This window comes from Bradyrhizobium sp. Arg816 (assembly GCF_029989365.1).
Taxonomy (GTDB): Bacteria; Pseudomonadota; Alphaproteobacteria; order Rhizobiales; family Xanthobacteraceae; genus Bradyrhizobium.
Genome location: NZ_JAPRAQ010000021.1, coordinates 1 through 57,671, shown reverse-complemented (window position 1 = coordinate 57,671; position 57,671 = coordinate 1). Strand labels below are relative to the sequence as shown.

The window sequence follows — 57,671 nt, the reverse complement described above, 5'->3', positions numbered from 1 at the left end:
AGGGCCGGTCTTTGTGGCCGATGTCAATGGCTGGGAGCTCGTCATCGGAGAAATTTAGCGAGCCCGTGTTTGTTAACATCGGGTGCGCGCCGCGTCTCGTAGAAGGCCGAGCGCATTAGGCGCGATGTGGCTGCAAGCTTTTAGCTCAGCTATTTAACATAAGCGTTTGAACGCAGGGGGCAGTGGGCCCGCCTCCGCAAGCGACAGCAAAGTTGCCGGCCTAAGCGTCCCGCTGCCAGGGTGCCGGCACCCGGCACCAGTCGGCCCAGCTCGAAGTAATTCATCTGCGTAGCGCTGAGCCTAAGGTTGTGTAATTGATGGGAGCCGTCCAGTTTCGTCGCTCCGCGGTCTGTCAGCTTATCGACAGCTGGCTGTCGTATCATGAACATCGCTACTCGCTGGCAGAGCCTTCTCAAAGGGTTAGATCTGGCAGGGGACACCGGGATAGACTCCAATATCAACTGATCCACGAGCGAGACTTCGCCTGGGTTCGCTGCCCCGTCTGAAGTTACTCGGTAGCACTCGCAGCAGCGTATTCGCGCCAGCGGTGTGTGACGGCCCCGCTGTGTGATCGCACCTCATTGCAGTTAGCCGGTGGAGCGCTCTCCATGGCCGGTTACCAGTTCTAAGATGCGCCGCCCCGGCGCGTTTGCTTCATTTTGCTACCGAAGAGACGACATCGATGAATGCAGAACAGCTCGGCGCTGGTACTCCTTCCGCAACGTCCGATTCGGAAAGCTCCGAACCGGGCTCTCCGGCCGCATCGCATTGGGGAGAGGCCTTAACGGACGTTCAGGCGTCCGCTGCCGAGGCGGCTGCCTCGCAGGACGAGATGTTGACGGACTGGGCTGCCGAAAACGGGCAGGGGCAACATGAGGATCGGCAACAGGCGGTAACGAGGGCTTGGCGGGGCGCGGGTGATCTCAATGAGCCGTTAGATCTGTCGTCTCTGTCCCTGACCGCCTTGTCGGCGTCCATTCCGGCCGGGTTGCGCCGCCTGAATGTCGACGATAATCAGCTTAACAGCCTGCCCGAGACCCTTCCGGCGAGCCTCCAACGGCTCTACGCCAGCAATAATCGGCTGACCAGCCTACCCGAGCTTCCACCTGGGCTGCGGCGGCTCTATGCCATCAGCAATGGGCTGACGCGCCTGCCCGCAGAGCTGCCGCCGGGATTGCGGCGGCTGAATGTCGACAACAATCAGCTGACCAGCTTGCCTGAACGCCTTCCAGCAACGCTTCAGGAGTTGGACGTCAGCGGCAACCGCCTGACCCACCTGCCCGGGCTTCCAGCCGGGCTCCAGCGTCTGAACGTCGACTACAATCAGCTGACGGACCTGCCCGAGCCTCTTCCGGCCGAGCTCGAATGGCTCAGCGCCAGCCACAACCGGCTGACCAGCCTGCCTCAGACGGTCCCGCCCGAGCTGCTGTGGCTCGGCGCCAGCAACAACCAGCTGACCAGCGTGCCCGAGACCCTGCTGACGCAGCTAAGTCGTGATTCGAGCGTTGATCTGGAGAATAATCCGCTCGCCGATTGGGTGCAGGCCGGCCTTGCAACAGCGATGCATGCCGGACACTATGCCGGCCCGCAGGTTTTCTTCTCGACGGCGGATGGAGCGGTGGAAGTTCAGCCGCGGTCCCTGCAAGAGGTTGCCGCGGACTGGCTCGAGGACGAGCCCATGGCAATGGCCGCTTGGCAGCACTTCGGTCATGAAGCGGGGGCCGCGGACTATGCACGCTTCCTCGACAGGCTCCGTGGCACCGTGAACTATGGCAACGAGGCGTTCCGCCAGGCGGTCGCCGAAGATTTGCGGCAGGCAGCCGTCAGGCCGCGTTTGCGCGAGCAATATTTCGAGTTGGCTTCGGGAGCGAACGCGAGTTGCGAGGATCGCGTTACTTTGGGCTGGAACGGCATGCAGACCGCACGCCTGAACGCTGATGTCGAGGACGGCGTCTATGACGGGCGATTGGGCGAACTGCTCCAGCACGGCCGCGTCATGTTTCGCTTGGAAGCGCTAGACGAAATCGCGCGCAAGAGGGTCAACTCGCTTCGTCGTGCCGATCCCGACGCGGACGTCGATGAAATCGAGGTCTACCTTGCCTACCAGACCCAGCTGCGCGACCAGCTCGAGCTGCGGCACATCGCTCCCGACATGCGCTTCATGAACGTCTCTCACGTGACCGAGGATGATGTGGCCAGCGCTGGGGCATCGGTGCGGAATCAGGAAGCGGCGGGATTTGCCGATTATCTGGCAACACGCTGGCAACCGTGGGAAAGCGTGACAAGGCGCATCGCGCCCGAAGATTATGCTGCCATGCAGGAGCGGCTCGTCGACGCGATGGGCGAAGAGTTTCAAACCCGTCTGAATCTCCGACTGGCCGAGGAAGGTTTGACAGGCGATGCCGATGCTGAGCGGGTGCTCGGAGCCCAGATCCGAAACGAGATCGCCCGCGAGATCAAAAGCGCGGTCATGCACCGGGTGCTCGGGAAACTCGGCCTTGATCTATGAGCTCCTCTGATGGAAGGGCGCGTCGATCCGCCTAGCCGCTCACAAGGTGAAGACAGTCATCGATCCTTTCGAGGACGGGCGTGTCTGCATGAGCTATTCGGCCAATGAGCTGCCGTCCTGCCGGTCGCGTGATCGGTGCGGACGATCACGGTAAAGATGGGCAATCCACTGCAGATTCGTACACCGCAATTCATGCGTTCGCGTCCCGTTGAGAACGCTATTGAAGACTGCTCATAGCCGGACGAATAGCTGGCAAGCAGATCGGAATCTCAAGTAGCCCTTGTGCAACGTAGGCTGTCGATATCCGTGCCCCGAGATCGATAGGCGTTTCGCAGCATCACACTCGTATCCAGATCGCGAAAGATGCTGTAGTTCCGTCGGATCCATTGATGCAGCTCGGTGGACCAGTCCTTCTCGTTGCGCAGATATCCAGTGAAGGAAAAGCTAAGCCGGTCTATATATCTTTTGAGGAACAGCGGAAGCGCGGGAATCCGAAGTACCCGCTCGCCATCCATCGCTTCAGGTAATTCGCCGCGCAGCACGAATTCATTGTGGACGGTGACCAGCGACGCCGGCGGAATTCGCCGCCGCAGCATTTCATAACCGCGAAAGGAGATGCGGTCAGCGCCCGCGACGAAGAGGATGATAGGAGCGACATAGCAGCGGGCCGTCTCCTTCATGAAGCCGATCTCCTCGCACATTTTGAAGAATTCGTCGAAGGCGTGAAAGCCGAGATCGATTACCTTGGGTACCCGATCGTGGATGATAAGAGGGTCCATCAGCTGCATCTTTCCGTAAGTGTCGATCACATCCGCGGTCTCCGTGATATTGGGGAGGTAGTCGAGCAATGACGGCTCTTTCAAGTTGACATCAAACGACAGCGCTGCGCCGTTTTTCAGCAACAAGAACTCGCTCATGGCCCGAGCGATGAGAGTTTTACCGACCTGCGGGCTAGGAGAGCAGATGATGTAGATGGGGGTCGCTAACATAGCCAGCAGATCAATTTTGTTTGTACGTGGGCCCAACCTGAGCCCGCCGAATATGCGACTACTTCTCGCCGGCCCGGGTTGCGGACTTGGCGCCGGCCAATTCCGTCAAGTTGATGCGATCAAACTCGCTCCAGACGTTTGCCAGCCAGTGCCGGACATAGCCGCGCAGCACGAACGAGTTGTTCGTGGGTTCATCGTTCCGCCCCTTGTTTGCGACAAAGTCTACGAATGGGACGGATGCGACTTCCACCTGCTCATAAGCCATCTCGTTAAGCTTCGGTATGACCAACTCAGTCGCATGTTTGATGCGGTGAAAATAGGAATTATAGGTCGCTTGATCCCACTGGAAGAATTGAGTGTCGTTGATGAAGTTCTTGACTAGGTAGTACTTTGCGCCGCTCATGAAGGTCGCGGTTTCCGCGATCTCGTCTAGCGAAGCGATGGATGATCCCAGGATATGGAATACGGCAAACGTGATCTGGCCAGACCGTGCCGAGTCCAGAAATCCGATGTCGCGCAAGGAAGCCAGCGCAGAGGACAGTAATCCTGCACGAGCATCGATGACAGTGACGGATAGCCCTGAGTTCAGGGTATCGAAGATCTTCATCTGATCCGCCGTCGTCGTCATGTCGACGATCTCGGTAATCTCGGGATAAAAGCGCTTCAGCGTTCCCCGCGGCGACTCCGTGTCGAATGCGCGTATTTGCACGTTGTTGACGCTGAAGTAGTCCAGTAGCGTTCGTGATACGGTCGTCTTGCCGACTCCTCCCTTGTCCGCACCGACCACAATTACAACTGGCTTCACCATGGAAATCTCCTGAGATACTCGCTGTTGCCGCGCGCAAAGTGCGCAACCGGCGCGTCTCTGCTTTGGGTGCGAACATGGCAGAAAGAAGGGGCAATGAACCTTCGATGCGAGAGCTCTGCAACCGATGAACTTTATCAACATCAAGCGAGTGACGTCGTTGGATCGAAACGACGATGCAGGCTGAGAGTGGGAGTAAATCACTTGTACTGGTGATCTACGTGAGGTTTGTGGGCAGCTGAAAATGCGCACCACCAAGAATCAACTATGTGCCTGTGGTGGTCGTTGCGATTGCCAAAGGTTATATATCGCTGCCGCTATCTAGATTGGTATGAAGCGACCGAATCTTACGTAGCGTCAGACTGCGAGCTGGTGGAAGCGCAATCGAGGCGGTGCTACGCGGTTCGGCTATGGCTTGGGAGATCATCAAAGGTCTGCTGGATCAGATCGTCGTTTCGGCAGATAGCGAAGTGGCTGGTCAATTACCGAGAGATGACCCTGAACGACGAGCTCTCACTCTGCTGAAGAATATCGAGATATGCGGGCGCTGAAGCGGGCTGGTGACGCAAATAGAAGGCATGCGTCTGCTCGCGCCGAGGCGAAGTTAAAGTGTCATGGAGAACAAGATCGAAGGGTGAGCGGGGGGCGTCGGCCGGCTCAACATCGGTGGCGAGAGATATCGAGGACGCTCCGTCAAAAGAAGCCGGCGTCGTGCGACCGGAACCGGTAATCTTTGTCTTGGGCGCAGATTTCGCCGATGACGCTGCGTGGTGCGGGTTCAGAAGAACCTTTAGGGGATGAACGATGGGTTGGCGCATGTGCGGCTCTCGCTGCGCCGCTTCCTTGGGGGCGGTGTACATTTTTAAAGCGCCCACTCTGATCACCACTACTAGGCAAGCCCGCCTGAACTGGGTTGCTAGGTGCGCGTCCAGTTCTCGTTCTTCTGGTCGGTCGCGCTTTAAGATAATTGGTCTGCATATTCGGCCTCGGCATAAAGCGACATCACGCTCGCTTTCATATCGGACAATCACCGAAGCGTGCCAGGCGTCCCCCTTGAGTTTGTGCTGTAGGCGTCGATCCCGCTGGCGCCACGGTACAGAGCGCCAGCCTACCAGGGCAAGGCAGCTCGAGCACAACTGAACGCGACTAAGGCGGATACTTACTGCAAATGAAGGGAGGCGTGGAAACAGGAAGCATCAACCTCATAGCTGCCGTTGAAGGCCGCCGAAAGTAGCGATCCCCTGGGACTGCGAAGAGCTCCGATCCGGGCATCGCTGGTTAAGCCGGAACGGAAAAGAATGAGGACCAAGCCATTTGGTAAGCGGTTATCTCTACGTCTGAGCCATTCCCTAATGGCACGACCACAGTGGAAGCTCGGCCTCAGCGTAGCCCTCGCTAGGGCGTTTTCTTGGTGATATCGCTACTTGCATATCGCTACCCTGAAGACATCAAGCCGGACTGCCGCCTTTTTGGCAACGCGATTGAGCAAAAGCGGCACTCGAGCGGCGGGATGGTAACTGCCCGACGAGCGAATATCTCCGCGCTCAAGGCGGGTGGCTAGACGCACTCTGCGCGCAACAGGGAGGCGCTTGCTAAGCGCCCGGGCTGCTAGAAGGTTAATTGGGTGGCGCCGTCAGGGCGGCGTCTAGCTGCTCGGCGCCTGGCGCGGGTGTGGTCCCCGATGGCATGGTGGTCGGCTGCGCTGCGTCCTTTTGGGGGAGCGGCCGACGATAATTGTGAGCAGACCCTCGCCCCACAGCCGCCGCGCTGCTCTCTTGGCGTCCTCCAACGTCACCCCATCGACCACGGCGTTGTGCTTTTCGACATAGTCGATGGGCAGCTTGTCAAGCTGAAGCTGCAGCAGCGTTCGCGCAAGCTTTGATGATGTGTTCAGAGCCAGCACTTGCAAGCCCTTCAGGTAGGACTTTGCATCATCGAGTTCCTGCTGAGTCGGTCCTTCCTCGGCGATGTGGGGACCTGCTTCTCGATTTCTTCGACCGTTTGGCCGGCACGATCGGCGCAGGTGCCGCTATTGCCGAGAAACATGGCTGAATGATCCAACCAGACCAGGTGCTCACGGACGGAATAGGCCAGTCCGCGCTTCTCGCGGACTTCGCGGAACAGGCGCGACGTCAGGCCGGCGCCGCCGAGGATGTGGTTGACGACATAAGCGGCCATGAAATCGGGCTCGCTGCGACGGACGACTGGACCGCCAAAAGTCACAACTGTCTGCGGCACGTCGAGCGGAATAAAGACCCGCTGCGGCGGCTTTGCTGCCACGACTTCGGGAACCGACGTCGCTTCCGCTTTGGTCGGCAGGCTGCCAAAGGACTTGTCGAGCAGTTTGCAGAGCACCCCTGGATCGACGTCGCCGACCACCGCGATCTTGAGCGTGTCTTTTGCGATCACGCGTCGAACATAACCCTTGAGATCCGCGGCCTCGATCTTCGGCACGCTTTCCAGCGAGCCGCCGGCTGGGCGAGCATAAGGATGATCGCTAAAGGCGCCTTCGAGGAACTTGCGATGGGCCAGAGACGAAGGATCGGTCGAGTCGTGCCGAAGGCGCGCAAGCACTTGGCACGGGTCCGTTCGACATCGGCCGCGTCGAAACGCGGCGAGGTTAGCGCCATCCCTAAAAGGTCGAAGGCCTCGTCCGCATTGTCCTCGAGCGTGCGCAAGGCACCGCGGAAGTGATCATGGGTCGAGCGAAAACGCAGCTCAATGGCACGACGGTCGAGCCGCTCATGAAAGGTCTGAAGTCAAGGTCGCCGGAACCTTCCCTGAGCAGGCCAGCAACCATGTGGCCTACGCCAGGTTTTTGAGGGGGATCCCGAGTCGCGCCGCCAGTGAAGGCAAATTCCATCGCGATCAACGGGACAGTGGAATCCTGCACGAACCAGGCTTCGATACCGCAAGGCGAAACCAGGCGCGTGATCCTGGTCCGCGCAAGCGTCCTCATGGCCGCAAGCGAATTTGGCTAAGCGAGCATCGCGATTGAGAGCGAAGCGCCCCCGAGGAGGATCCCACGTCGTGTGCAAGGATGGATCACTAGGGCTTCTCCCCGTCTTTTGGCGTAGACTCTCTGATGAGATAGCCGGTCACCGATCGTTTCTTGTCGAGCCATTTCCGCACGGCCCCGTGCACCTGCTGTGCACCGACCGCGCGGATGCCGTCCGACCAGCCTCGAATATCGTCGATGCATAGTCCCGTTGTCAGGCCGCGGCCATACCAGCGCGCGAGCATCTCCTGATCGTCCTGGTCGTAGGTTACCTGCGCGATCAACCGCGTCTTGACCCGCGCGAGATCTTCGTCGCTCGCGGGGTTACGCGCAAGGTCGGCGATTACCCCGTCGATGGAGCGCTCGATCTGGCTGAGTTTGACGCCAGGTTTTGGTATGGCAGAAATCTCGAATAGCGAGGGATCGAGCGCGGCAGAGTGGTAGCGCGCTCTGGCAGTGACCGCGAGCTGGTTTTCGACCACCAGCGAGCGATAGAGATATGAGTTGACGCCGCCGCCCATCAACTGCTCGAGCACGTCAAGCACTGGACCCTCGCCTGCGGCCGCGGTGCGAGCCGACGGTACGAGATAATAGCGGTGCAGGGCTGGCTGCTCGACGCGGGAATCGGCCAACCTGCGGCCGCAGGCGTTCCAGGGGAATCGATGGTTGCCTGGGGATGCCGCCAAACGTCTCCTTGACCATCGAGCAGACTTCCTTGGAGGCGATGTCGCCAGCGACAATCAGGATCGCGTTGTTCGGTGCATAGAAGCGCTGGTAGAAGGTAAGCGCGTCCTCCCGGGTAAGCTTTTCGATTTCCTGGCGCCACCCGAGAATGGGGGCGACCGTAGGGTGGTTAAGCTAAAGCGCCGCCATCATCTGCTCAGCGAGCCGTTCGCCTGGATGGTTGGCGACGCGCTTGTTGAATTCCTCCAGCACGACGTCCCGCTCGGACAGCCCGTTCTCATCTTTGAGACTGAGGCCGGTTATGCGGTCGGCTTCAAATTCCATCATCTTGCCAAGGTGCTCGCGCGGCACGTGCTGGAAGTAGCTGGTGTAGTCGAATCCGGTGAAGGCGTTCTGATTGCCGCCCGCGCGCAGCACGGCCTCGGAGAATTCGTTCGCCGGATGTTTGGAGGTGCCCTTGAACATCAGGTGTTCGAGGAAATGCGCAAGCCCCGATTTGCCAGGCGGCTCATCGGCGGAACCGACCTTATACCAGATCATCTGAGTCACAACGGGTGTGCGATGATCCGGGATCACGACCACCTGCAGGCCGTTTTGAAGCGTGAAGCTAGCTGGTCGATCTGATCTGATCGTGTCGGCAATGACGCTATCCTCATGGGGAAGGTATACGTCAGTGTGATCATCTATTCTGTGCTCGACCGCCGGCGCAGTGCGCCTCGTCGATTCGAAGGCATTAGCGGCGGTACCTCCCGCCTTGGCGGTGACCGAAATCCGGTTCTTCATGGCATCGCCTTTCGTTGCATACTGATCCACGTTTATGGCGGGCAAATCCGATAAACGGGGGAGCCGCAGGTCGTTTTGGAAAACAGCAGAGCAAAAACCGGACCAATTGCCGAATCGCGTGCTCACAGCCGCGCGCACCTCCGAACCGGCGCATAATTGTCTGGCCAAAGGTGAGCCGTCGACGGTCGTGAACACGACATTGCGCACAACGCGCCAGGACAACTTGGCGTCAACTGACGGAATGGAAACTTGCAGAAAGGGTGGATTGAGCGGCGATATGGCGCCAGTGCACTTTAGGCAGGCTCGCTATTACACATCTCGCTTTACACGATGAGGGGCTTAGCAAGATTTCTCATGGTCGCGAGGCGGGAGTCGGCGAGCAGCTCCTTGGAGTACACTGCGCCGAAATAGTCCAGGACGAAGGTGCCAGAGTAGCGTAGATTATGCGACGCTCGGATTACGTTATCGAGAATTGTGGCGGCTTGGTCGATGCGGTCGCGATAGCATGCGCGGATAACGTTAACGGCGTTCATCGAGTGGACCGCCTCGTCGGCAATAACCTGCCGCAGCCAATGATGGAACGTGTTGTTCCCAAGGGCATCATAAAATGGCTTTTCTGCTGCATAGGCGCGGCAAGTGCACATCTCATCAAACGCGATTATAACCATTAGGGAGAATTCGTCCTTCAGGTGTTCAACGATCGGACCAAAATCATGCGGTCGGGCGTCCAATCTCGCCCGCAGATCCTTTTCCGACCCGTCAGCAACAAGTTCAATGATCCGGATGAATCCGTCGGTGTGGCGCTCTTCGTCAATCTCCCAGGCGTTGAAGAATGCCGCAGCTTCATCGGAAGCAATAAGATTTCGCGCCACTAATTCTTGTTTCAGATACCGGGCGTCATATTCCGTGTACAGATCAGGCCACAATTTGTCCCAACGAGCGCGGACAGCCGACGGCTCGGCGGCGAACATCGCTGGCGTAAGAGCATCGAATAATTCTTTTGGACTCCAGTTCCGTCGAAACGGCGTGATCATCCGAGTGCCCCTAATCGTACCGTGCAAGCGCTCCGGCTCAACATTGTTGTCATCTGTTGTCAGCCGTACGCTCGCACAGCATATGCTACAAACAAACAAGAGATGCCGTCGTCTCCTTGTTTTGGTAGGCTGATGGCCAGAGGCCTTTCGGCTGGCTGACGCCTCCTCTTGAATGGCGCAGTAGCCTTTCGTGATGCACACCGCCGCAAAACCAGGGACACTCGTCATTGCCGGTCCAACACGGCCTCACCTGACTCCGGCGGCGCCGCCATGCTGACAGGCACCATAGTTTCAGCGAATTCACGACGCCGCCTGTTTAGGGGGAGGACTGCGGCACGTTTTGAAGCACAATGAGCGGCACACGTGGCATCGGATGGGAGGCTCGGGCACCAATCGGATGTGGACCAAGGGGTGGTTAGTCTACGTCCCAGGAGATCCCGGCCGTTGGGCTCGTTCCCATAGCCTTTTACTTTTCGGAACTTGCGGCGATACTACTTAAGATGAGCATCGATGAGTATCTATGGCCTTCTTCGATTTCGCTTAATGAATCCCTGTGCACTCCCGCCGCGCAAGCGCACTGCTAAATGCCAAAGGAAGGTTACGCGATTATCTACACGACCTGGTAAATCGCCTAGTGTTGCGAGATCAAGAGGATTTGTCTCTAATCAGCATTTCGGTTGTCGACCCGCGAGGTAAACAACTGCTCAGTCTCGCTAGCGTCGATGAGACGGAGGAAGTCACAGTTGCGTGCCGTTTGCTGTTTATGGAGCCAAAGGGATGCCGGCAAAGCACCGGCCCTCTTCGTCCTTCAAATCACCAACAAACGGATTGCTCATTACTCCTGAGGATTCGAAAGACAGGCCAGATCACAGTCATCTGATGGAGATTGCAAGCCGAAACTATTCCTACATTCCGCTATCCGACCAATAAACTGAGACAAGGGGGTGCAGAAGCGCACGGATGGACCACTGCCGAGCCGGGTTTTATGGGGATGTGCTCCTTGTGGAAGACGTTCATTGTCGGTCCCCCTCATGCCGACAAGTTTCTGCCAACCGTTCACGCCTTCCACTCCTACCGCTAACGGATCGAAAACCGTTTTCGAGCAAGTTCTTGCCCGGGATAACAGGGGAGGAGATCCACACATGACCGGATCGGCCGTTATGGAAAACGTGCGCCGCTATCGCGCGATAGCTTCGTTGTGCCGTCAGTCCGCCGCATTTCGGCCAATCCAACGGGACTCATTACAAGCGCAAGCTGCAGAGTGGGAGGAACGCGCGATCGCTGAGCTCGAGAGATACTTTAGTTCCTCGGCCGCATGTTTTCGTTAACGGCAGCGCCTCGCAGATCCACATCGAACAATAAGTAAGGTTCACGAGGGAGAAGGTGGCCAGGTGATCCGGTTGCGCAAGCCAGCCGTCGTGAAATCATATCGGCGTTGGCGCTACTGTCTTCAGCTGCGGCAAAGATATAAGTGGCTGCTCGCATTTGGCATCTTTGTTCTTGTTCCACTTGTCGCCCTCCTTGGCGGGATTGAGTGCCATCATCGAGTCACTTACCTCAGCAAAACCCAACGCTGCTGCGCGAGCTTTCGCTGTGTATATAGAGGACGAGCGGTTCGTGGCCACGAACCGGAGCTGACGTTCCAGGAGGATTCGCCTGGGTTGTTGGCCAGCGGATGAGTGACGCTGAAATCTATCGTCGAGGTGCTTTCATTTCATCCAGCAAACTTAAGACTTTGACATATCAACCATTGGCGGTTTGGAAATGAGCGAGTACGGCGGGTTGCCATTGGGGCGATCCGCTCTTGTTCGTTGACTACCTCTAACGGTACGGTGCGTGCCGGCCATCCGCTTGCAGTTGTGGGTCGGGATTGCCGTTCTGCGTCGTCCCTTCAAGGGCGAGCGACAGCTTGAGATTGTTGCTCAACATCGGATTTTCCGGGTCAATTGCCAGAGCTTGGCGGTATAGCGTTTGCGCCTCGTGATGGCGGCCCTCGTGATCGAGCATAACACCTTTGGCATTCAGTGCGCGCAGGTCGCCGGGTGCTGCGAGCAAGATGTTGTCGAGCACCTCAAGCGCCTCATCAGCGCTTTCACGCATCAGCAGGCTCCGCGCAAGAGGAATCGCCGCATCGACATTGTCCGGTCGTTGCTTCAGCGCATCGCGCAAAGCCTTCTCGTCAGCATCCCGACCGAGGGCGTGAGAGATGCGCTCGCGCATAGCTGGATCGACCTCCTTGGCCCCAACCAGCTCTGCCGTAGACGTCGACTGCCGTGAAAGACCCGACGTGTGCGAGTTGGCGCAACCCGCGAGCAGCACAATGGCAAGCATGGGGAGAAAGGCCGAGCACGAATGGCGACGGAAGTTACGCCAGCGCCGCAAAACATTAATGTTACATGAATTCATAAGCGACCTCACGACCCCACGCCTGTGCTCGTCAGCCGGCCGCAGGGAGGAGGTCACGATGCCCGCCTTTAGGAGTCTTGTCCTTGCCAGGCGCAAGTTTGACGGAGCCAATCGGCTGGACGGTGAAATCCGAGGCGAGATCCTGATACGAGAGAACAGGTAGGTCTATTCCATTGCGGGTGAGAAAGCCGCGCACGAAGCGCCGGATATCCATCGAGCCCAGGATAACTGGCTGGTTCTGACCGCTCGCGATGTTCGAATGGATCTGGCGAAATTGTGCAAGTAGCATCTCGCTTTGCCGATCCTCCAAAACGAGGTAGGGACCGACAGCGGTCTCGCGCACCGCACCTCGCACGATATCCTCGGTCTCACGCTCGACGATAAAGGCAGCCACAACACGATGGGCGTTGGCATAGCGGTGACAGATCTGCCGCTTCAGAACTGAACGCACATATTCGGTGAGCAGTACGGCACTTTGCTCCCGTTCGCTCCATTCTGCAAGCGCCTCCAGAACCAAACGGGTGTTCCGGATCGGGATGCCCTCGTCCAGCAAGCGACGTAGCACATCCGCGATGCGAGGGATCGGTGTCGTGCGCAGCACCTCCTTCACCAGGTCGGCATATTCCTGCTCCATCCGGCTAAGCAGCTGACGCGTTTCCTGAATGCCCACCAGGCGCTGTGCATAGCGTGTCAACGTCGACTGGACGCGCAAGGCGATGATTTCGCTCGGACGGTGGTGCCCTATTCCGGCAGCTTTGAGAGCGGGCGCATGGCCTTGTTCGATCCAGATCCGATTCGTGTCTGGGTCCTGCCAAAAGGGAATCCCGCTCAGTTCAATGTTCGCCACGTCGTCGTTAAGTAAGAGTTGTGTCGGGTCAATGGCGCTCTCCTCCACCGGCACTCCTTCGACATCCACCCGGAATTGCGATTGGGCCAGGTGCTGTGCGCTTTGGGCGGGAATGCGTGGAATTGTGATGCCAAGATCAGCTGAAACCAGTGCCGAAACCCGTGCGACGCACTGCTCGAGTTCCCCTACGTCGATTGCATGCATCAGGCTCGGCGCTAGCAACAGTGCAATCGGAAGTGCCTCCGCGGGCACGGTTTGCTTCTGACCTTGTGCGGAAGCGGGAGCCGAGCCGGTGGGACCGGCGTCGGCCTTTAGAGCGGTCTTGCCCTCTTGCACGCCAACCTTGAGAAAGCTGGCGGCGGAGAACAGCGCGGCCAGTATGACAAAGGGCGGCAAAGGGAAGCCGGGAACGAACCCCATCACAAGCAAGACACAGGAGGCCAAGCGTAGCGCTTGTGTGCTGGCCGTAAGTTGGTTGACGATATCGGCGCCGAGATTGAGTCTGGAAGGACCGTTGACACGAGTGACAATGGTTGCGGCTGTAATGGACAGCAGCAGGGCCGGAATCTGCGAAATGAGCGCATCACCGATCGTCAGGATGGTATAATGATGCATCGCCTCCTCGAGGGACATGCCCTTGGAAAGCGATCCGATCGTGATGCCACCCAGCATGTTGATGCAGATGACTATTAGTCCGGCTATGGCATCGCCCTTCACGAATTTCATAGCGCCGTCCATCGCGCCGTGCAGTTGGCTTTCTCGCTCCAGCGCGCCGCGCCGGCTGCGGGCTTCGTGCTGATCTATATGGCCGTTGCGCAGCTCCGCGTCGATCGCCATCTGCTTGCCCGGCAGCGCATCGAGCGTGAAGCGCGCCGATACCTCGGCCACCCGTTCGGCGCCTTTGGCGAGAACCATGAACTGCACCATGGTCACGATCAGGAATATGACAATGCCGACGGCGATGTTGCCGGATATGACGAAGTCGCCGAATGTATGAATGATACTGCCGGCATCGCCCTCGGCTAGGATCAGTCGCGTCGTTGCAACGGTAAGAGCAAGACGAAAGACGGTGGAGATCAGGATGACGCCCGGCAGGGACGAAAAGTCGAGCGGCGTGTTGAGATACAGGGCTACCATCAACAGCAATATGGCAAACCCCAGATTGAAGCCGATCAGCATATCGATAACGACGATCGGGATCGGCATGATCATCATTCCGATCGCCAGAAGAAGCATCAACGCGACCATCAAATCCGGGTGAGCCGGCGCACGCGTGATGAGATTTCGTAGAAGGTTGGCCATGGAAGCCTTATTGTTGTTTGATTGCAGCTGGGCTGCCCCGCAACAAAACATAGCGTTTGAAGACGGCTTGCGCTTCGGTCATGCGGCCAGCGTGGCGCAGGGCGTGGCTGCGCATCAGCATCAAGGGCGGGCACGAAGATGGCTCGTCATCCAGTTTGTCAAGCCTGTCCAATACCGACAGTGCTTCGTCACCGCGACGCTCCGAGATGAGAGCGTAAGCCAAGATGCGGAGCAGGCCGATGTCTTGAGACTGTTCGTGAGCGACCAGCCGCAACAGAGCCAGGCTCTTAGCGCTCTGTCCGCACGCAAGGTAGACGTAAGAAAGCACGCAGAGCAAATCTCGCTCCGGCCCGGAGATCAGCTCGATAGCGCCGGCTTCGGAAACGATCGGCGGCCGTGTAGATGTGAAGTGTTGCACTTTGTCTGGCCCGAGCATTGCTAGCCTTTGATCAAGCCGTTGTGAGTCTGCCGGAGCAGGATTAAACGTTGCAGCTCCAGTTGCAGAAGGGCGGCCCCTTCACGTGGCACCAAATCCTCTGGCGCGGCTGATAGCGTATCAGCCAAACGCTCCAGAAGAAGGCCGTGTTGCTCTGGACGCAGAACATGCGAATGGCGTAAGCGCGGCGTCACAAAGGAGAGCAGACTGTGCGCGAGATTGGGCTCATTAAGCCAAGCGAGTTCCGAGCTTGGCTCGATCTGACCTGGCGGGGCGCGCGCCTCGTCTAGATTGATGCGCGAAACTGCATCGATCGAACTGAGCTCGAGCGCGCTCTCGATCGTGGCGTCCACCAACCGATCCAGTACGTCACTAGGACGAGAAAGTGAGGTTTGGCTCTTGTGATCATTGCCACGCGTCCGGTCAATCCCGATGGACTTGGCCCGAGAATTGACCGGCGTGATGGCAGATGCATGATGATCAACGTTTGGCTCCTGAAAAGAGGTGCCGGGCTCGACGGGATTGGGGGGCAGCCTAGTCATGGCGCTTTGCTTCCTTACCTGCGGCCTAAAACGCTAATAGGGTAGAGTGGCAAGCCGGCCATCGCGGCTCAGCAGAACACGCCCTTCCTCAATCCCGTAGACGGTCCATCCATTGCTCAAGAGCGCGCCGACGAAATACTTTTGACCAGCAATGACAATATAGGGGTCGCTCCCGCGCCAAACAGCTTGGACCCCAATTGCGGGAGGCGTCTTCTCATCCTTGATGGCCACTGCATTGACGAGCGTATAAGCGCCATTGCTATTGTGATCAAACCGCTGCTGGACGTCTCGCCATGTGGCGAGCGAGGCGGGCGTAACAGTGCCATCGGCGGTGACAACGCCCGCCCCAGAGCCGACCTTGATGCCGACAAGGCCCGCTCTGTCAACTTCCTCTTGCAACCGTTCGGCAGCTGCATCGGTGGCCAGAGCATCAGGAGAGCTGAGCGCCAGCTTGGGCGCAATGTCCGGAGCAGGTGACGACGGACTTGACGCCACGGTGGTATTGGTCTGGACAAAACTGGATGAGACTGCGCCAACCGCGGCAGAGCTGATCAGGACCAAAGCGAGAAAGGCGAGCGATATATGCCGGCGGTCGATGGAGTCAGCTTGTTTGTAGTCCTCGATCGTCCAGCGAATGGACATCGCCCCGGCATGCAAAACGACAGGAAGAGGGACAACAATGGATTCGTTCGGTAAAACAGTCTCGTGCCCCTCGATCCTAACGTCCCTCGCAAGGGCCTCGATCTCGATTGAATCGGAATGGGGGGTGACACGAAGATGGTGCGATTCGAGGCCTTGTTCGACGAAGATCAAGTCAGCATCGAGGCTGCTGCCAATCAGACACGATCCGACCCCCACTTTACTTGTCAGCCCGGAGTAACACCCCGACAACACTTCGAAATGCGGGCAATTTGGTTCATTCACGGTCGGTTTCCTGAACAGCGAACGGAACCGTACGGCAAAACCGTACGGCCCGTGCGACTTCACAGACTAAGCAGCCGGGGAAAGTGGGGCGGCGACGTCGCCCCATCTCATCCCTTACTGCACCCGCTCATCGGCGGCTTTCTTGACGGTCGAGAGCTCGGTCGAGACGACCCGAAGTTCCACATCCCTCTCAGCAGCCTTTGTGCTGGTCGCAGTCAGGGCGGCGATTTGCCGTTGGAATGCCGCCTCTCCAGCAGCTTCAGCAGCCGTGGAAGCGGCTGCAGCAGTAGCGGTGCCGGCTGCCCCACCTGCAGTCGAGGTATGAGACGCACCAACATTTTTAGACATACTATTCTCCTGTGTGCTCGAATTGCGCCGCGACGTGCGGCTCCTATTTCCAAACGTCGCAACATGCAACGTCAGGAATCCTCCTCTGTCTCGGCCATGACATCGTCGAAATGGCTCATTGCACTATTCGCAACTTGGAGAGCAGCGGCTCCCAAAGCGGCGCTGAACGCTTGCTGCATAGCGGCTTCTTGCGAGTTGCCGCTCGGAGTGGGCGCGCCGCCGTTTTCGGGAATGTTTGCATCAGGCGATCGGGCATGATCGTCGCGCTCGCCAGGCTTGTGAGATCCGTTTCTGCCGCCGCTTTTGCCGCCAGCTGCATGGAGGTCAACATCGACGTGCCCAGCGCCGCTAGAGCTCGTAACGCGCATCGGGTTCTCCTATGTCAATTCGATCGTGCCAATGGAGGCCTTGTCCGCCATCAACTATGCAAGTATTAGCTTTCGAGAAGCTGACGAGTCGTAGAAAATGCAATGAGCCGATGTGATGAGCAACGTGCTCACCCGATCAAGCTCCACAAACGATTGTTTGTCTTAACCTGGTCCATCACCATTATACATCTTCACCAGCCGACCGTATTTCAACAAGTTGCCCGCGAAAGCTGGAGATCAGATGGTCGAAAGCTTCAATAGCGAAATATCAAAGCTACACAAAAGCGTTTTCAGCTCGACGTGGCTGCAATCTCGGGCGCACGTCCGTTGCGATGCCTCCGAGCTCTTTCGACAATTTGCTTGCGGTCACGCGAAGCGGCATGGAGCTTGACCTGGTCGGAGCGAGGGGCAAAGCCAGAGTGACGGCCGATTGAGCGGCCAAGAGCGGTCTCTCGGTCCTGGCGGGGCCATAGCAGATCCGTCAATCGCCACCTACTTTTCAGGAAGACCGAGCAGAAGCCCGCCACTGGAGCAAGAGCCCTTTGGGACTTCTACGGCTTCGGACCAATGTGCTCTCGATCCTTGCGCAAGCGGTAAGCTCCGCGGCTGCGGCCGGTCTGTCGCGTAGTGTTAATGCATCGCGGTCTCGACAGGCGGCGTTGCAGTCGATGGAACTTCACAGCGGCAGACTGGGTTTGAGGTCGGATTCGAACGATCGAGTGCGGCCAACATGGTTTTGCACACAGTGAAGAGCCGAAATAAGTTCCTCGGATTCGGGGGCAGTCTCAAGTATGCTGGTAGAGCTTGCGCGACCTAGTGCTCGGCAGAGAGGCCCAACCGCGCGGAGGCCGCGCAAGCTCGATTAGCATTTCCAGCGTGATCCTGAGAAGATGGCGTCCCTCCGCCTAGGCGTTAGCGCCTGCAGCTTGCAAGCGCTCGGATTCGATGCGAGCCTTTAGGTTATTCAGATAATCCTCCGCGCAGGACTGGGCCACCGAAACCGGCAGGTTGATGCCGGCCGTCGCGGCTTCTTGAATTGCCTGCTTCACCAAGCCCTCTCGCATTGCCAATTTGACCTCAGGTCCGGCGATGCAGCCCACCGCCTGTGCCGCAAGGTTCAGCCCGGCTTCTTCCAGCGCTTGCTTTATGTTGCCGCCACTGACGGCAGTATGAAGAAGATTTGCAGCTTGCGCCTCGGCTTCGAGCACCATTGACGCCAGATCGGCCAATTCACCCAAGCCTGGAATGAAGCCAAGTACACCGACTGCTGTTGCGGCCCAATCGAATACCTTAGAGCCAACTTTGAGCACGTCGTTAAGTGCGTGCATGAAGGCGCCACCGTTCTTTTTGGGAGACTTGATGTCGGGCTGGTCTGCCATGCCCGTCGTCATGTCCGCGACCGCGTCCTGCTCGGCAGGCGTTCGGACGGCATGCGTCTTCACTTGGTGAACGGTGCGGTTCGCACCCGACATGTTGTTGAAGAAATGGTCGAAGTCGCTGTTGCTGATGTTGCCGGAATCGACCGTATGGCCGCCGCCGAAGTCGAAGAACTTGTGGTGGGTTTTGTAGCCCGTAATCGCGTTGTTCATCAACCCGAACAACACAGGATCGCAGAGCAGCTGGGAGGCCGCATTTCGCACCTCGGGCGCGAGGGTCTTATCATCGACCATGCTCGCCAGCTTTTCCCGGGTCAGGTCACCCTTCCCGAAGAAAGCGTTTTGGTTCTTGCTGATCGTATTGAGCGTATCGAGCTCGGCTTGCGTGAGATTGATCGATGATGAAGCAACCTGCAGGAAGTCCTCTTTGTGGACCTTGTCTATCGAGCCACCGTACAACTGCTTCCATTCATCCGGATGGTCGAGGAAGTATTGAGCGGCCGCGAGGACCTGTGGCGGGCATTTGCCGGTTTTAGCTTCGCCGTCGACGATCCGCTTGAAATCCGCAAGGCTCAGGTTCTTAGGCAGATTGTCGGCATAGCGATAGAGCTCGCGCAATGCATCGGTCTGGGTCATAACCGATGGCTCGCCATTCCGGGTGCCGTCGGAAGGGATGTAGTTTTGCGTATAGCTCTCTGCCCGCTGCTCCTGGAAAGCAGCAACCTGAGGGTGGTGATCGGAGAAGCCGGAGAGATCACCTGCTTTGATCTTCCCGCCGCAGCGGCCGTCACCTTGCGAGCCTATCGCATAGAAGAGCTCTGGGTCCTGTTGCAACGCCTCGATCGCCGCCTTTAGATCCGGCGGAGTGGAGGGATCGTTGGCCAAATCTCCAAGGGATTTCCAATCCAGCGGGCATTTGTCTTTGTGTCGGTTCAGCACCGACACAATCTCCAGCTCGGCATCAGTCAGCGTGCCGCTGTTCCACGTGATCCTGGAGCTTTGTACGGGTGCCTCTGCAATCTTTGGGGCGCTCGCAGCGGAGGAGGACTCCGCGGAGGATGGCTCTGGGGCCTGCTGACATGCGTCAAGTGCGGCCTCGATCTCCGGCGGGAGGATGCTCCGCACCTCCTGCGTGAGTTCCTCCGTCAGCCGCTTGGCTGAGTCTGCAGCCGGCGGATTCTGTGGAGTGGAATGGTCATCGGCATTGTCTTTCAACGAGAAACTAGCCAGCATCGCCTCGAAGTTTGAAAGATCCCGCGCCGATGAGGGCCCGGGGGCCAGTCCGGACATACTCGAGCTGGCGGTTAGCGATAGGTTGTTGACTGACATTATACGTCCTCTGATTTGAGATCGCACCACACTGGTCATGTGGCGCAGCCGGAGAATCGCGACGAACAACGAGCAAGAAATGTCGACAGGCTTCGATGGCTCCTACCACCTGCTTCCAATTGCTCAGTGCGCCCCAGCGCTCAGTTCCGCTACAATCTATAGGCACATCGCCGTCTAGATATTCACGCCACATGGTAGGTTCGATTAGCTTTCCAAAAGCTGACGGCGCTCAGAGGTTTCACAACGAGACGCGCAGTGATGGTGTGAGAGGCGGTGATGGGTTCTCGATATCGGAATCGGCTTTCTTGTTATGCTCGATCGCTTGCCTCGGGGCCAACTAGGTCGAATTAGCGAGGCCGATTCTGCCGCTCTGCGGATGATCACGTGCGCCGATTGGTCAAACAACGTCGCAGGTCTCCGCAGCATCTTATGGTGAAATGACCCACGCGGAGCGACCTCGCGCCGGTGTCCAACGAGAGTGTTGGCGCTTGCGTAGATGCTGCGGACCGTATTGCGCCGCGCGGATCGAAGCTCAGCTGCACTCGGCATTCTTCATGTCATCGTGCTTAGCCGCTTGGCGAGTGTTCGCCCGAACCTACAGGCCAAATGGAAGGGTTCAGCGACGGTTTTGACGAATAAAACGTTCTTCCGTGTGAGGCACACCCGGGATGGTGAGCGTTGTTGTCCGGACACCCCTGGTAGCTATGAGATCGCCGCTTCTTAGCATTTCGATCTGAGCGGGCGTAGCTGTTTGGCCAGTGAAGACCCAGTCGTCCTTGGCGCGACGACCGTTCGCCATGGCAAAATCTCCAATGTCCGGCGGAGCACCCCTGCGTCAACAGGGGCCCGGCTTGAGACGGTCCAGCGTGAGGTGACCCGGCCCGCATGAGCCAAGGCTCAAGATCTTGAAATCGGAGGCGTCCGTGCGGTGTTGAGCGATCGGCTGTTGAGAATTGGACCGCTCGTCGCCACTCAATGATGGCTCACACCCGATGATCTGCCTCCGAGTTCCTGCCAAATTAGGTCCTGGCTGTATTCAGGTATTTCATGCAATGCCATTAGTTCACGCTCAAACTCCCTTGGACTGGCGAGCGATGAGGACGAGTGGGACGCTGGGCTGTTGTCCGCCCGGCTTAGCGCGTTGAAGTCCATCCCGTTCCTCCTTTTGGACAACGGAGTGGGTTTCATTCTTATACGACGAAGCTCATTTGCATGACGGACTTCGTGGAGTTGTTCAAAAGCTCGCATGAGGCGCTAAAGTGGCAAAGCACGCTCACCGATGCTGCTGGCTAGAATTCTGGTTCGCATCCGTGGCTCCGGTTCGGACGTTTATTGCGCCACCCTGCGGCATCGGCCATCTACACATCCGCGCTCTGACAATGGCAGCAGTAGCTTTCGAAAAACTGACAGAGGGCATAAGCAGACGCATTGCATCTCTTCCAGGCCATCAGTTGTCATCAAGTCATTTCTTACCTACATCGGGTGTGTGGACCGCGCCGTCTTGATGTGGCGCCTCCGGCGAAGGAGCGTCATTCGGTCGTCCTTCGCGAATGACCACGCTGGAGGATCCCCGAAACAGCATCAAAACCGACTCGTGCGGCGGCTTTTCGGCACTGCTCGGGTTTCGCCGTGCCTGTGCCTCCGCCGCAAGTCCTTTTACTGTTTGCTCCACAAGCGCGACAAAGCGGGGTGGACCAGAGGCGAAGACGAGGCCATCTCCCGGTACGGGTCTCACGATGTAACGCTCGTCGGAGATGTTGAGCGCATCGAGTGCCGCCTTGAACGCATCAAAGCTGATTGGACTCAAGACCAAAAGGCGGCTTTGCGCCTCATGCGCATCGGATACGTAGAGCACCAGCCCATCGTAGTACCACTGAAGATTGTAGAGATTAATCAACCGTTCGAGGAACTCTCGCGGTGGGAGATCCGGCATTCGCCCGCGAATCCGCCCCTTCACCCCGGTGCTGACATTGACTCTGATATTTAGGTTGTTGCCGAATTCCTGCAGTGCGGCCGCGAGGTCCTGATCCAGAACTGTGTAACTATAAGGCGTCGATGGCAGCGCCAGGGGAGCGCCGAGCGCCTCGACGACGCCAAAGCAAATGAAAACACCAGCATAGAGAACTTTCGTCAAGATGTGCAGCCTTGTGGATGGGATGAGCATTCCTGCTATTTTTACACTTGAGAACAAGCACCGGAATTCGTCCCAAAATGTGGAAGCCGATGCTTCGTCCCAAATTGGAAGCTAACCGTGATCATTAGATGACAGATGCTCGTCAGTTTTTGGTCAGCTTGCTTCTCCAAAGGTGCGGCCCATTCGTGTGAACGGAACGGCTCATCTCACCACGGGACAGAAATGATTTCCTCCATGTTGTTTGGCGTTACGTCGATCTCTGCCAACTCCGTCGAGTGTGCCTCCAACGGCTGTTCGCCGGCGCACGCTCAGTTTGGCGAGAGTCTTGCGCAGGCGGCCTCGAACCAAGGTGTCGCCGCTTCTGCGACCGAGCACGCGCCAGCTCCATCGCTGCCGGAAGTGCATCGCGCAGTAGCGCCGGAGAGCCTGCTAGGCGATCGCGTCCTTCAGAGCATTTCTGCTATCCACCAGGGCAGACCATTTCCGTCGGGGGCAGTTTCGCCGGCGCTCGTCGGCGAGCCTGATCCTACCAAGAGTCTGCAGCTTGGGCCGGCCGCGCAACCGGTCTTGCGTGTGCAGCAAGTGGAGGTGCATCCAGTGGGCCAACCGGAGGGTGCGGATCATTTCGACTCGGCGCTGACGAATCTGCGGGATGTTTACAACGGCGTCATCCAGGTTTCGCTCATCTCCAAGGGGACAGGTGCTGTGAGTTCATCTCTGAATAAGCTTCTATCGGCGGGCTGAGTGGGTCGTTGGCTGTCTTGACGAAAGACAAGATCGGTAATGGCTGTCGCGCAAGAAAGCGGCTTCATGCTCTCGTCCTGTTGCCGCTTTTGCTGACCCTCGCCGGTTGCAAAGCTGATCTGTATACCAAAGTTCAAGAGCGTGAAGCTAACGAGATGCTTGGGCTGCTCCTGAGCAAGGGCGTCGATGCCATTCGTGTTGTCGGTAAGGATGGGACCAGCACAATTCAGGTGGAAGAAAAGCAACTCGCCTACTCAATCGAGCTGCTGAATGATCAGGGCTTGCCGCGCCAATCCTTCAAGAGCCTTGGTGAGGTGTTCAAGGGGGCGGGCCTCGTTGCCTCTCCGGTTGAGGAGCGAGCCCGCTACGTCTATGCTCTCAGTGAAGAATTGTCGCGCACGATCAGCGATATCGATGGGGTTCTCTCCGCCCGTGTTCATGTCGTTCTGCCGAAGAATGATCTTTTGCGACAAGATGCAACCCCGTCTTCGGCGTCGGTGTTCATTCGATACGCCTCCAACGCGAAGCTCTCAGCCTTGCTGCCGCAGATCAAGATGCTCGTCGCCAACAGCATCGAAGGTCTATCATACGACAAGGTGGCGGTCGTGTTCGTGCCGGTTGAGCGGGCTCATCATGAGGTCTCCGTTGTGCAAACGGCAGCTTCCACCGAACCAACCAAGTTCATTGCAACCCCCATTGCGATCGGTGCAGGAGGTGGGCTCGCCGCGTTGGGCATTCTATCTTACGTGCTGCTGAGCACACGTGGGCGACAGCTTCGTCAATCCTGGCTCAAAGTGACAAGTTTCGGCAGAGATGCCAGCAAGCCAGCGGTCCAGTCCGCCGGCAAAAAGCTCTCCTCCGATCCGAAATAGTGGCAGCAGGTTCGTATCGATGGCATCCACTAATCCAAGTTATTCACTCAACCCGCATTCCGATCGCCTGCGCGAGCTTGCCGCTTTGATCCATCCCAGCCGGTTTGCCGGCCATCTTGATGGGCTCCTGTCGGCAGCGACAGTGCTGCAGTTGCAGAAGTCTCCGAGACTGCAGCAAAGACTCGTCGAATTGCTGCCAGGTAGTGAGCTGGTTGCGAAGGGAACCGACTGGGGTAGGGACGTTCTGCTCGGGCATGATCCGCGTCGGGCGGCGCTGCTCGCTGGCAGTATCTGGCATGCCCGTTCGGTGCTGAAGCTTGTGTCAAGGCATGATGTAGCGATTCTGATCGAAAATATTGGTGCCGAAGCACATGCTTTCGCAATCCGACACTTATCCAGCGCCGTCGCACCCACATCGATTGACGATCCGCAGAAGCTGGCGAGCCAGATTGAACATGAGGGATTTGCCTGCCTTGGCGCTTGGCTCAAGGACGCATCAGAGCTTAACCGTGTGCGCGTTCTTTTCCGCTTACCTGTGGGGACCACCGCCGAATCTCCAGCCGCCGAACACCACAACTCAGCGGGTAAGTTACTGTCTTTGGTGGTGGCCCACTTGGCCACGGAGGAGCCAGCGGCATGACGGCCAATGAAACAGTCTTGCCAGATAGCCCGCGAATACGGCCGCTCGGTCCGCTCATACCAGCCGCGGAACTTGGCATCTGGTACGATGCGGTACAGACGCGCGCGCTAGCCGAGCGATACCTGCGGCAGGTTCGCAGTTGGGCAAGGAAGGCCTATCAGCAGGAGCGGGAGCGCGGGCACTGCGACGGTCTAAGGTCAGGCTCGGACGAAATGGCACAGCTGATTGCCCGAGCTGCTTCCGATGTGGCGGGGCGAAAAGCCGTTCTGCAACAGGAGTTACCACACCTCGTCATTGAGATATTGACCGATTTGTTGGGCTCCTTTGATCCGGGTGAGATGTTGGTAAGGACCGTTCGTCACGCTGTCGAGAAAAGATATGGCAGCGCAGAAGTATGCCTTCACGTGTCTCCTGTGAACGCTGATGCACTAAGACATGAATTCCTGGCGTTCGATGGAACGAATGGTCGGCCGAAAGTCAGAATTGATCCGGACCCTGCCGTGGGGCCGGACCAGTGCGTTCTGTGGAGTGAGTTCGGCAGTGTCGATTTAGGACTTGCCGCGCAGCTCCGCACATTGCGTCTCGGCCTTAATCCATCTTCTCAGGAAAGCTATCCGTGACGACGCAACAATCAGGCCATGATCAAGCCGGCGGAGAAGGAGATGTGCGTGCGGCGATAGCATCTCTGAGGTTCGCAGCAAAGGATGTCGATACGCGTGCCGTGCGGGGACGGATCACGCGTGCGATCGGCACCTTGCTCCATGCCGTGTTGCCAGGGGCCCGTGTTGGAGAACTTTGCCTATTGCAGGATCACGCTTCCGGATGGTCACTTGAGGCGGAAGTCATTGGTTTGCTGCCGGACGGGGTGTTGCTGACGCCCATTGGCGATATGGTAGGCTTGTCCCACCGCGCGGAAGTGCTCCCGACCGGGCGCATGCATGAAGTGTCAGTCGGGCCCGACCTGCTCGGCCGCGTGATCGATAGCTTCGGCCGCCCACTCGATGGCAAGGGGCCGATAAAGACGGTCCACACGTGTCCGCTCCGCGGCAAGGCGCCCAACCCGATGAGGCGGCGTGGCATCGAGCAGCCGTTTCCGCTCGGCGTTCGCGTGCTGGATGGACTTCTGACGTGTGGCGAAGGTCAGCGGATCGGAATCTATGGAGATGCCGGTTGCGGTAAGTCGACGCTGATGTCGCAAATTGTAAAAGGTGCGGCCGCAGATGTCACCGTGGTTGCGCTCATAGGAGAGCGTGGACGCGAGGTGCGTGAATTCATCGAACGTCATATTGGAGATGCCCTCGCTCGCACGATCGTTGTCGTTGAGACATCCGATCGATCGGCAATGGAGCGGGCGCAATGCGCTCATATGGCGACCGCACTCGCCGAGTATTTTCGTGATCAAGGGCTGCAGGTCGTTCTGATGATGGATTCGCTGACGCGCTTTAGCCGTGCAATGCGCGAAATCGGCCTTGCCGCAGGAGAACCTCCTACCCGGCGCGGCTTTCCTCCCTCCGTCTTTGCGCTGCTGCCTGGACTGTTGGAGCGTGCCGGTATGGGCGAGCGGGGCTCGATCACGGCATTCTATACCGTGCTTGTCGAAGGTGACGGTACGGGCGATCCGATCGCCGAAGAGTCGCGCGGCATTCTCGATGGTCATATCATTCTTTCGCGCGCGCTGGCCTCGCGAGAGCATTTTCCCGCCATCGACGTGCTGTCGAGCCGAAGTCGTGTCATGGATGCGGTCGCCTCTGGTCCACATCGCAAGGCGGCATCCGTCTTCCGTGATCTGCTCTCGCGCTATAATGAGGCTGAGTTCCTGATCAAGGTCGGTGAATACAAGCCGGGCAGCGATGCACTGACTGATCGGGCAGTCGATTCAATCGAGGAACTGCGCGCATTCTTGCGCCAGGGACAGGACGAGCCGTCTAGCTTTGAGGAGACCGTTTCATGGATGTCGCGTCTGACGGCCTGAATCTCGTGCAAGCGTCGAAATTGCGGCTGGTGAAAGACATGAGAGAGCGAAGCGCGCTTCGTGAATTGTCGAACATGGAAGCCAGGCGCCGAATTGCGGTCGAAGCGCTGCAGCGAGCGTCTGAGAATCTTGAAGGCGCGGAGAATCGTCGCGCCAAGGTCGAAGCTGAACTTTATCAGGAGCTGGCGTCGCTCAAGACGATGTCCGTGACCGAGCTCGATCGTCGCTGTCAACTCGTCCTTGGGCGACTGGCAGCACAGATCGAATCGGCACGCCAGGCGCGTGAGCAGGCGCGCGTCGCGCATGAGCAGGCTCAGCGGTCAGTGAATGAGGCGCGGACCATATGGGCCAAGCGTTCGGCGGCGAGCCAGAAATGGGAGGAGATTGAGGGCGATGTCCAGCGCAATACCGCTGTCCGTTTGGAGTGTGCAGCCGAAATCGATGCCGACGACGAGGTTTTGCTCCGATATAAGGGTGGTTCGCGCAGCCAAGCGGTCGGTGGCTCGAACTGATGGCTCGTTCTCTCATGACGTCGCGAGCTGCGCCCATGGAACCTGTCGGTAAATGCCGTGGGTGAACCCGCACTATTTCAGCCAGCGGTAAAGTTGTCGCATGGCGTGGTCTCGTGGCTCAACGAGATCGCCGCACCACGCACGGTTCTGCAGAGCCGCCTTGGCGATAAGCCGCTATCGATCCGTATAAGCCGGCTTGTTTGGCAGGCCGAGCCATATGCCATGTCGATGCTTGATTGCGTATTTTGCGCCGGAGGCGAGACCGCTGTCTTGTCCTTGCCCCGCCTTCTCGTCGAGGCGCTGATTTCAATGGTCCAGTATGGCCTTACTTTGCCTTCCGACCCAACCCGCTCGCTGCTTCTCGAACTTGTTCTGGAACCTTGGCTCGCTCGATTAGAGATCATGCTCGCGCGGAATTTGCAGCTGATCCGCATCGAAGACGCGACGGCCAAAGACCCCTATTTGGAGCTCGACGTTACTTTCGGGCCGCTGGCGGTCAAGGCCCGCCTGTTCTTGTTCGCGCCACTTGACGGTCTGGTTCCGTCTGCGTTTCGTCTGTTAGGCGAGTTGATCGGCCGATTACCGCGGGACTTAGGCAAGATTTCTTCGGAATTGCCGGTCGTGATTGCGAGAGAGATCGGCTCGCTACGGGCGCCCGTCAGGCTTCTTCGTCAAGCACAGCCCGGCGACGCGCTGCTGCCCGACGTCATTCCATTTGCCTATGGCCAGCTCATCCTCGCTGCGGACAAGTTGTGGGCGCCGGCGCAGGTCGCGGGCGACAGACTTATCCTTCGGGGACCATTCCGCCTGCAGTCCCATCCTCTAAGGTATGCAAATATGACAATACGATCCCAAGCGGAGCAATCAATCCCGCCCTCGGAAGCCGACATCGACAGTGTTGAGATCACGCTTGTGTTCGAATGCGGCCGCTGGCCCATCGCGCTGGGTACGTTGAGAAGCATCAACGAGGGGCACGTGTTCGAGCTCGGCCGTCAGCTGGACGGCCCGGTCGACATTGTCGCCAACGGTCAATTGATCGGCCGCGGCGACATCGTACGTGTCGGTGAAGCGTTGGGCATCCGGTTACGTAGCAGGTTGGCGGTCAATGGTTGACATTCAACCGAGCATCCTTGCGCTTGTTGCGGCGACCGTCGGCCTTGGCCTCTTGACGTTTGCAGTCGTCACAACGACGGCGTTCATCAAGGTTTCCGTCGTTCTCTTCCTGATCCGCAACGCGCTTGGCACTCAGTCCATACCACCGAACATCGTACTGTATGGCGCTGCATTGATCCTTACCGCGTTCATAGACGCCCCGGTATTCGAGCAAACATACAACCGCGTGACCGATATGCAACTTCGTTACCAAACCGCCGACGACTGGTTGACCGCTGCCAAGGAGGGCAGCGAGCCGCTGCGCGCCCATCTCAAGAAGTTCACCACTGAGGAGCAGCGCACGTTCTTCCTGTCGTCGACGGAACATATCTGGTCGGAGGAGATGCGCGGCAACGCAACAGCCGATGATTTTTCGATCCTCGTGCCGTCCTTTTTGATCTCGGAGCTTAAGCGTGCGTTTGAAATCGGTTTCCTTCTCTATCTTCCGTTCATCACAATTGACCTGATTGTGACGACAATTCTGATGGCCATGGGCATGTCAATGGTGTCACCAACAATGATATCCGTTCCTTTCAAGCTTTTTCTGTTCGTCACAATCGACGGCTGGTCACGGCTCATGCACGGATTGGTCTTAAGCTACGCATCTCCGGGGAGTTGACATGGACGAGGCCAGCATCCTCACCCACCTGAGCCGATCACTGGTCCTGTTCATGATCTGGGTTCTACCGCCGCTCCTGGCAGCCCTCGTGGCCGGATTGGGTATCGGCATCGTGCAGGCAGCAACCCAGCTCCAGGATCAAACCTTGCCGCTTACCGTGAAGCTCCTCGTCGTCGTCGCCGTGCTCGTTCTGTTTGCTCCGGTGCTGAGCGCGCCGCTGATCGAGCAAGCCCAGCATATCTTCACTGAGTTCCCCGCGCTCACCGCGAGGTATTAGGGCGCGGAACGCACGGCTGTCCAAGGTTTAGCTATAGCGCGCGTTTGTCGGCCTTGATTGTGAACCAGAAAAGGGCGAGTTCGTCAGCTTATCGAAAGCTCGCCTCGCTAGCATGCGACGGATAGATATCCGAACTGTCCTGTTCGGCTCCGTGAGCCTGCCGTATTCGGAGGAAGAATGACCCCATTTGGAAGTTCTATCCATTCGATTTAGGTTTTGCTTCGACGTGACGGAATTACCTGCTGAGACCTGGTCCTCGATGCATTGCCTGGCGAGTTGTCGACGCAGTGAACGGGCGAACCGCTTTGATTGCAAGCGGCCCCACGATTCTGGCGTTCTGGTGAATGAGCCTGCGAATGAAGGTGCCGCTCGAGACCGATCTCCATAGATTGCGAAATCGATGGAAGCTTTGAGGCCCTCAGATCTCCAAACCGTGCTGCGGCCGGTGAGAGCGGAAGAAGCGTGGCTTGTAGGCCGCGCAGCGGCGCGATTTCGCCAGTGCTCTCATCGAATGGTCATACCTCTGCGCCGGATGGCTGTAGTCATATGGATGGTTGAAGCCGAAGTCATCTGCCTTGTTGGTGGCCTGTCGCTCTGCAACCGCTGGGACACGAGATCTGCAGAGTTCTTGACGTCTCACATCATGGCGACGTGAGTGCGACGGTTGCATTGGCTGAAGGAACGACGAGCTGAGCTCAAATGGATGCTTTGTCACCCACCGAGACGCAAACTCTGATTCAGACTGCTGTCGAGTTCGTCGTTGCGGCCGGACTTGGCGCAGCCCGGGCCCTCGGCATTATGCTGGTTCTTCCGGTATTCACGCGACCGCACATTAGCGGGATTATCCGCGCAAGCGCGACGGTTGTGATTGGATTGCCTTGCTTGATGCAGATCAGGAACGGCTTACAGACACTAGATCCGGGCACCCGTATGGTTGCGGTCTCGCTCCTCGGTTTGAAGGAGATATTTATCGGCCTGCTGTTCGGTTTTCTGCTTAGTATACCACTTTGGAGCATCCAGGCCGTTGGTGACATCATTGATACCCAGCGCGGCATCTCCAGCCAGGTGGACGATCCTGCCACACGCAGTCAAACCGCCCCGATGGGGCTCTTTCTCGGGACCGCCGCGGTTACGATCTTCGTTGTATCAGGAGGTCTGCAGACCATGGTCAGATGCCTCTATGGAAGTTATCTGATCTGGCCCGTGTATCAGCTGCTACCGCCCCTGACCCACCACGGGGCAATGGAGTTTATCGGGCTTCTCGACCATATCATGCATACGACCCTGGTGGTCGCCGGGCCCGTACTGGCTCTGCTGCTTCTGATCGACGTATCCCTCATGCTGCTCGGGCGCTTTGCGCCGCAAATCAAGCTGAACGATCTCTCTCCGACCATCAAGAATGCCGCCTTTGGCATCATTATGGTCAGCTACGCCGTCTTCCTGATCGAATATATGGGAGCAGAGATCATTCGGTTCAACGGCGTGCTGGAGTGGCTCGAGAGGTTCTTGAAATGAACGACACGAGCGAAGAGAAAAACCTTCCACCAAGTCACAAGAAGCTGAGGGACGCGCGTAAGAAAGGGCAGAGCCCGCGCAGCGCCGACTTTGTGACCGCGGCAAGCCTTTGCGCTGGTTTCGGCTGCCTGTGCTTCAGGGCGGGCCCGATCGAAGACGGATGGCGCGAAGCCGTGCGGCTCACCGACAAGCTGCAGGAACAGCCCTTTAACAGTGCGGCCCGGCAGGCGTTGGTCGGATTGATGGACCTTTCTATAACAGCCGCGGCGCCCATCCTAGGTGCGGCGGTTGTTGCGGCGATTCTGGCCGGTGTCTTGGCCGGCGGCGGGCTGACGATTTCGGTTGAGCCGCTTAAACCCAGCTTCGAAAAATTGGACCCCGTCAAAGGGCTGAAGCGGATTGTCTCCCAGCGGTCGGTTGTCGAGCTTGGAAAGTCTATCGTCAAAGTTTTGGTTCTTGGCGCTACGTTCGTTTTCACTGTGCTCGCAAGTTGGAGGGCACTGGTATACTTGCCCGTTTGCGATTTGAGCTGCTTTGGTTTTGTCTTTAAAGAGCTCAAAGTGCTGATCGCGATTGCTGCCGGCGCTCTTCTGATTGGCGGCTTGGCCGATCTGCTCATTCAACGTTGGTTGTTCTTGCGCGACATGCGCATGACGCAGAGCGAAGCCAAGCGCGAGTCCAAGGAACAGGATGGTAGTCCGCAGATCAAGGGTGAACACCGCAGGCTCCGCCGGGAGTCGGCGAACGAGTCTCCGCTCGGCATCCATCGGGCGACAGTGATACTGACGGGGCGAGCGACATTGATCGGGCTGCGCTACGTTCGGGGCGAGACCGGCGTCCCGGTACTGGTGTGCCGCGGCGAGGGCGAAACGGCTTCACAGTTACTGGCACAGGCGCGCGCCCAACGTCTGAGCATTGTCGAGGATCATGTGTTGGCGCGTCAGCTGATCCGAAAAGGTGCGATGGGCAAGGCCGTTCCGATGGACTGTTTCGAGAGGGTTGCAAAGGCAGTCTTTGCCGCTGGCCTAGTTTAGCGTCGTGCAAAACAGCGATGCGCTCAAATCTCTGGTCAACGACCCAACTGTCCCAGAACCTGATCTGCAAGCTGCACGATCCCAAGGAAAGGACCGAGCAAAGATTGAAATCCAGGAGGCTCGTCGGCCGATTCCGAAGACTGATATGGACAAGGATGCTAACCGACGTTCATGCTGCTCGGGTCTTACGAGCCGCTTATTGGGTTTCTGGCGCAACCCTGTTATGGGTTTGATCCTCCGAATTGCTCCTGTTGCCCGCCGACGTGGCCCCACCTGCGGTGATGGGAAGCACTGCACGATCACCACTGGTCGGCATGACAGCGCTATTGCCTAACAAGTCGCCAGGTTCATTGACCATGACCGCAAGGTTATGCCGGACTGAGCAGCCAAGGGTTGGATTGAACGAATTGTCGTTCACTGTGGGACCGACGATGGAGAGCGAGGGGCAGACCGGAGGATGGGCTTCGAAAGTGATCGCTTCGATCCTCACCCCGGAACGAGCCGGCAAATCCACACGAGAAGCGGACAGGCGGATGTTGTAGGTGGCAACGCCCATGGCGCGAGCCTCGTGGGCCACCTGTGCAATGAGTCTGGGTGGGCCGATGACACCCACATGGAGGGCATCCCGCCGGCCGCGACTGGTCGCTGCAATAAAGCTTCGCAGCCGATGCCGTTCGGGGCCACGAAGGCTCTGCAGGAACAGCACGCTACTCTTCTGCTCGACCTGGATCTCTTGGTTAGCCGGCGCGGGCTGGATCGAGGCAGTAACTGCGCAGCCCCCCAATGTTGCTCCAATAACGATCGGGTAGCACAGATGTCGCAAAGTCATTTGGCCATCCTCATTCGATAATAAAGCCGGCGCTGCCGGTCAATCCTGGTGCGCTGGCGCGAGGCGCATCGCGCTCTCGCGGCGGCCGGGCCACCGTGTTCGTCAAAATCCGCCCCGCGTCTGAGGGCGGTGAGATGCGGTCGCTCGGCGCACTCATGCGGTTCGGATTCGGTCCGGGCCGCACGATGTAAGGCGTGACAATAATGACCAGCTCGGTTTCACGTTTTTGAAACGATGAGGAGCGAAAAAGCGCGCCCAGGATCGGCACATCGCCGAGCCAGGGAAACTCGCCGATATCAGTGTTGAAGTTGCGCCTGATGAGGCCGCCGATTGCAAAGCTCTGACCGCTGGCGAGCTCGACCACCGTGCTCGCCCGCCGAGTCGAGAGGGCAGGGACCGCCATGCCATTGATTTTGACTTCGCCTTCGCTCGACAATTCGCTGACTTCGGGCTTCACACGGACATTGATCTGATTATTGTTGAGAACCGTCGGAACGAACTCGAGGCTCACGCCGAACTGGCGAAACTGGACGGAAACCTGCCGGTTGTCCTGCATCACCGGAATGGGGAATTCGCCGCCGGCGAGGAAGCTTGCGGCTTCGCCGGACATGGCTGTTAGATTCGGCTCAGCCAGGATTGATGCGAGGTGCTCGCTCGCGAGAGCGTCGAGAACAGCGCTCAGGTTGGTATTGCCGGCGCTAAACCCAATCCCGATCGTGCCGCCGCCGCCGGCCGAGCCGGACCCACCCCCTTTGCCGGTCACAAGGAAAGCGCCGTTTGGGCTCGAGGCGGTGAAGTTGATGTTGAGATCCTTGACGGCGCTGCGGGAGACTTCTGCCACCCGTACGCTGAGATTCACCTGCAATGAGCCGGCGACCTGGATCTTGTTGGCAACCAGCGCGCCCCCGCCAAGAAACTGCTCAGTGACCTTCTTGGCGGCCTCGACGACGTCGGCATTAGGCGCCGTACCGCTAAGGATCGCGCCGCGCGGGGTATAGCTGACCTGAATTGGATAGTCGCCGACCTCGGCCTTAAGCGCGGCCCGCAGATCCTCGATCGGTTGGGTGACGACAACACGCAGCTCGGCGAGAGCCTCTCCGTTGTCGTTCAGGGCAAACAAGCTCGTCCGTCCGGCCTTTTTGCCAAACACGAAAACCGTGGTGTTCGATGGCGCCTGATAATCCGCAATCGCCGGGTCGGCTATAAAAATGCTCGCAGCCGGCCCGGTCAGATGAACTGTCTTGCCCTGTGAGGAGGTAAGGTTGATCGTGCCCGTGGTGCTGCCAGGCGCCGCACGAGGCGGTTCCCCTTTGCGATCCCACTTTGTCTGAGCTGTGACAGCAAGCGGAAATAGCACAGCGAGTGCGCACAGGACGTAGCTGAAGCGGGGAAAAGCGGCATAGTGCGAGCCGCTGGCGACCATCGGCGGCTCGCCGGCGTCATTGTTAACCACGTTCAAGGGAGTGCTGCTTTCAAGTTCGATCGGCTAGGCAGCCGATGCTGCGCCAATGAGTTCGAGGGTGTAACCGACACCGCGCGCGGTCTTGATCCTCAGCGTTGCACCCGCTTGGCTCAAGTGCGTGCGTAAGCGATAAATCCCGACCTCCAGCGCATTGGTCGAGACCTCATCGTCAAATGCATACAAGCTATCTTCGAGTGATGCGCGCGGCACGGTACGGCCCGCGCGGTTGAGCAGATGTTCAAGAATGCACACTTCGCGGCGCGCAATTCTCAGTATTTGACCGCCGATCGAGACTTGTCTCGCGATCGGATCGAAATGCAGATTCCCGAATGTCACAACCGGCGCCATCATTTGCATTGACCGTCGCAAAATAGCTCGCATGCGGGCAATGAGTTCGTCGATAGACACGGGCTTGGGCAGAAAATCATCCGCGCCCGCATTGAAGATCGCAATCCGCCGGCTAAGATCATTGAGACTGCTCATCATCATAGCCGGCATTGATCGTCCCTCGCGCCGCAACTGCTTCAGCCAGCCCAATCCGTCTCCATCGGGCAAAGCCGATTCGAGCAGGACCATGTGGTAGTTCGCGCAATCGAGCGCGGCCGCCGCCTCATCCAGCGTGCGTGTCACGTCGACGGCGAAGCCACAATTTAAGAGCGCTTCCTTCACGTCGCGGGCAAAGTCCGCATGATGATCAACCAGGAGAATTCGCATTCATCGCCTCTCGTCCATCCTCGGCAGGACTTGAGCGTGTCACGCTGACCATGAAATTCGGCGGAACCTAGAGGCTGCCGCTTTGGCGTGAATTCGAAAAGTCGTAAACGACACGCAAGACGTTGCTGGTAGGCGACCCATGTCTGCGCGTCCATCGTCGTCGGATAGGTGGCGGCCTGCGGCGGATCGCCTGCGCGGGGGGGCGCTCCTCGAAATCTCCCTTACGCCAGCCAGAGCTCTGCAATCTCTCGCGAAGCCGAGAGTCCTGGCCGCGCGCTGATGCATGCCTGCATGCACTACACGAGCGCCTGCAGTAGCGATCGTGCCAAACCGCCCGAACGAAACGAAAGCGCAGGCGAGAGCGGCTGTATTTGCCGCCGAACAGACTTGCGAAACCGACATTGGAAACTCCCCAAATTCGCCTAGACCGCGGTCAGTCCTGCAGGGCTGTTGGGCCCGTAGTGTCGTCAAGTCACGACAACGCAAGTTTTCCGCGTTTAAGACGGTTCACGCGCTATGCGTCGGACGACGGAGCTGCAAAAAGCCAAGATGCGATGAAACGATCAACACGCCCATCGGCGGGTTAGACATTGTCTCGCTATCCGGTGATAATAACCAAACATGGTGTCAACCGTCTTGAAGCTCGGTTGCTTCCGAGATCTTATCCGCGCCAGCCGAGCGAAGGCTGGCAAGGAAGGACAACTTGAGCCTGGCATCGCTGTCGCGCATTGTCTGAGCTGGTGACGCCGGCTCAATTTCGTCAGACGGATTGAACGGCGCAAGAACGATCTAGTCTCAAGCTTGGACTCTGCCTGTGATCGGTACGGCGATTGCTCGCCTTGTTCTCGCGCGCTGGATCCTGGTCTGGCTACGAAGAGCGCGGTTCGTCTTGCGCTCACAGAGCAGATTAACGATGCAAGCTCTGAATCGGAGCAGTCAAGCAGTGTCACAAGCCGTATTGGCCGAGCATTGAGGTTCTGAGACGTTCGCAATTGTCGCTACCTGTCAGGAAGAGTTCACGCGAGTGGATTCTGTCGCGGGACTGTCGGAAATCCTACAATCTGACGCTGGGTGAGATTCAAGTGCCTTTAAGGGCTCTTTGTATCGGCGCCATCAACATCGGACTCCTTGTGAGGCAATGACGACACAGTGGGGCCATGCCGTCGAGCTGTGCGAAGGTCAATCTCGCTCTGTCCAAGATCGTGAGCATTCGTCCGTCCAATCAAGCGTAGCGCCATAACGCCTTGAAGCGCGCGAAGAGGCAGTCGTTCGGCTATGGCGCCAAAGATCGGCCAATCCGATCCGCCTCATACTCGGCAATTTAGTGGGAAAATCGGGGCGGGCGCGGGACGTCGATGTGACGCGCAGGACCTAACGTCCGAAATGCACACTGCCGATCGCGCGAGCCAAGTTGGCGCGAGCCAAGTTGTTCGGCAAGGGGCTGAGGAGAGAATCGATTGCCAGAGGTCATCTTGAATGCGGTCTCCATATATCGCGATCGACTATGAGGCCTGTAGGCATGCTCGGCAAAATCGATTGTTTTGATGGAACGCATCCAGGTTACGGATCGGCTGTAATGCAATAGCGCCGTTTGCTACGGGTGAGTGAATACCTGATACGATTGCGGCCGAAAGACCTGTTTAGTTGACCGCGCGGTTAATGTCAGGCCGAGCTAGCTAAGCAGGGGAGCGTTCAGCGGCTTAACCAAAGCCGCCGGCCAACCGTGGGGGTGGCTAACAAATTGATGCCGGGCGATGTCACAACGCATCTAAGATGCCAGAATGCTTTAACGAGCGGGCAGGGGAGAGAGGATGGTCCGGCGTCCTCCCAACCGTCGGGGGGCATCTTCCGTCGCAGCCCTCAACTGCTGTACCGCTCGATCGGCGAATTGATCGGGCCATCGATCACGCCGCCAATATGCTCGAGCTGTTGTGCGTGAGGCGGAGCTGGTGCGCCGTTCTCCAGTTCTTCCTTGGGGGTGTTTTGGTGCTTGAACGCCAACGAACCTGTCAAATGGCGCAGTCGACAGACCATCTACTCATTACTCTCGTGCTTGTAGGGATTTGCTTCGCTAGCGGTCCGGTAGCTTTCCAAATTGCCGCCCCGGGAACAGGCGCTCGGTTTCTAGGGTTGGCGTTCTGCCCAGTGAGCATATCAATCGACGTCCCATCGATGTTGTCCTGATCTTCGGCATTCATTCCAAGCCCAATGCTAATCAGCACGTCCTCGGGGGTCCAGACAGTTGGCTTCGGTACGGGGTGTGCAGCGCGTCCGCATGTTGGCGATCGCTCTCGCCCAAGGATCGCGAGAAACGGCGAGTTTTGCCGGATCCTCGACCAACGATACGAAGGGTGATGCTGTTGTCTTCCCGCGCATATGCCAGCCAGCTTGGCGCGCTCGGTCCATAGCATACCGCTCCAGAGGATCTCCAACGGAAGAACGATCCCGAGCCGTGTTGCGGACATGCGATATCGCGCTCGTGTTTTCTTCCATGCGCGGCTTGCAATCATTGTCCTGATTCTGAAAACGCCGCAGTGTGACATATGACGCCCCACCACCTCGTCGAATAGGCGGTCCCGATCGACGGGAGCTGCGGTCGCCGATGACCAATGTGCTGCTTGCTGCTCGGCAAGGTCGATCTCGTTCCGAAGCGCTTCAAGAGTGGCGCCTGTCAGTGTTGCGGCAAGCTGAGCGCGCGCGCTGACAAATGATGAGGCTGGATAGCGATGGGTTCCGGGGCCACGTCGTTCGGCGCAGACGAGGATCAGTCGCGGAATTTGCCGCTAAGGAGACTGCATGCGAGGTCGGGTAGACCGAATCTAAGTCGTCTAGATCCAAGTCATTCAGCTGCTGCTCAAAGCTTTCTTGATCTTCTGAACTGTGTACCGGTGCGCCGGTCTGGGCGCTAAGCTCGTCCGGTTGCCAGTCGACGCGGTGCGCGTGCTGCAGCGCGTCGTGAACCTGAAAGGGAGTGTCTGCGGCATTCCGCGGATCAACATTCATATCTCTTCTCCCTTCGAGTGCCGGCTGTAGGCGTAGATTGTTGCAGGTGCAGCTTTCGAGAAGCTGACGGACCAGGAAGGAAGCCATTTAGCTTTAGCCTTTTGAGGGATGCCGAATGGATTCAGTCAGTGAAGCGAGCGGTCAGCTGGACGGAAGCCGCGCAAAGCGACGGATCAAAAGTCGGTGCCGCCTTATGCCTTCTGGTATTGCTGTTTCGACTAGGCCGAGATCGGGTGCCTTGACTGAGCTTGATCCGACCGCCGCGTCAGGTTCGCTCCACCACCTCATTGCGGAGACGTCGTCTGGGGCAGACAGTCCTTGCACAGCTATCAAGATGGACAAGCTGGCGCATGCGGCTGGTCGAAGTGTTTCCTAGATCGTCTACTTTATGCAGATGTGAGAATTGCATGCTTTCGGTCGTTGGGCCTGCAATGGAGGAGCGCGACCGATTGCCGTTTTGTGTTTTCCAAGCGGCCTACGCTCGATCAGATCGTTCTAGTCGACGTCGCGCGAGGCTAAGCCACTTCCGCAAACCTGACATACGAGGTTGTGATGTCGGAATAGCCATCACAACTACTTGCGCTTGGTTGCGACAGGATGTTTTTGTCGCAGGCGCGAGCGCGCTTGATGTGTGGAATCAGCCAAACGGCTTGCGAGCACGCAGACTTGAAAAACGAGATCTGTGGTACTTGTCGAGGGAGAAGAGCATATGAAGTTTACTGGCATAGGATTGACGATCCTGTTGTCCTTGCTTTCGGCCGCGAGCGGGAGCGCTCTGGCGAGAGCCGATGAGCCCTCGCCGAAATACACTGAGGTGCTCAATGCCCTGCAGGCCGGGAAGAATGTGAAGCTCATACTGGACATGAGCCGCTGTACCACCGCGGAGGCTGGCAAGCCTGCGTCGGCGACGCAGGCCGGTCTGGTCATCAATGCCTTCAGGGTGACCGCCCAGAACGGCATCAGCTTCGCCAATGCGCACCAAACGGTCGACAGCTCCGGACATGCCGTGACCGAGTACATCCGCCATAGCCTCAGCCGCGAAGGCAAGCTGACGGTGCGAGCCTCGAAGCTTGTCGTCGGGACCACCGAACTCGTGAACCAGGGCGAATTCATCTGCGAACTGCCGGATGGCGCAAAGTTCATCTGGTAACGAAGAGCACAGGGCAGGGGGATACGCTTCGAAAACTTGATCCTTTAATCGTGTGGACATCTTCGCAAGCCATGACGCGGATCGTTTCGATCGTCAGGAACGGCCAGAGTGTTTCTGGCCGTCTTTTCGTCGGGGGAGGCATCGAGTTGCACGAACTTGCTGCAGTTCGATCAAGGTAACTTATGAGGGCCGTCGATCTCGATTCGATCCAGTGATTGGAAGATCGGCGGTTCAGGCTATCGTGTATGGGTTGGAGCCAAGGCCTCTCAGTTGAGCGCTCCAGATTGGCTCGCCTAGGTACGTCCGCATGCTGTCCGCGGTCCTTGTGAGAGCATTGTTTCCAACCCGATCAAGCGGCGCCCGCGATGATGACGCGCGACCCTTGCCCACCCCACGATGCGCTCGTATCTTGCATCCCGCGTCTTTTGGGGGTCCTTTCACCGGAAACTTCCGTGCTGCCGAATGCGGCCACAACGTGATTGAACCATCCCGCTTTAGATCAGGCTCGGCCTCGCCGCTGTGGGGTTTGCTCGCCGCTTAAACTGTCTTTCGGACGCAATTCTAATTTCTCTGAAAGCAAACGATCCGACGTGGTTTCGGGAGCTTGAGCAGCTGCCCGAGGTGCCGAAAGCACCTCGTTCAGCCAATTTGCGGCCGATGAAAGAGAAGAACGCGGCCACCGGGTAGGCTTTCGGCCGTGTAGGGCTGACTGTGGATCAGAAAACGGGTCATTGGGACCTCCTGGCTTGGCAGAAGGCCCAGGTTTTGGAGCATGTCGATCACGAGAGGCGAAGCCTCTTGGGGGCCGTGCCTCCAGTCGTCGCCGAACAACTCTCCGAGTTCAGGCACTTGCGGGGACGGTTGATGGCCCGATCCCGGTGCGGCAGACGGCAGTGGAATGTTTGGCGCCGGCGCCAAAGGAGCGTCCTTTCGCAATTCGAACGAGGAGAGCGGACTAAACCCAGGTGCAAGGCCGCCGTAGGCATGCGGGGGAGCCGTCGGCGTTACAAGCACAGCTTCACCCGGCAAAGCGAGCCTTGGGTGATGAATGAGTTGAACGTCGTTGGATCCTCTCGGTCCCAACACGGCCGTGTAGCGATCGCCGCCAATCTCATAGTTCATGACCGGACGTTCTCCATTAGGCAAGAAGTCCCACTTGCCCAACGTGGAAAGCAACATTTCGGGGGCCAACTGGGTGCCATGCGAAAAATCCTTGGGCACGGCGAACGAAACATCAAACGTATCGCCGATAGCAGGAGACCGCAGATGGATGAGCTGAACATCATTGCGCCCACGCGGTCCTAGCACGGCCGTATAGCGTTCACCGTGAATGTCGTAGGTCTTTACCCGCTGTGCTGCATCCGGCAACAGACCCCAGCGGCTGAGCCTGGAGCGCATCATATCCGGCGCGGCCTGGGTGCCATGGGAGAAATCCTCGGGAACGGCCAAAGAGGCATCAAAGCTCTCTTCGGCTGCGGTGGACATTGGATCATGTGTTGCCGGGGTCGCACCATCTTGATGCATCATCCTCCCAAAGTCCTCTTCAGAGGCGGGATTCTGCGACCGTGAGCTGGGCTGCCAGATCACGGCATCGAAAGGATCCGCTCGGCCGACGCTTTGGGGGGGCGACCCCATTGTTGTCCATAACTTGGACGCATCCAGATTGACAGCAGGCGCAGACCCGTCTCGATCCGCGGCATCGAAAAGCTCTTCCTGGACGACACTTTGCGCGGGCGAGTGGGTCACTGAACTCGTGGTTGGCCAAAGCACGGGTGCATCGAAGGGCGCGGCTGGCAGTAGGCGCTCGCGATCCGCGGCATCGAAAAGCTCTTCCTGGGCGACACTTTGCACGGGCGAGTGGGTGACTGAACGCGTGGTTGGCCAAAGCACTGGTGCATCGAAGGATGTCGCTGGCAGCAGGCCCTCGCGATCCGCGGCATCGAAAGGCGCTTCCTGAGCAAAACTCTGCACGGGCGAGGGGGCGGCGGCACGCATTCCCCGCCAAAGTATCGGCGCATCGAAGCTGGCACGTGGAGGCACTTCGCTTCGGCGCACAGCGTCGAAAAGCACATCCTGGGCGACACGTTGCACGGGAGAATGAAGGGTTAAACCCGTTCCCTCCCAAACCCGCGTAGCATTGAAACCGTGGGCCGGCAATGAGCCGCCTTGGTCCGCAGCGTTCCCCAAAGGCTGCTCATGATCGAAAAGCTGCACGGGCAAATCGGCGTCCGGCTGTATTGGCTGGCGCGAGTTGCCTCCGTCAGCCCCCGTATTGTCCTGCCCGGCGATCCGGCGGTAGTCACTCAGCCTGTTCAACGAGGAGATGAGTTTCTTGTCCTTCGGAAACAAAGCGTCGGCATGGCCGAGCAGCGCTTTGTGACTGAGCTTAGCAACTGACAAAGGTCTCAGTGCTGCCGCTAGCTTCCGAAGACTGCTAGCATAATTTGCGGCGGTTTTTGCTTCGATTACTCGACCAAAGCCCGCCTCGGTGGCCTTTCTGATGAGGCTCGCGTCTTCCTTGGACGGACGATAATGTGTTGTGAGGGCCGGAGCGCTGTCGCTGGGCTCGCGGTACCTACTAACCATTGACAATGCAGGGGCGATGACCTTGTCTTTTGGCAGTAGCTTCTTGGAGCGGTCGAGCAACGTATCGTCATCGAGCTCAGCAATCGACTGACCAGACTGCTTCAGCGCCTCAGCCAATTTGCGAAGCCGACGGTCGTAAATTTCGATGGTGGTCGCATTCGGCGGTGGCCCTCGGTCAAGGGCAGCACCAGACGCTGCTTGGATGAGGCGATCGTCTTCTTCGGTGATGTCATAAAGATCGCTATGGGGATATAGCGGGCCGAGCTGTCGCACCTCTCCCAAGTGTTGCTCAAACGCCGCTTGCGGTTGTTGCGGCTGCTCCACGGTGGTATCTGACGCAGCGGAATCTTTATCGGCTGGGTTGATCGCGTTGTATCGGTCCATGGTGCAGTCCACTGGCATCGCTTCCTCGTTCTTTCGCTACTCACGTTAGCTTTCCAAAACCTGACGTGGCCGGGCGGAAAGATAGAATGAATGATGGCGGGCAAGTGCCTTTCCAACCTCACGACAAGTGCGGCGAATGCAAAGACGGTACAGCTTTCGGCTGAAACTCTGATTGTCCAAGTGCAGTACGCGGCCAGCCCCCACTGGCCAGTCGGACCGGAGTGTTATAGATGGCGCGAACGCTGATTTCGATTTTTCCGAGCGTCGGAAAAGACAAATGCGCAGCCTCTACCCTCAGCCTTTTGTCCCTGACTTTGTATGGATTCGATGCGCTAGCGGTCCGATAGTCAGCTAGATTCCCGCCCAGAAACAGTACCTCGCGCTCCTCAGTTGGGGTATCGCTCACCCATGCCAGATTGGGTTCATCATTCTCAGTCCCGTCCTCAAGAATACTGACGATCTTCGGCCGTCCAAATGGTGACCCTCGGCACCGTGTAGCTGTGCAGCTCATTCGCGTTTCCGCGATTGCTTTGGCGCCATACTCGTTGTCGTCGTCCGGCGAAAGGAGCAGTTGTAGGGCCTCCTCGGACAGTAATACAAAAGGCGAAGAACTGGTATCGCCCCTCATGTGCTCTGCCGCTGCGCGACCCAGATCAAGTCGTTGGCCTCCCCAGATATTCCAGGGGGCGGCGTCGTAACGCAAAGCCGCCATGGAACGCAAATGGGCCATCGCGCTTTGACGGTCCAACCCATGTGCTTGCAATGGCTGGCGTGGTCTTGAAAGCGCTGCAGCTCCGCGTACGAAGATGTCACCACGTCGTCGTAGAGGCGGCCACTATCGACGCCGTCGGCCGACGGCCCAGTCGCTCTTGACCATTGTGCTAACCTTTGCGCAGCGAGTTCGATTTCCGCAATATTCGCGCAGGTCAGCGTTGCGGCAAGCTGAGCGCGCGTTCTCACAAAGGATGCAGCTGCGCACCGTTCGTTCTCCTGGATAGCCTGCGCTCTCTTATTGCCATCCGTTGCAGTCCGGGGCGATCCAGCCCCGGGTGAAGCTGATGTTGGGAGGATTGGCTGTGGTTCTCTACGCCGCTGATCAAAGTCTGCTTGCGCTGTCTCTTCCTGTCGCGGCTCGACGTAATTCATCTGAGCCGCGCATGGTTGACGTTGTCAATTGGGTCCATTCCCGTCTCCCTTTGGGCCTCTGTCGATATCATTCGGACAAAGTTGATCCGATAAGGATCAGCGACAGAGGCGCGCGCGAATGTCTAAAACTGGATTGGATCTGGTTCTCGAACGGGTCGGTATGTTGAGGGCATACGTGGGACTGACCGGGATCCAGCTCCTTCTTCTCTTTCAGATTTTGAGCCAGAGCTGCGTGAGGAAGTCTGCCGAGGCCAGCTTGCATCGGCTGCGAGTCGATGTCCTTGAAACGTTACTCGAGACGCTAGCTCTGGTCCGAACAGCCGATCTCGTCGCAGCCATCGGGCTCGTGACCGCGCCGGCGTGGCGTGGAGCTCATTGTGCTCTGTTGGGATTGCTGATGGGCGCGAGGATTCGCGTGGGCCCGCCGGGCGCTGGTCGCCAACAAGACCCGCGCGATGCTACTTCGATCCAGGCATCCGCAACACGCGCGGAATAGCCAAAACTCACAATATCAAGGGGCTGCGCGGCCGCGAGACGTTGGATTGCCGACCAGACTGGCAAGGCCACGAACGATTCGGCTCGCATGAAAGCCGCGGCGGCGACGAACCGGCGCACGGGTGCCTCAGCTCGGAAAGACAAAATGGGGCGTTGACGCTTGCAGCCAATGTCACACGTGCACCACAAGGTTGGTCGCGCCTAACAACCATATCGTGGCGAAAGCCTTGTGGTGTGGCCTGCAGGCGCAGCCGAACAAAAGGACCTCGATCTGCGCAGTCGGTCGTATCGGCTCCTCCTTCCCATCCTCCGGGCCCGACGCGATTCCAGTCAAAGTAGCGATAGATCCCAGACCAGTGATGGACGGGGTTCCCGCAACGCGTACAGCTAAAAAGGCCTGAGCTATTCAAAGCGGCGGAGGCCTGCTCCTGAACCACTGAATAAGTGGTGCCGCACCCGATGAATGAAAATTAGAGTATCATTAGTCTTCCTGGGGCGATCCAAAGCGGCCAGTTGGCCGCTGCGATGCCCGAAGGAAGCGGCTGTTGGCGCTCGCGGGTTGCACCCCTGTTGCTAGTGGCAGGACGGCAGCAGGACGGTGATGGCTTAGGTCAGAACGCCGGGGCTGCGTGTCGGCCACCAAGCTGGCGCGGCGCGTGTCGTTCGTGATCTCCCTCGCCGATGATGGCCGCAGACCTCGACGCTGGGCAGGCGATTCGATCTGGCATTGTTGAAGCTGATAGCCCGCGATTCATCACGAGAGGCGCGCCCCACCTCATGTGCCGATAAGTGACGCGCTCCAATACCCAACTGCGTGATTTCGTGAACGTTGATGCGGGTTATTTTTGACGCTCTGAGGTGGCCTATGTCCAAAGGTAATTGAATCCGTGCACGTATCGGCGCGCTCACGAGAAGGAGCCGTGACGACGGGCATTCTCGCAAAGTCGCGCTCGGTCATCATACCGATAGAAAACGCGAGGACGATGCGGCACCTGCAAGATAATCAACCGAAGGTCCGTAGCATCCTCGAATGCAGCAGGCAGCACGGGTGGTGCAGAAGAGAGTTCAACTTCCAAGCGTTGCCTTACGAGGCATCGAGAATCTGGAATGTTTCACCGCATTATTAGATGGTTGGCTTGGCGCGGCCTTATTGATCGGATGTCGCTTTGCAACGGGGCAGCAAGCGGTTGATCAACAATGTCGCGCCAAATCTGTCGTGTGTTCTCGAACGCATCAATTGATGTCGTTCGCTTCGAGCCGGCGCTGCCAATTGAAGCCGCTGCAATCAGGCAGCGCGTTTTCGGTGAGCCTGATCAGAGACCATTTGGGTTAAGCGATGGAAAGATAGGCATCGCAATAGAAGAGGATGCCAACAGACGATAGTAGATTGAAATACTCAACTATTGCGTTTGCGGGGTCTGGACCTCTAAAGATCCTCTAGCTTGATCATTGCTCGCCCGGTCGGGAGTCCAAACGTTTCGATCGCGAATGTCATCCAAAACATCTTCCTGAAAAGGAGCTGGCTTCTTGATGAATTCTGGAGAGCCGATGTGAGTGTACTAGTGTGGAAGCAACCAGCCGCTGGAAACAAGCTGTCACGTTGGCGCCAATCGGCAACCAGCGTGATCGAAGCTCTTCTCGGCCGCGCCCGCTCGGAGAAGATCGCAAGACCTAACAAAAGCTTCTTTGGTGACATTCTTCTCACATCATCCGACTGTTTGTTGTCTATCCCTCAAATTGAATGCCCGGAGCACATGCAGGGTGAGCTTGCGAGAAAGCGCAGGCTGGCTGCCGAGATCGACTTGTCCACAAGGCCCACCAAGCAGCTCAGAGGCCGCCGCACGAGGGGCTGCGATGTCTTCGGGTAACTCCATGCTTCATCTTGGCTTAAATCTTCATGGTGCCGGTGGTCATTTCGCGGCGTGGCGCTGGCCGGGCACAAATCCAAGCGCCTTTTTCGACATCGAGCACTACGTCCGCGCTGCGAAGGTTGCGGAGCGTGGTCTGCTGGATGCTGTATTTCTGGCCGATACCCCTGCGATAAGTTCCGACATTACGCACCAGCCACCGCTTAATGGGCTCGAACCGACGCTGGTTCTCGCTGTGATTGCACGTGAAACGGAGCGAATTGGCCTGATTGCGACGGCGTCGACTACCTACAACGAACCATACAATCTTGCCCGGCGCTTCCAATCGCTTGATGTCATCAGCGGTGGCCGCGTTGCGTGGAACGCGGTCACGACGTCGAGCCCGGCGACGGTAGCAAACTTTGGCGGTCGAGAAGTCGGGCGAGCGGATCGATACAGACGCGCCGAGGACTTCGTTGAAACCGTCCGTGCTCTCTGGCTCAGCTGGAGCGGCGAGATGGTCATCGCCGATCAGGCTGCGGGTGTTTACGCAGATCAGAGTCAGTTCCGCCTGCTCGATCCCGCTACCAATAGTTTCGGCATCCGAGGCCCACTTACGCATCCCGGCTCGCCCCAAGGCTACCCAGTCATCGTTCAGGCGGGCGGTTCGGATCCCGGACTACGGCTCGGCGCCCGCAGTGCAGATGTCGTGTTTGCGGCAGCTGGGGACTTGTCAACGGCTCTGCAGGAGGCAGAGCGCCTGCGCGCGCTCTCTCGGCAATTCGGCCGCCCTGCGGCCCCGCTCATCCTGCCAGGCCTTGTCACCTGTATCGGGGGTACCGAGGAAGAAGCGGCTCGTCGGAAGGAAAACCTTGACGGACTGCTCGATCTGGAGCGCGCCATCGTCGCTCTTGCACGAAGCATGGGTGTGGCGGTCGAGAAGCTCAGCCTCGAAAGGCCAATCCCGGAGGAGATTTTGCCTACTGCAGATGATGTTCCGTTTTCTGTCGGTCATCACCGCACGATTGAGACTCTGGCGCGTCAAGGTCGGACGGTTCGCGAAATCATCAGCAGCGTTCAAGCGTTTGGCCACCGCTTGCTCGTAGGTGCGCCCGAGCAGATCGCGGACTCGATTGAGGCATGGTTCCGCGCTGGCGCGGTTGATGGTTTCAACATCATTCCGGACGTGCTGAAAGATGGCACTTCAGCGTTTGTCGACAATGTGGTGCCCATCCTGCAGAAGCGCGGGCTCTTTCGCAAAGAATATCGGGGTCAGACGCTGCGAGAGCAGCTCGGGCTTTCCATTCCTTTCGGGCCGGCACGAGCCACAGCTAGCTCACCGCTATGACGCTTCCTCAACATCAAATGATTTGGAGCCTGGATATGCACTTATCGAATGCGCGGTCAACGAGGCGATTCACTGGAAAGTCGAACTATCCAGCAAGAACCGTGAAGGCTACCCTTCTCGTGCTCTTGGGCCTGTCGCATCTGCCGTCAAGCATTCATGCTCAAGAAGGGGTAGCCGGCAGCGTAAAGCGAGGAGGCGCTATCCGTTATGGGCATTTTCAAGAGCCTGCTTGCCTGTTCGGGGGCTGGGTGCAGCAATGGTATCTGCAACGTCAGTACAGCGATAATCTGGTTGCGCGCACCGAGGGCGGCAACATTGTGCCATGGCTGGCCGAGTCTTGGAGCATCTCCGACGACAAAAAGGTGTACACATTCGAGATAAAGCCGAAAGTAAAGTTCACCGACGGGACTGCGCTCGATGCGCAGGCTATCGCTGACAATATCAACGGATGGCTTAGCAACGACCCCGATCTTCGCAATCCGACTGCCGCTCCCTATCTTGGCGATAGCTTCGAATCGGCAACTGCAATTGCTCCTCTGAGGTTGCAGGTAAAATTAAAGGTGCCGTTCCAGCCCTTGCTGAACGTGTTCGCCCAATCCTCACAGGGCATTCTCTCGCCATCGGCGCTCAAACGTGGACTCGCGGTCAATTGCGAGAACCCTGTCGGTTCCGGCCCATTCATTGTCGACAAGTGGCGCCATGGGCGAGAAGTCACATTCCGCCGCAATCCCGACTACAATTCGGCCCCGGCCACCGCAAAACATCAAGGGCCGGCTTACGTTGACGGGATCACCTGGAAGTTTCTGCCAGATCAGACTGTCCGATACGGCTCGCTGATCACGGGCGAGACCGATGCCATATACGATATCCCGGCTGTCGCATGGAAGGACGCCAACTCCCGCTTTTCAGTATTGCGGCACCTTACCGGCGGCACCCCCCTGCGCTTGGCGTTGTATACGGCCCGGCCCCCATTTGACGACGTGCTCGTCCGCAAGGCCTTTGCCTATTCTACTGACCGAAGGGCCGCGGTCGACACATCCTTCCTTGGCTCTTTGCCGTTTGAGGGCAACGGGGCGCTAAGTCAGAGCTCGCCGGAATACCTGCCTGAGCTCGGCCATTCCTATGGATACGATGTTCGGAAGGCCAATCAGCTGCTTGATCAGGCGGGTTGGACTGAGCGCAATCGTAACGGCGTTCGTGTCAAGAACGGCAATCCGCTCATCGTGCGCATTTCCTATTCGAACGCTTTTCTGAAGCCGGATGGCGAGCAAGCCTTGCAAGTTATCCAGCAGCAGGCAAGGGAGGCCGGTTTTGACGTACGTCTTCAACCCACCAATCCGGCTGATTTCTTCGCCGGAAAAAACCTCGGACCCGATGATTATGAGGTCGTTCTCCTCTATTGGGTTGCCCCCGGCGCTGAGATTTTCCGGATCTCGTGGAAGCCCGATCAGAACGGCGAGACCAATCGCTTCAATCCCTCACGCTATCAAGATCTGACGCTTTGGGACGCCATTCAAAAGGCGGAGCAGGAACTCAATGGGGCGCAACGTACCGCCCTCTATCAGCAGGCGGAACGGAAGATCGTGGATGAGGCTCCTGTGATTGGCCTCACGGTGCTGGACGTAACGTTGGCGACCAAGCCGAACCTCAAAGACGTTTGGCTAGACCGCGGCTCGGTTGGCGAACCCGTTTTCTATGACGCTCATTTCGATGACGGGAAGTAACGGAGTGAGGATAGTAGCCCATCATCCCATCGTTTGGTTCGCGCGCCGGATATTCTCCGGCGTGGTCGTGGTGTGGGCTGCCGCAACCTTTGCGTTTTTGATTCAATGTGTGCTCCCTGGTGACCGCGCCCAGATCATCATCAATGTGACGAGTGGCAACGTCGGGCCGGCGTCGTCGGCGGAGCTTGCAGCGATCAATGCGAAATATGGTTTTGATCAACCGCTCGCGGTTCAATACGGCAAATACATATTGCAGATCCTGCATGGAGATCTTGGCGAGTCGTACCAGCAACATCGGCCTGTCGCAGCGATTATTGCGGAACGGATTGGCCCCACGATTGTTCTGGCCATCGCTGCGCTGTTGATCGCATGGCTTATCGCAATTCTGACAACCTTGTTCATCGCTGGCAGAGACAACATATGGTCGAAGCTGCTCAATGGCACACAAGTCTTTTTGGCAACGGTGCCGCCTTACTGGCTAGCCACAATTCTGCTTGTGCTCTTTGCGGTAAAGCTAGGCATTTTTCCGGTGATCGGGGGAAATTCGCCGATTGGGCTCGTTCTGCCGACACTTGCGTTGGCTCTTGAACTATCGGGCTTTTTCGGACAAGTCGTTCAGAACGAATTCACGCGCGTGCTCGAGCAGCCGTTCGTTACGTCCGCAAGGGCGCGGGGTATGAGTGATTTCGGCGTCAGGCTTCGCCATGTCCTCCGCCATGCCGCATTGCCCGGCATTACTTTATCAGGTTGGGCGCTCGGCAGACTTCTTTCGGGCGCGATTTTGATCGAAGTGGTTTTCGCCCGTCAAGGCCTAGGTGGCGTCCTTGTCGCTGCGACGTCCTCGCGAGACGTTCCGATTGTCTCTGGAGCTGTTTTGATCTCCGCGGCCCTATTCGTCCTTGCCAGTCTCATTGTCGATCTGACTTACCGGGTAGTCGATCCGAGGATCAAGTTGACATGAGCATGTTCGCCGAAGTCACCTTGTCTCGGCCGCTCAGAGAAATCCTAGCGATCGTGCGTCATGTCCCCTTTCGAATTGCGGTCTGTCTTATCATCTTTGGCGTCTTTGTCCTCGCAGCCATGGCGCCAAAGGTGCTGCAGACGCACGATCCGCTTGCTATTGATTTGAGATCGGCATTGCAGTCTCCGTCGATCGCTCACTGGTTTGGAACTGATCAATTGGGTCGAGATCTTTACTCTCGCGTGGTCGAGGGCGCAGGCCAATCCTTGGCTATCGGACTTGGCGCGACGGCGCTGAGCATGTCCGTTGCAATGGCCATCGGCGGCGCCGCTGCACTTTCTGGCGGTTTATTAGACAGCATTCTCAGCAGAATTATTGACGTGCTCTTCGCAATTCCCACGCTCTTGCTCGCCCTTGTATTTGTGACAGTTTTTGGGCCGTCAGTATTGACTGAAGTCGTAGCTGTCGGAATCGGAACAGCGCCAGGCTATGCGCGCATGATCAGGGGCCAGATGCTTTCCATCAAAGGGGCAGGCTATGTGGAGGCCGCTAAGGTGCTGGGCCATCCATTTCCCCGTATTGTCTGGAGGCATATTCTTCCCAACGCCATGAACCCGCTGACGGCAATGATGACGATCGGCGTAGGACAGGCGATTATATGGGCCTCCGGTCTTGCTTTTCTAGGGCTCGGCGTCGCTCCCCCGGCGCCTGAATGGGGCGCGCTGCTCAATGCCGGGCGCAATTATGTAATCTACGCCTGGTGGCTGGAGATCATACCCGGTTTGGCGGTTACGGCGTTTGCCCTCAGCCTCACCATCATCGGGCGCCATCTACAGGACCGTCTGGAAGGACAAAGATGAATGTCGCAGGGTCGCCCCCAGCCTGTCCCGCAGCAGCCAGACCTCCTCAGGGTCGAATCGCTGCGTGTTTCCTTCGGGCGCGGCATCGCCGAGAACACGGTCGTGCGCAGCATATCCTTCTCCCTCCGACCGGGACAGTGTCTTGCGATTGTCGGTGAATCCGGCTCGGGCAAGAGCGTGACTGCGCGGTCTCTCATAGGCCTTGCTGGTCGCTACGCCAATGTTCATGCACGCCAGCTAAGTTTCGACGGGATGGACCTAATCGGCCTTAGCGATCGTGCCTGGCGGCGCATCCGCGGCACCGAGATTGGCTTTGTATTACAGGATGCACTCGTCTCGCTTGACCCGCTTCGCCGGATCGGCAAAGAGGTTGGTGAAGGCTTGCTCCTCCACGGTGCGGTATCATCACGCGAGGAGCTCGCGCAGCGCGTCATTGCTCTCCTTAAGCTCGTCGGTGTCCCTGAGCCCGAGACCAGGGCCGAGCAGCTGCCGCATCAGTTATCCGGCGGCCAGCGTCAAAGGGCTCTCATCGCTTCGGCACTTGCACTCGATCCGCGCATCCTGATCGCAGACGAACCGACGACCGCGCTCGATGTGACGGCGCAAGCTCATGTGCTGGCACTGCTCGAGGAGACCAAAACGAGGGGCAAGGCTCTGATCCTGATCAGTCACGATCTGGCAGTGGTCTCCCGCGTGGCGGATGAGATCCTCGTCATGCGAGGAGGCGAGGTCGTCGAACGCGGCACCGCTGCCCAGATATTCAGAGATCCGCGACACCCCTATACTCGTCAGCTGCTGGACGCCGTGCCATCAGGCCGGCCGCCCGGCTCACGCCTCTCACCATCAACTATTGTGCGTTCGCCTCTGCCGCAAATGCAGCTACCCCTACAATCGCTGCCGAAATCTCGTCCCATCCTGCTCGAAGCGACAAGTCTAGTGAAGCGCTTCAAGGGCCCGGATGGCACTTTACGGGCGGCTGTGGACGGCGTCTCCTTCGAAGTGCGATCCGGCGAGACTTTGGGCATCGTGGGTGAGTCCGGATCAGGAAAGTCAACGATGGCGCGCATGGTCCTGGCGCTCGACGAGCCTGACGAGGGAGCCGTTCAGTTTGCAGGCCGGCCTTGGACCACGCTCGCCGAATGCGAACGGCGGGCTCGGCGGCGGTCGCTATCGATCATTTACCAGGATCCTCTTGGCTCGTTTGATCCACGTTGGACGGTCGGACGCATCATATCCGACAGCCTTTCGAGCGATGTTGAGACACGGCGCAAGCGGCAGGAGCGTGTTATCGAACTGCTCGATCTGGTCGGTCTATCCCAGGCCTTGCTGGACCGACGACCGCTCGAGCTCTCGGGCGGTCAGCGCCAGCGCGTTGCTATCGCCCGCGCGATCGCACCAAATCCTGCCGTAATCGTCTGCGATGAGCCGGTTTCGGCGCTCGACGTCTCGATCCAGGCCCAGGTCTTGGACCTGCTCGGCTATCTGAAGGACCACCTCGGCGTAAGTTATCTCTTCATCTCGCATGATCTCAGTGTTGTTCGTCATATCAGCGATCGCCTGATAGTTATGCGCCGGGGGAGAATCGTCGATAGTGGCGCCACTGAAGAGATATTTCGTAATCCACTGTCTGAATATACAAAGAGCCTTATCGCGGCCATGCCGCGTCTTGTGCGCGACCAACACATAGGTCATTCAACGACGATCCTCGAAGGAGGCATCGCATGAATGCCTTCGAAATTCGACTTCCTCTATCGTTAAAATTGTCGATCTCCGATCGCGGGGGCATTCGCCTTTGCGCACCGATTTGGTCATGATTGGGCGCTCGTTCATCGCTCGAACCAAGGCAGTCTGTGGCACCGGTTCCCACTAGATGGACCGGCCGGCGCGCGGAGCAGGGCTAGCCGAGTTCGAACACCCGCTAACCGTGAGGTCGGCGATCCGCAAATGTCGAATTGCAAGTCATCGATTGAGTGCAAGGACTCGCGGCTTTTGCTGTCCTGCAAACGAGCTCGAAAAATTCGCTTTCACGATAGCCTTGCGATCATGGTGCGGTCCCTGACAACGAGGCCGTGTTTGTCAGGTTCAAAACATTCGGCGTCAATTTCGATCTCGCGACGCTTATTGAGCCCTTAACTGCGACTGATCTAGCTGGCACGGTCATTGCTATCGAAATGAGGTAACGCCTAGTAAGGCCGAGTGAGCCCTAGATGAACGATCACTATTCCGCCCGCAAGCCGTCGGTCCGTTCGAAAAAAAACCTTGAATTTTGCATTCGGTTTGATGGAGAGCGATGTGGACTTGCCTAAAAGAGCGACGAGACAAATCGCAACTTCTGGACCTATCGGCACTGTCAAACGACCGTTGCGTTGTCAGCGTTGCCGGACTCAAGTGAAGAAGCGTAGCGAGCAGCATTAGGGGCGCATGACCAGAATTCGGCTGGCGTGCGCAAGCGTGCCGGCTACTGAGGCCACCGACACAATAGGTGCCTCAGCGACACATCGTGTCGCCATTTCGCCGACGAGTTCGCCACAACTCGCAAAGCGTACCTCCAAGGTCGAGCAAAAGAGGTCAATAACAGGCCTCCTAATCCGGGCCATACGGAATCGTCGACATGTCGCAAACGATCGGCGCTGATAGCGAGTGCACCGCGAATGAAGGGACAGAGCACTGGTCAGAGTCGAAAAACAACCTTTCATCAGATGGTGAGTTTGTTCGGTACTGGAGCCGAGCTGCCGATCGGCTGCGCGCGGTGGCCGCTGTCGGGAGGCGAACCGAGGAAGCGATCGGAAGGACTGGGATTGGTTTGCAGCTATCCTCCGAGAACTTTAACGGTCACGACCTGTCAGATTTCCCGTTGCGACGCTGTACCCTCAATCGTGCGCAGCTCTACGGAGCAAAGTTGGATCGGGCAGATCTTTCTGAGGCGAACCTTATCTGTCCGGGGCTCGAGAGGGCAAGTTTCCTCGGGGCCAAGCTCGATTTTGCGTATATGCACGCGATCGCCGCGCAAGTTTGCAACTTCGATGATGCCAGTCTGCGCAATGTAGTTGATGCAACCGGCAGTCTGTTTCACGGTTGCAGCATGAAAAGGACACGCTTTGACAACGCGATGCTCAGCGGGCTCCTCGTTTATCAGTGCGACGCGAGTGATGCTGTATTTGATGGCGCGGAACTACAGGGTTCGACCATCAATGAATGCTTCCTGCCTTCCGCTTCCTTCCGCTTTGCCAAGCTGAGCCAAGTCACGATCACGAAGGCGCATCTGGCGGATTGCTCGTTCTTCCAGGCAAAGGGGGACTGTTTATCGATCGTGCGTCCCACCTCGGTCGATGGTCTCGTCCTGGAAGGCGCTCATCTTCCGTATCTGAGACTCTCAAAGGTGAGCGGCCGCATTGCGGCGAGAGCCCTGAACGCTCCATTCGCTGATCTTCACCTGTCAAATCTTTCAAGTGCGGAGCTTGAGCAGGCAGACTTGAGCGAGGCGCGGCTTCTGTCCGTAAGCTTGTCCAACGCGAACCTCGTCGGGGCTGTGTTGAACGGTGCCTCTATTCACTCCTGTCAGTTCGATGGAGCGGACCTGTCTCGGGTATCAGGCGAGAGCATTTCGATAACCGAGAGTACAATGCGGGCCGCCAAATTGACGGGCTTTCGTGGCCGCTGCGCCTTTGTGCGCGACTGCGATCTTGAACATGCAGACTTGTCCCAGGCTTACCTCTACCGGTCGATGATTACAGGTGATCCTCCTCAATCGATGGCATTGGATCACGCAAATCTCGAAGGGTCTAATCTCGTTCAGGCATATGTCGCCGCGGGAATGACCCACAGCAACCTGGAGGCAGCGCGCGTCGCATACGTTCGCATGAACCAATCGTCCTTGCGTGACGCGAACCTGAGTGGGATATCGCCGTTCCAGGCCAGCTTCGTAAAGGTCGACTTTTCGGGCGCGAAGATAACCACATTCGAGCCACCGTTTTTTGCAGACCGATGTCGGGGACTGCAGGCCGCTTTAACGGGTGATCAGCCGCGCAAGCCATCAAGCTATCTGGATGAATTCTCATCGGTGATCAGACGTGGTCGAGAAGGGTCAACCTGACTGCTTTGGAAGCCGCAAAATGGAAGGGGACTAAAGTGTCCGTGAGCTTAGAACGTGTTGGTGCGGTGGCCGAGCTGTGAGCGAGTGCTATAGCTCTTTGGCGCTCGTTGGCATTCGCGACCGATACGAGACACAGGGCAGACCTTCTGCGATCCGACCGATCAGATCGCTCTTTTTGGTGTTCAAAGAGACTGGAGTAGGAAAATGCATCTGGCGTGTCTTTGCGCAGGTAAAGCGTTCATCCGGGAGGTGGCGAGAACCGGGCAGACAATCGGGACGGTACATACTCTCGGCGCCCTGCATCTTGGGCATGCAGAACTGATCAGAAGGGCGGCATCGGAGAATGACGTCGCGATCGTCACAGTCTACCCGAACAAGATCCAGCTTAGACCAGGTGGGAGCTACGATTTCAATTTGGACGAGGATATTGGACTTGCATTGCGTTCGGGAGCAACTGCCGTGATTTCCTCCAACGACACCGAAATGTTTCCGCCTGGCTATCGAACCTTTGTATCGCAAGGCGACGGTCATTTGCGTTTAGGGGGGCCTGATGCGTATTTGAAGGAAGCCGTTACCGGGGCAGTCCGCTGGATCTGCTATGCAAGGCCAACTCGCAGCTACTTCGGCCTGAAAGATATCGGTCAGGCGATCCTGGTGAAGCGCGCCGTCGCAGACCTCCTTCTGGATTGCGAGATAAGGTTTGTGCCGACCGTGAGATACAAGAACGGAGTGCCCATTTCGTCGCGTTTGAAGCGATTTAGCCGTTCCGAGCTTGATGAGCTGTCTTGCCTTTTCACGGCACTCAACCATTCGAGGAAAGAGATCGCCCAAGGGGTATCTAGGGTGAAGGATCTGGTCGCGTCGGCCACATCTCAGATCAAGTTCCGACACTTTAAACTCGATTCTGTTCGAATCGTCGGCGCTGACGACTTCGAAGACCTAGAGCAAGTCAAGCTCCCTTTCATAATTTTTGGAGCGGCAACGGCTCATGGTCTCAGGATCTTCGATAATATCTACGTTCCAGATCAGGATACTCTCATGAAGGGTCCTTCGGATATCTGGGTCGATTTGCCTGAACAGTCCTAGTCAGACGATTATTCATCCATGGCCTTGAGAAAGCTATCCGCTCCGGCCGTATCCCAAGGCGAGGGTCACCTTATGAAGGCGTACTCGGCTTGATGTTGCCTCCAGCGCATAGTCTAACCAGCGCTGAGAGCTCTCACTGATCCATTGAGTAGATCGACTTGGAAAGTCAATGCGATCCTTACTGCCCGACTTGGTAGGGCGAGGCTAGCTGCACTGTGAGGTAGCCTGGTCGAGCGGCCCGTCGCAGCCAAGCGCTGCGGCGGCTCGAAGCGATGAATCGCGCCACACCGTAAACTCTCGAGAGCAGAATCTGCAGAGATGATCATGACAAGGCGATCGGAAGATTATAGGGCTGAGGATTCGTGTGTTATCCCGCTGAGCAAGCTGGATGTAAGCGAGGGCAAGCGCTTTCAAGACGACAGCATGTGGGCTTGCTTTGAGCGGTTGCGAAAGGAAGATCCCGTTCACTACTGTCAAGACAGCGCGCATGGTCCATATTGGTCCGTAACGAAATACCGGGATATCGTAGCCGTAGACACAAACCACAAAGCGTTCTCGTCAGAAGAAGGTGTCACTATTGTCGACGTGCCTGGCGAGCACTGGACCCCGAGTTTCATCAAGATGGGGCCTCCCAAGCACGCCGAGCAGCGCAATACCGTCAGCCCGATCGTCGGACCGGAAAGCTTGACGAAGCTCGAAAACTTGATCCGGTCTCGGGTCAGGGGGATTCTCGCGGGCTTGCCGCGCAATGAGGCCTTCAACTGGGTGGACATGGTCTCCATAGAGTTGACGACGCAAATGCTCGCCACGCTGTTCGACTTTCCATTTGAGGATCGGCGCCTGCTGACCTATTGGTCAGACGTCGCTGTTACAGCTCCGAAAGCAGACCATGCAATCGACAGCTGGGACAAGCGAAGCACCATCTTGTCCGAGTGCCTGGACTATTTCACCCGGCTTTGGAACGAGCGCATCAATGCCGAGCCGCGGCTCGACCTGATTTCCCTGATGGCGCATTCGCCTGCCACACGCCGGATGGAGCCGAGTGAGTTTCTCGGAAATCTGATTCTGCTGATCGTTGGGGGCAATGACACCACGCGCAACTCGATTACCGGCGGCCTCCTGTTCATGAATCAGTACCCCTCCGAACTGCGAAAGCTAATTGACAATCCCAAGCTGATCTCGAGCGCCGTGTCCGAGATTATTCGGTACCAGACGCCAATCGCACATATGCGCCGTACCGCCGCGACCGACAGCATCGTAAGCGGAAAACAGATCAGGAAAGGCGACAAGGTCGTCATGTGGTACATCTCCGGTAACAGGGACGAAGAGATCATTGAGAACGCCGACAATTTCATGATCGACCGCAAGAATGTGAGGCAGCATCTCTCGTTCGGATTCGGCATCCATCGCTGTCTTGGTCGACATCTTGCGGAGCTGCAGCTGAGGGTCCTCTGGGAGGAGATTTTGGATGCGGAATTGTGGTTCGAGGTTGTCGGCGAACCCGAGCGGATTGCGTCTAACTTCGTGCACGGCTATTCCGCTCTTCCCGTGCGGATTGCAGCCTAGCCCCTGATTGCTCCGTCGCCCAGAGGGTAGGCGGCGGGCCGGGCTTGTCCTGAACCATCTTTGGTTTCTGCAAGCAGCGCAGCTGGGGTGATCGACGGGAAACATTGCTGCATGTCGGAAGCTAATTACCGACGTGGTAGACGCTGTAAGGACGTGCGAGAAGCGATAGGTGAGGCGCGCGTTTCGACTCGCAAGCGCTTGGCATGCCGAAATTGAACCTCAACTGCTACTCCGATGCAGATCTCTGGGCTGTCTTGAATAACCGGAACCATAGAAACCGATGACCTCGATGTTGAAAATTGCAGCTATGGCAGCCATTTTCCTTGGAGAAACGCTTTCGATATGCGCCGAGTTGATTGCCTCAAGGCAATTCGCAAAGACCGGTGGCAATCTGGCGATGCTTTGGCCGATGTTTCTCCTGGTATGCTTGGGTGGCATCCTCCTCGTCTTCGGATACGCGCTGGGCTACATGCATCTGAAGAATATCTGGATCATTGTCGCGATATCGGTGGGAGCGATCCTGGTCGTGGAGCCGGTACTCACGGTTCTGCTCTTCAGAGACGTGCCTACCGCCGGTTCGCTGATTGGGCTGGTTCTCGGTGCGTTTGGTGTGCTCGCTGCCATATTTCTATGAAGGTGATTTCACCGGGCCCGGATGGGCGCCGCACTTTTGCGAAATGCAGCCTGAGGATCTGCGGAAGGTCGATTCAGCCGGTTGGGACGAGGAAAAATGTCGATGCTGATCGACCTTCAGCATCTCGTCATCGGTGTAGGGCCGCTAGATTGTTAAGCTCTTATGTCAAAGTTAGCAGGACGCGTGTGGCGAGCGTAGGTCTGCCAATCTATAAGCTGGCCATTTCCGCTTGACCATAAGTCGCCGATTAGGCCGCGAGTGTTCTCCCGGCTACCTACTACCGTTTGGGGACAACCTGACTCAGTCTGCGTCGACGGAGCCATCGGCAGAGGGGCAAGACTCGTACCGGATCGCCTCGAGGCCAGGGCACCTCAGCCGCGGTCACGTCTCGGCTGCTTACACCGACGCAGTTACCCGCATCGCTCTCTTCAGCAACATTGGAGCTCCGATGGAAAACTTCCGGTGACATCGGCTTTCTTGTGCATCCGCAACAACGCTTTTGGCCAGCTAGTGGTTCATCCCATTGATTTTGACGTTTTGATACCGAGCCATTCGAGGACGGGCAGGTTTTCGGGTGGCAGGAGAATCTCGATGCTCCGGGGAACACCGGGCTGACGACGAATGAATCCGTT

Annotated in this window: 42 protein-coding genes and 2 pseudogenes; 25 read left to right on the top strand and 19 right to left on the bottom strand. The window is 57.8% G+C overall.

The genetic code is table 11. The features are described from left to right. Positions 1–682: 682 nt before the first annotated feature. Positions 683–2,509 (top strand): NEL-type E3 ubiquitin ligase domain-containing protein, encoded by a 1,827-nt coding sequence (locus OWC48_RS34830; RefSeq protein ID WP_282524044.1) that lies wholly within the window; start codon positions 683–685, stop codon positions 2,507–2,509. Positions 2,510–2,778: 269 nt separating this feature from the next. Here OWC48_RS34830 and OWC48_RS34825 read toward each other — a convergent pair whose 3' ends face one another. The 5 genes and pseudogenes from OWC48_RS34825 to OWC48_RS34805 all read right to left on the bottom strand — a co-directional run bounded on the left by OWC48_RS34825 (position 2,779) and on the right by OWC48_RS34805 (position 9,802). Then, positions 2,779–3,498: a hypothetical protein gene (locus OWC48_RS34825; protein WP_282524043.1), complete on the bottom strand. Its 720-nt coding sequence runs from the start codon at positions 3,496–3,498 to the stop codon at positions 2,779–2,781. 58 nt (positions 3,499–3,556) lie between these two features. Beyond that, positions 3,557–4,306, bottom strand: a complete 750-nt coding sequence (locus OWC48_RS34820; RefSeq protein WP_282524042.1) for a hypothetical protein — start codon at positions 4,304–4,306, stop codon at positions 3,557–3,559. Between the two features lie 1,613 nt (positions 4,307–5,919). Then, positions 5,920–7,262, bottom strand: a pseudogene (locus OWC48_RS34815) (M16 family metallopeptidase). Between the two features lie 89 nt (positions 7,263–7,351). After that, positions 7,352–8,768, bottom strand: a pseudogene (locus tag OWC48_RS34810) (M16 family metallopeptidase). Between the two features lie 323 nt (positions 8,769–9,091). Next, on the bottom strand, positions 9,092–9,802 hold the full coding sequence (locus OWC48_RS34805; protein ID WP_282524041.1) for a hypothetical protein: 711 nt from the start codon (positions 9,800–9,802) through the stop codon (positions 9,092–9,094). Positions 9,803–10,944: 1,142 nt separating this feature from the next. Here OWC48_RS34805 and OWC48_RS34800 point away from each other — a divergent pair. Beyond that, complete coding sequence (locus OWC48_RS34800; protein ID WP_282524040.1) at positions 10,945–11,130, top strand: hypothetical protein; 186 nt, start codon at positions 10,945–10,947, stop codon at positions 11,128–11,130. 493 nt (positions 11,131–11,623) lie between these two features. Here OWC48_RS34800 and OWC48_RS34795 read toward each other — a convergent pair whose 3' ends face one another. The 9 genes from OWC48_RS34795 to OWC48_RS34755 all read right to left on the bottom strand — a co-directional run bounded on the left by OWC48_RS34795 (position 11,624) and on the right by OWC48_RS34755 (position 21,844). Further along, positions 11,624–12,208 (bottom strand): tetratricopeptide repeat protein, encoded by a 585-nt coding sequence (locus tag OWC48_RS34795; protein WP_282524039.1) that lies wholly within the window; start codon positions 12,206–12,208, stop codon positions 11,624–11,626. Between the two features lie 31 nt (positions 12,209–12,239). Further along, entirely contained in the window at positions 12,240–14,357 is a 2,118-nt protein-coding gene (sctV, locus tag OWC48_RS34790; protein WP_282524038.1) for a type III secretion system export apparatus subunit SctV, read from the bottom strand. Positions 14,358–14,364: 7 nt separating this feature from the next. Continuing rightward, complete coding sequence (locus tag OWC48_RS34785; RefSeq protein ID WP_282524037.1) at positions 14,365–14,793, bottom strand: M48 family metallopeptidase; 429 nt, start codon at positions 14,791–14,793, stop codon at positions 14,365–14,367. Between the two features lie 2 nt (positions 14,794–14,795). Further along, a complete protein-coding gene (locus OWC48_RS34780; RefSeq protein ID WP_282524036.1) occupies positions 14,796–15,335 on the bottom strand; it encodes a hypothetical protein in 540 nt (179 codons plus the stop codon). A gap of 33 nt (positions 15,336–15,368) precedes the next feature. Beyond that, entirely contained in the window at positions 15,369–16,259 is an 891-nt protein-coding gene (locus tag OWC48_RS34775) for a hypothetical protein (RefSeq protein ID WP_282524035.1), read from the bottom strand. A 114-nt stretch (positions 16,260–16,373) separates the two neighbouring features. Next, a complete protein-coding gene (locus OWC48_RS34770) occupies positions 16,374–16,607 on the bottom strand; it encodes a nodulation protein NopA (protein ID WP_282524034.1) in 234 nt (77 codons plus the stop codon). A gap of 71 nt (positions 16,608–16,678) precedes the next feature. Next, positions 16,679–16,975, bottom strand: coding sequence for a hypothetical protein (locus OWC48_RS34765; RefSeq protein ID WP_282524033.1), 297 nt, complete (start codon positions 16,973–16,975; stop codon positions 16,679–16,681). 905 nt (positions 16,976–17,880) lie between these two features. Continuing rightward, complete coding sequence (locus tag OWC48_RS34760) at positions 17,881–19,680, bottom strand: HrpF/NolX family T3SS translocon protein (protein ID WP_404979855.1); 1,800 nt, start codon at positions 19,678–19,680, stop codon at positions 17,881–17,883. 1,462 nt (positions 19,681–21,142) lie between these two features. After that, a complete protein-coding gene (locus OWC48_RS34755; RefSeq protein WP_282524032.1) occupies positions 21,143–21,844 on the bottom strand; it encodes a secretin N-terminal domain-containing protein in 702 nt (233 codons plus the stop codon). 192 nt (positions 21,845–22,036) lie between these two features. On the opposite strand from OWC48_RS34755, the gene OWC48_RS34750 reads away from it, so the two are divergent. The 11 genes from OWC48_RS34750 (at position 22,037) to OWC48_RS34700 (ending at position 31,151) form a co-directional block, all read left to right on the top strand. Beyond that, the gene (locus tag OWC48_RS34750) at positions 22,037–22,558 is read left to right on the top strand and encodes a nodulation protein NolB (protein ID WP_282524031.1); all 522 of its coding nucleotides are present in this window, start codon (positions 22,037–22,039) and stop codon (positions 22,556–22,558) included. A gap of 17 nt (positions 22,559–22,575) precedes the next feature. Further along, complete coding sequence (gene sctJ, locus OWC48_RS34745) at positions 22,576–23,430, top strand: type III secretion system inner membrane ring lipoprotein SctJ (RefSeq protein ID WP_282524030.1); 855 nt, start codon at positions 22,576–22,578, stop codon at positions 23,428–23,430. A 19-nt stretch (positions 23,431–23,449) separates the two neighbouring features. Further along, positions 23,450–24,070, top strand: a complete 621-nt coding sequence (locus OWC48_RS34740; protein ID WP_282524029.1) for a nodulation protein NolU — start codon at positions 23,450–23,452, stop codon at positions 24,068–24,070. Next, positions 24,067–24,690: a type III secretion system stator protein SctL gene (sctL, locus tag OWC48_RS34735; RefSeq protein WP_282524028.1), complete on the top strand. Its 624-nt coding sequence runs from the start codon at positions 24,067–24,069 to the stop codon at positions 24,688–24,690. Before OWC48_RS34740 ends, sctL begins: the two co-directional genes overlap by 4 nt. After that, a complete protein-coding gene (sctN, locus tag OWC48_RS34730) occupies positions 24,687–26,042 on the top strand; it encodes a type III secretion system ATPase SctN (RefSeq protein ID WP_282524027.1) in 1,356 nt (451 codons plus the stop codon). The genes sctL and sctN overlap by 4 nt, the downstream gene beginning before the upstream one ends. Beyond that, on the top strand, positions 26,018–26,554 hold the full coding sequence (locus OWC48_RS34725; RefSeq protein ID WP_282524026.1) for a hypothetical protein: 537 nt from the start codon (positions 26,018–26,020) through the stop codon (positions 26,552–26,554). Before sctN ends, OWC48_RS34725 begins: the two co-directional genes overlap by 25 nt. 57 nt (positions 26,555–26,611) lie before the next feature. Further along, positions 26,612–27,667 (top strand): type III secretion system cytoplasmic ring protein SctQ, encoded by a 1,056-nt coding sequence (gene sctQ / locus OWC48_RS34720; RefSeq protein ID WP_282524025.1) that lies wholly within the window; start codon positions 26,612–26,614, stop codon positions 27,665–27,667. Further along, positions 27,660–28,325, top strand: a complete 666-nt coding sequence (sctR, locus tag OWC48_RS34715) for a type III secretion system export apparatus subunit SctR (protein WP_282524024.1) — start codon at positions 27,660–27,662, stop codon at positions 28,323–28,325. Before sctQ ends, sctR begins: the two co-directional genes overlap by 8 nt. A 1-nt stretch (position 28,326) precedes the next feature. Then, on the top strand, positions 28,327–28,602 hold the full coding sequence (locus tag OWC48_RS34710) for an EscS/YscS/HrcS family type III secretion system export apparatus protein (RefSeq protein ID WP_025038819.1): 276 nt from the start codon (positions 28,327–28,329) through the stop codon (positions 28,600–28,602). Between the two features lie 699 nt (positions 28,603–29,301). Further along, complete coding sequence (sctT, locus tag OWC48_RS34705) at positions 29,302–30,117, top strand: type III secretion system export apparatus subunit SctT (RefSeq protein ID WP_282524023.1); 816 nt, start codon at positions 29,302–29,304, stop codon at positions 30,115–30,117. Continuing rightward, the gene (locus OWC48_RS34700) at positions 30,114–31,151 is read left to right on the top strand and encodes an EscU/YscU/HrcU family type III secretion system export apparatus switch protein (RefSeq protein ID WP_282524022.1); all 1,038 of its coding nucleotides are present in this window, start codon (positions 30,114–30,116) and stop codon (positions 31,149–31,151) included. Before sctT ends, OWC48_RS34700 begins: the two co-directional genes overlap by 4 nt. 196 nt (positions 31,152–31,347) lie before the next feature. On the opposite strand, the gene OWC48_RS34695 is transcribed toward OWC48_RS34700, so the two are convergent. From OWC48_RS34695 to OWC48_RS34680, 4 genes are all read right to left on the bottom strand, one after another. Then, a complete protein-coding gene (locus OWC48_RS34695; RefSeq protein WP_282524021.1) occupies positions 31,348–31,980 on the bottom strand; it encodes a CpaD family pilus assembly lipoprotein in 633 nt (210 codons plus the stop codon). A 10-nt stretch (positions 31,981–31,990) separates the two neighbouring features. Further along, entirely contained in the window at positions 31,991–33,439 is a 1,449-nt protein-coding gene (locus tag OWC48_RS34690; protein WP_282524020.1) for a type II and III secretion system protein family protein, read from the bottom strand. A 27-nt stretch (positions 33,440–33,466) separates the two neighbouring features. Continuing rightward, complete coding sequence (locus OWC48_RS34685; protein ID WP_282524019.1) at positions 33,467–34,156, bottom strand: response regulator transcription factor; 690 nt, start codon at positions 34,154–34,156, stop codon at positions 33,467–33,469. Between the two features lie 1,860 nt (positions 34,157–36,016). Beyond that, complete coding sequence (locus tag OWC48_RS34680) at positions 36,017–36,157, bottom strand: hypothetical protein (protein WP_282524018.1); 141 nt, start codon at positions 36,155–36,157, stop codon at positions 36,017–36,019. A 1,732-nt stretch (positions 36,158–37,889) separates the two neighbouring features. On the opposite strand from OWC48_RS34680, the gene OWC48_RS34675 reads away from it, so the two are divergent. After that, complete coding sequence (locus OWC48_RS34675; protein ID WP_282524017.1) at positions 37,890–38,309, top strand: VirK family protein; 420 nt, start codon at positions 37,890–37,892, stop codon at positions 38,307–38,309. A 639-nt stretch (positions 38,310–38,948) separates the two neighbouring features. On the opposite strand, the gene OWC48_RS34670 is transcribed toward OWC48_RS34675, so the two are convergent. Further along, on the bottom strand, positions 38,949–41,279 hold the full coding sequence (locus OWC48_RS34670) for a hypothetical protein (RefSeq protein ID WP_282524016.1): 2,331 nt from the start codon (positions 41,277–41,279) through the stop codon (positions 38,949–38,951). Between the two features lie 2,671 nt (positions 41,280–43,950). On the opposite strand from OWC48_RS34670, the gene OWC48_RS34665 reads away from it, so the two are divergent. The 11 genes from OWC48_RS34665 (at position 43,951) to OWC48_RS34615 (ending at position 57,039) form a co-directional block, all read left to right on the top strand. After that, entirely contained in the window at positions 43,951–44,253 is a 303-nt protein-coding gene (locus tag OWC48_RS34665) for a hypothetical protein (RefSeq protein WP_282524015.1), read from the top strand. Positions 44,254–44,362: 109 nt separating this feature from the next. Beyond that, complete coding sequence (locus OWC48_RS34660) at positions 44,363–44,788, top strand: hypothetical protein (protein WP_282524014.1); 426 nt, start codon at positions 44,363–44,365, stop codon at positions 44,786–44,788. Beyond that, complete coding sequence (locus OWC48_RS34655) at positions 44,775–46,115, top strand: NtaA/DmoA family FMN-dependent monooxygenase (protein WP_282524013.1); 1,341 nt, start codon at positions 44,775–44,777, stop codon at positions 46,113–46,115. Before OWC48_RS34660 ends, OWC48_RS34655 begins: the two co-directional genes overlap by 14 nt. 101 nt (positions 46,116–46,216) lie before the next feature. Continuing rightward, on the top strand, positions 46,217–47,839 hold the full coding sequence (locus tag OWC48_RS34650; RefSeq protein ID WP_282524012.1) for an ABC transporter substrate-binding protein: 1,623 nt from the start codon (positions 46,217–46,219) through the stop codon (positions 47,837–47,839). After that, positions 47,811–48,800, top strand: coding sequence for an ABC transporter permease (locus OWC48_RS34645; protein ID WP_282524011.1), 990 nt, complete (start codon positions 47,811–47,813; stop codon positions 48,798–48,800). The genes OWC48_RS34650 and OWC48_RS34645 overlap by 29 nt, the downstream gene beginning before the upstream one ends. Next, positions 48,797–49,660 (top strand): ABC transporter permease, encoded by an 864-nt coding sequence (locus OWC48_RS34640; RefSeq protein ID WP_282524010.1) that lies wholly within the window; start codon positions 48,797–48,799, stop codon positions 49,658–49,660. Before OWC48_RS34645 ends, OWC48_RS34640 begins: the two co-directional genes overlap by 4 nt. Then, positions 49,661–51,385 (top strand): ABC transporter ATP-binding protein, encoded by a 1,725-nt coding sequence (locus tag OWC48_RS34635; protein WP_282524009.1) that lies wholly within the window; start codon positions 49,661–49,663, stop codon positions 51,383–51,385. An 886-nt stretch (positions 51,386–52,271) separates the two neighbouring features. Then, the gene (locus tag OWC48_RS34630) at positions 52,272–53,753 is read left to right on the top strand and encodes a pentapeptide repeat-containing protein (protein ID WP_282524008.1); all 1,482 of its coding nucleotides are present in this window, start codon (positions 52,272–52,274) and stop codon (positions 53,751–53,753) included. A gap of 204 nt (positions 53,754–53,957) precedes the next feature. Continuing rightward, the gene (locus OWC48_RS34625) at positions 53,958–54,839 is read left to right on the top strand and encodes a pantoate--beta-alanine ligase (RefSeq protein ID WP_282524007.1); all 882 of its coding nucleotides are present in this window, start codon (positions 53,958–53,960) and stop codon (positions 54,837–54,839) included. A gap of 324 nt (positions 54,840–55,163) precedes the next feature. After that, entirely contained in the window at positions 55,164–56,405 is a 1,242-nt protein-coding gene (locus OWC48_RS34620) for a cytochrome P450 (protein ID WP_282524006.1), read from the top strand. Positions 56,406–56,694: 289 nt separating this feature from the next. Then, a complete protein-coding gene (locus tag OWC48_RS34615) occupies positions 56,695–57,039 on the top strand; it encodes a hypothetical protein (protein WP_282524005.1) in 345 nt (114 codons plus the stop codon). Positions 57,040–57,671 lie beyond the last annotated feature (632 nt).

Coding starts and splice junctions, on each gene's coding strand:
- OWC48_RS34740 (WP_282524029.1), top strand. CDS start 23,450: ATGGCATCCACTAATCCAAGTTATTCACTCAACCCGCATTCCGATCGC.
- OWC48_RS34615 (WP_282524005.1), top strand. CDS start 56,695: ATGTTGAAAATTGCAGCTATGGCAGCCATTTTCCTTGGAGAAACGCTT.
- OWC48_RS34795 (WP_282524039.1), bottom strand. CDS start 12,208: ATGAATTCATGTAACATTAATGTTTTGCGGCGCTGGCGTAACTTCCGT.
- OWC48_RS34630 (WP_282524008.1), top strand. CDS start 52,272: ATGTCGCAAACGATCGGCGCTGATAGCGAGTGCACCGCGAATGAAGGG.
- OWC48_RS34700 (WP_282524022.1), top strand. CDS start 30,114: ATGAACGACACGAGCGAAGAGAAAAACCTTCCACCAAGTCACAAGAAG.
- OWC48_RS34625 (WP_282524007.1), top strand. CDS start 53,958: ATGCATCTGGCGTGTCTTTGCGCAGGTAAAGCGTTCATCCGGGAGGTG.
- OWC48_RS34820 (WP_282524042.1), bottom strand. CDS start 4,306: ATGGTGAAGCCAGTTGTAATTGTGGTCGGTGCGGACAAGGGAGGAGTC.
- OWC48_RS34800 (WP_282524040.1), top strand. CDS start 10,945: ATGACCGGATCGGCCGTTATGGAAAACGTGCGCCGCTATCGCGCGATA.
- OWC48_RS34770 (WP_282524034.1), bottom strand. CDS start 16,607: ATGTCTAAAAATGTTGGTGCGTCTCATACCTCGACTGCAGGTGGGGCA.
- OWC48_RS34635 (WP_282524009.1), top strand. CDS start 49,661: ATGTCGCAGGGTCGCCCCCAGCCTGTCCCGCAGCAGCCAGACCTCCTC.
- OWC48_RS34695 (WP_282524021.1), bottom strand. CDS start 31,980: ATGACTTTGCGACATCTGTGCTACCCGATCGTTATTGGAGCAACATTG.
- sctR (WP_282524024.1), top strand. CDS start 27,660: ATGGTTGACATTCAACCGAGCATCCTTGCGCTTGTTGCGGCGACCGTC.
- OWC48_RS34725 (WP_282524026.1), top strand. CDS start 26,018: ATGGATGTCGCGTCTGACGGCCTGAATCTCGTGCAAGCGTCGAAATTG.
- OWC48_RS34685 (WP_282524019.1), bottom strand. CDS start 34,156: ATGCGAATTCTCCTGGTTGATCATCATGCGGACTTTGCCCGCGACGTG.
- OWC48_RS34765 (WP_282524033.1), bottom strand. CDS start 16,975: ATGCGCGTTACGAGCTCTAGCGGCGCTGGGCACGTCGATGTTGACCTC.
- OWC48_RS34655 (WP_282524013.1), top strand. CDS start 44,775: ATGTCTTCGGGTAACTCCATGCTTCATCTTGGCTTAAATCTTCATGGT.
- OWC48_RS34755 (WP_282524032.1), bottom strand. CDS start 21,844: ATGCTCATCCCATCCACAAGGCTGCACATCTTGACGAAAGTTCTCTAT.
- OWC48_RS34805 (WP_282524041.1), bottom strand. CDS start 9,802: ATGATCACGCCGTTTCGACGGAACTGGAGTCCAAAAGAATTATTCGAT.
- OWC48_RS34825 (WP_282524043.1), bottom strand. CDS start 3,498: ATGTTAGCGACCCCCATCTACATCATCTGCTCTCCTAGCCCGCAGGTC.
- OWC48_RS34665 (WP_282524015.1), top strand. CDS start 43,951: ATGCAGCAGGCAGCACGGGTGGTGCAGAAGAGAGTTCAACTTCCAAGC.
- sctL (WP_282524028.1), top strand. CDS start 24,067: ATGACGGCCAATGAAACAGTCTTGCCAGATAGCCCGCGAATACGGCCG.
- OWC48_RS34645 (WP_282524011.1), top strand. CDS start 47,811: ATGACGCTCATTTCGATGACGGGAAGTAACGGAGTGAGGATAGTAGCC.
- OWC48_RS34830 (WP_282524044.1), top strand. CDS start 683: ATGAATGCAGAACAGCTCGGCGCTGGTACTCCTTCCGCAACGTCCGAT.
- OWC48_RS34710 (WP_025038819.1), top strand. CDS start 28,327: ATGGACGAGGCCAGCATCCTCACCCACCTGAGCCGATCACTGGTCCTG.
- sctV (WP_282524038.1), bottom strand. CDS start 14,357: ATGGCCAACCTTCTACGAAATCTCATCACGCGTGCGCCGGCTCACCCG.
- OWC48_RS34750 (WP_282524031.1), top strand. CDS start 22,037: ATGATTTCCTCCATGTTGTTTGGCGTTACGTCGATCTCTGCCAACTCC.
- OWC48_RS34670 (WP_282524016.1), bottom strand. CDS start 41,279: ATGGACCGATACAACGCGATCAACCCAGCCGATAAAGATTCCGCTGCG.
- sctT (WP_282524023.1), top strand. CDS start 29,302: ATGGATGCTTTGTCACCCACCGAGACGCAAACTCTGATTCAGACTGCT.
- OWC48_RS34785 (WP_282524037.1), bottom strand. CDS start 14,793: ATGCTCGGGCCAGACAAAGTGCAACACTTCACATCTACACGGCCGCCG.
- OWC48_RS34780 (WP_282524036.1), bottom strand. CDS start 15,335: ATGACTAGGCTGCCCCCCAATCCCGTCGAGCCCGGCACCTCTTTTCAG.
- OWC48_RS34620 (WP_282524006.1), top strand. CDS start 55,164: ATGACAAGGCGATCGGAAGATTATAGGGCTGAGGATTCGTGTGTTATC.
- OWC48_RS34640 (WP_282524010.1), top strand. CDS start 48,797: ATGAGCATGTTCGCCGAAGTCACCTTGTCTCGGCCGCTCAGAGAAATC.
- OWC48_RS34760 (WP_404979855.1), bottom strand. CDS start 19,680: ATGTCAGTCAACAACCTATCGCTAACCGCCAGCTCGAGTATGTCCGGA.